Consider the following 57,671-nt stretch of genomic DNA (forward strand, 5'->3'; position numbering starts at 1 on the left):
AGTATTTCTTCAACAAAACATTTAAGGTTTACACGAATTATACCTACTCCTACGAGGCAGCGACCAAAGCTTTTGATGAGAAGTTTGAGCAGTTTTTGTTGCATCCGGGTGTAAGCAAGAAATTCTTGAAAAATGAATCGTTGGTGTTGGATTTTATTATCAATGATGTTCTTAACCAAAACAAGGGCTTTAGTCGTTCGGCATCGACTTCTGTCTTTACGCAACGTCGATATGATACGATACGCAGATATTATATGCTTAAACTATCATGGGATTTTACAAAAATGTTTTTATAAAATATTAAGCGAAATACAATGTTAAAATATATCTTTTTTCTCTTCTTCTGTTGTTCAGCCTTTGGTCTTAAAGCACAGTATACGTTGTTTGGTCGATCGGGAACTATTTCCTACGATAAGACGATGTATATGAAGAATATCGTAAGTAAAAAATTCATCGCTAAAGCCGATGATAACTCAAAACAATTTTTTGAGCGTATAATACCGAGATTACCAGAAAGTGCCGTGTTAAAGAAGTCTATGAAATTTAATACCACGGAGACTTTGTTTGAGTCGGTAAAAGACGAGAGCCTGGATGCGGAGATTAAGCAGTATATTATGATGCTTGCGCTAGACTTTGATGCATCCACACTTTCAAATATGTCCAACCGATCTTTTTTGAGATACAATGATATTGTAGGTGAAAAAATTATTGTTCAGGATTCCATGAAGCGTATCAAATGGAAAATCACCGATGAATACCGTGAGATCGCTGGGTACAATTGCAGGAGAGCCAATGGTATTACACCGGATTCCATTTATGTCATTGGATATTACTGCAATGAAATTCCGATCAGTGGTGGCCCAGAGTCCATCAATGGTCTCCCCGGAATGATTTTAGGCTTGGTTGTACCTAGTCAGCACGTTTCCTATTTTGCAACAAAAGTTGAACTCAGCAACACCGTAGTGATGGACAAAAAGAAATTCGAGAATACCAAAGTCAAACGAATGACAAGAAAGGCCATGACAGATCAGATTACAAGTGTGCTGTCTCAACACATGAATAAAGAAACTGTTCAATTTATTATGGAACTCGGTAATTTATAACAATCACAGTATGCTATTCACATCATATGTTGTGTATTTCTAACTGTTTAGATAAAAAAGCTCTTCAAAAGAAGAGCTTTTTTTATGGCTTTTATTTTGTATTGCATTGTTAGTCAATTGTTTGTTTTATTTTTTAATACCTTTTTATTGCTTGTATTTTTTTTGAGATAAACTAAAATTAACTGAAACAAAATATTAGTTTTGTGCACGAATTTTATTATTTATATAATTATATACTATCCAAAACCATATTATGAAAAGAGTGGGGCAACTACTTTTACTTCTTTTATTCTGTTTCTGCGGAATAGTTCATGCTCAATCGCGAATTGAAGGAAAAATCAGTGATGTAAAGGATCAGCTTAAGCTGCATAATGCAACCATTATGTTGTTAACTGCCAAAGATTCTATTTTGACCAATTTTACCCGTTCAGATGAACAAGGTAAGTTCTCTCTTGAGCGACCAGATACGGGACAATATTTTATCATTGTCACCTATCCGAAGTATGGTGAATATTACGCGGAGATCTTGCCAGGGCAGCATTACAATAACCTATCTATTGGAATGACCAGCAGCGCAACCTTGCTGGAGGAAGTCATTGTAATGGGACGGGTGCCCATTAGTATCAAGGGGGACACAACGGAATATGATGCTGGAAGTTTTAAAGTGGAAAAGAACGCCAAAGTTGAAGATTTGTTGAAAGTCTTACCTGGGATTACCGTCGATGCCTCTGGAAAAATTACTGCCCAAGGAAAAACAGTGAAGAAAATGCTTGTTGACGGGGAAGAGTTCTTTGGTGACGATCCCATTTTAGTAAGCCGGAATATTCGTTCTGATATGGTTGATAAAATTCAGGTTTATGAAAAGAAGTCTGATAAGGCTGAGAAAACAGGAATTGATGACGGTGAACGTACACAGACAATCAACGTGAAACTAAAAGAGGAAGCTAGACGCGGAATATTCGGAAAAGTTGATGTCGGTGGAGGTAGCGATAAATTCTACGCTGGACAGGGCTTTTTGAACTATTTTAACCAATCGTTTAAAGCTTCGGCTTATTTGATTGCAAGTAATACAGGCAAGAGTGGGCTCAGTTATGAGGAAGTATCAAACATGGGGGGAGACTACGATAGAGGCGATAATTTTAATGGTGAAGGTATTCCTAAGTCCTTGAATACGGGATTTCTATATTCAGATAAAACCGCTAACAAAAAACATGCTTGGCGGATCGACTATAAGCATATCCGATCTGATGTTGATCTGGATCGCAGTGTGTTTACGCGCAATGCGGCACGCGACACGATATTGACTAGCAATAGCAGCACATTGGCGTCAAATGAGAACAGAAGGCATAATATTGGTTTGAAATATGAATTTAAGGTCGATTCCATGTCGGATTTAACGGTCTGGGCAGGTGCAAACAAAAGACATGATAATAGTTCTTCAGAGACACAATCAACTACTGTAAATCAATTTGATCAAAAGATCAACAATAACATGCGGAAGTTTACGAACGATTCTAAGTCAGAACAGTATAATGCCTCAGCACTCTATGTAAGACGTTTTAAAAAGAAAGGCCGTTCGTTATCATTCAACTATTTTACATCGGGTAATAAACAGGATGGTGAGCAAGATTTGTTTTCTAAACTCAAATTTTACAAAGAAGGGAATGCTGAAAGAGATTCGACTCTCGACCAGAAGAAATTTGTGAAAAACAGCTCTTTTTCCACGGGCGGTGAATTCGCTTATTCCGAACCGATTTCAAAAAAGATGATCCTTTCTTTTGAATATGGATTGAATCTCAACAGAAATAACAACGCAGTTAGATCTTTCGATAAAAATCAGCATACCGGTACTTTTGATAGGCTAGATAGTTTGTATAGCAATGATTTCTTATATAAAACGATAAAAAACACCTATAATTTCGCAATTAATTATAAACCCCTGGAAAAGCTAGTGATCAATGTCTCGAATAAGTTCGAAAACAGTAATCTGTCACAGTTAAACCGGATGGAAAATTCGAGACTCTCACGATCTTTTTTTGTCTATAATCCGGTGGCTAATGTTAATTATGAAATACAAAAAAATAAATCGATCAATCTGGAATATCAGGGTACCAATGGTTTGCCTTCTTTGAATCAGATCCAGCCACTCCGGTCGAATTTGGACCCTTTGAATGAATATCTAGGTAATGAAAATTTGAAACCCTCCTACACCAATAATTTGAATCTAAGCTTTAGAACGTATTCCGTGTTGGAAGATAAGTTTATAGGTATATTTTTGAGTGCATCACGTACCAACAATGCTTTGGTGCAAAATACAACGATTGATTCATTGGGCAAGACGACATTTGTCTGGGGAAATTTGAATCATAACAGCAATAATCAAATTAGCATCAGGCCAATGTATTACGGCAAATTATGGAAAAAAATTCAATTGAGACATGGTGGCGGTCCATCGGTATCTTTCAGCAACAATTATAACTATGTCAATACTGTTTTGGCGAATGCCAAAGTGCAGCGTTATGCGATCAATTATAGTCTACAGCGATCGACCACCAAAGGCTTGGACTTTGGTATTGAATTGTCTCCAGGATATCTTATACAAGACAATTCCATCGGTGCAATGGAAGATAGTAAGGGATTTACGTTTTCATCTGAAGGAAACCTAAAGTATTTTCTTCCGGCAAAATTTATTGTGCGGGCAGATTTTAGCTATACGTATCAGGCACCCACGGCGGTGTACAGTAAAAAATTTGAACGATTTGTGCTGAGCCCTGCATTGTCAAAAAAATTCCGAAAAGATGAAAAGCTCGAATTGACCTTTATGGTTAATGACCTCTTCAAACAGAATGTGGGTTTTGACAGAAGTCAAAATGGAACACTACTGACCGAACGCCGATACAATACAATCAGTAGATATTATATGGTTAAGCTCACTTGGGAAATAAATAAAATGCTCGTAAAATCGAAATAAAATGAAAGATATCAAAAATTTACTCGTCCTATTGCTGTTCTTTTTCTGGGGAGCTACAGCTGTTGGACAATATGCTTATTTTCCTACACAAGGAACAATTACGTATGACAAGACTGTGTTTCTTAAAAACCTCCTCAAACGCTATGCAACTTATGCAAAAGACGAGGATACACGAAACTCCATCAAAGAAATGATGGGGCAGATTCCCGAAAATCAGGTGTTGAAAAAGAAACTGACCTTCTCCAATGATGAGGTGCTCTATGAGCATATTGCTGAAGAGTATTCGGACGTTGTTAGTGGCTTGATGCGCTCTGGAATTTTTGAGTCGGGGATAAGTGGCTATCAGAATCTGAAAAGTAAAGCCTTTAATTCTGTCTTTGAGTTAGGTGGGGAAAGGGTTGTCGTGGCGGATTCGACATTGAAGATCAAGTGGAAAATTACGAATGAGTACCGTGAAATTGCAGGTTATCCCTGCCGCAGGGCCAATGGACTTGTATTGGATTCCATCTATGCCGTTGCTTTTTATACGGATCAAATCCCTGTTTCAGGAGGTCCTTCGGCCTTTAATGGATTACCGGGGATGATCCTTGGTTTGGCCGTTCCAGAACTACATTACAATATGTTTGCGACAAAGGTGGAATTGGGCGCTGTAAATCCTTCATCGGCAACATTGTTGAAAAAGAAAGATAAACCCTTGACCAGGCAGCAGGTTTATGATAAACTGAAGTCCTCTTTCGGTGATTACCTGGGTATTAAGATTTATAATTTGGTGATGGCCTGTACATTTCTGTAAAAGCCAACAAAAAAGGCCTTTCATTTGAAAGGCCCTTTTTATGTCTAACTTCGAAAAAAAACTATTTTCCGTCGTTTTTCTTAGCAGTAACTTCGTTACGAAGTTCTTGTGCTAAGGTTTTGATTTCTTGTAATCCTTTACGTACACGTGTACCAGCTGCAGAATTACCATTGTTGAAGAACTTGTCTGCATCAGCTTCGATAGAAGCTACTAACTCTTTTAATTTTACGTAGTTTTCCATTTTTTTATAATTATAATTTTAGTTTTTATGGTTTTTCCTAAACACTCCTTAAATATACAAAAACGAATCAAATAGAAAATAAATTTCGTTTTTTTTTATCGAAAAAGCTTAAAAAAAACTATTCAACAATCTTAAGTTCGTCAATAATGTTAGTTGCACCGGCAAATTTATCGATGATAAATAATACATAACGGATATCAACTGAAATTGTACGTTGTAGCTTATGGTCGAAGATCACATCGCCAGCCATTGCTTCAATGTTACCATCAAAAGCTAGGCCAATTAATTCACCGTTGCCATTTATCACTGGTGAACCTGAGTTTCCGCCTGTTATGTCATTGTCACTTAGGAAGTTTACTGGTAAATGTCCTTTTTTGTCCGCATAGCGGCCATAGTCCTTATTATTGTACAGATCCATCAAACGCTGTGGCAAATCAAACTCCTCGTCGCCCTTTTTGTATTTTGCAATAGTACCTTTTAACGTCGTGTAAAAGTTCTTGTCAGCATCGTTACGCGGGTCTTGTGGTAAGCCTTTGATCGAGCCGTAAGTTAAACGTAAAGTACTGTTCGCATCCGGATAGAATTTACCTTTTGGATTAGAAGCCAATACACCAGCAACATATTTGCGATAAGCACCTTCAAATTTGTCGTCTTGTGCTTTCCAGCTAGGATCTACTTGACGATATCTGTTAAGTAGGGCCGAAGAAAGTTTATACAATGGATCATTGGCTAAGATTTCAGCGTTAGGGGTAGCCAGATAATTGTTCAAACGTTCCGCTGAAGCGAAGATGCTGTTCTTCACAGATTCTTTGACATACGCCGTAAAATCGCCATTGTTTTTAGCCGCCAATTCTGCAATATATGGTGCAATATTTCCTGCTTTTTTAGCGTAAAGATTCAATTCGTCAATCAATACCTGCTCTTCAAGCGGCATATACATTTTTTCATAACCTGCATCGATGGCCGACTTTAAACGAGGAAGAATAGCATTTCTTCTTGCTTCATCTCCAGCAGCATAAACTTCTAAACCGGATCCGATTGTATACGGTAACGCTGCCATTGCGCTAGAACGCAGCATGCCCATTAAATAATTGTCATGTCTAGCTTTCTCGTTTGTCGAAGCATAAAATTCGTTGATTGTTTTGATGACATCACCGTACTCTGCTTTGTTAGCAGCTTTATTTGCCCATTTGTCAAATTTAGCTTCGTCTTTTGCTTTCGCTTCCGCCGTTTTATGTAATGTCAAAGCGTCAATCATTCCTTGACGGTTTTTCCAGTAATTCGCTACTTGAGAGTATTTCGAAGCGTAGTTCAATTTGACTGCCTGGTCTTGGTCCATGAATTTTTTCATGGCATCCATACCTGTTTTAGAAGCTTCTACCCAAGCTGGATAAGCGAATTTAACATTTTGGTTGATGCCACCAGAAGGCATCCAACGATTGGTGCGACCTGGATATCCTAAGATCATTGCAAAATCTCCTTCTTGAACACCTTTTAAGCTGACAGGTAGGAAATGTTTCGGTTTCAAAGGAACATTATCTTGTGCATACTCTGCGGGATTACCATTTTTATCAGCATATACGCGGAAAATCGAGAAATCTCCGGTATGACGGGGCCATTCCCAGTTATCGGTATCACCACCAAATTTACCGATGCTATTTGGAGGCGTGCCCACCAACCGAACGTCATTGTAATCTTGGTATACAAAGTAATAATACTCATTGCCTTGATAGAACGATTTTACTTCAACCACATACTTGCCATTTTCGCTATTTTCCTTTTGGATTTTAGCAGTCTCAGCAGCAATGATCTTTTTACGTTCATCTTCAGACATTTTGTTGTTGACCAAACCTAAGATTCGTTTTGAAACATCATCCATACGCACAAAAAAGCGAACCGATAGAGACTTAGGTTTTAACTCTTCATTTTTGGATTTGGCCCAAAAACCATTTGTTAAATGATCATTTTCTGGTGTAGAAAGTTCTGCAATAGCACCATATCCACAGTGATGGTTGGTGAATACCAATCCTTGATCAGAAACGATCTCAGCGGTACAGCCACCATTGAATTGTACGATTGCATCCTTTAAGCTCGAGTGGTTAATGCTGTAGATTTCTTCGGCACTTAAGCGAAGTCCTTTTTTCTGCATATCTGACTCATTCAGACGCTTTAGATACATTAAAAACCACATTCCCTCATCGGCAAATGCAGCAAAGCTTGTTGTGATGAACAACAAACACATCCATAATTTTTTCATATCAACCTGATAAAAAGTTTGTTTATACAGTACAAAAATGCTTTAATTCTCTTAAAAACCAAAATATTAGACTTTATAATATGCTTTTTGCCAATTTTTATGTCAATTGAAAGTAAATGTGTACCGTATTGGTTGTCAAGGAAAGTCAAATGGACTCTTTTCCTTATCTTTGCAAGATGCAGCAATCATTTGAAAATTTTAAATTCAATAAACAGATCTTAAATGCGATAGCGGAGGCGGGGTATCAACAACCGACAGAGATCCAGGAAAAGGCAATTACGCCAATATTGGCCGGGCAGGATGTGATGGGTATCGCTCAGACTGGAACTGGAAAAACGGCGGCGTTCGTTTTGCCCATGCTGATGAAGCTAAAGTATGCTCAGGGAAATGATGCGCGTGCGTTGATTTTGACACCAACGAGGGAATTGGCCATGCAAATCGAAGAAAATATTAAACTGTTTTCTACTTATCTTGATTTGCGTTCAGTGGTACTTTATGGTGGATTAGGGCCAAAAACTCAAATAGAAGCACTCGAAAAAGGAGTGGATATTATTGTTGCAACTCCGGGTCGATTTTTGGACCTGTACCTGGAAGGACATATTGGCGTTAAGTCACTTAAATTTTTGGTCTTAGATGAGGCCGATAAGATGATGGATATGGGCTTTATCAGTAAGATCCATCGCGTGCTTGAAATTGTACCACGCAAACGGCAGAACTTACTGTTCTCAGCAACAATGAGTGAGCTTGTCCGCAAAATTGCAGGCGATTTCTTAGCATTTCCGACGGTTATTGAAGTGTCCGAACAAGCTACACCAGCGAAGACGGTAAGCCAGGCGCTCTATATCGTTCCCAACCAAAAGACAAAATTGAATTTACTTCAACATCTCCTAAAAGATGATGAAGCGTTTAGCCGATTGATTGTTTTCTGTAAAACAAAGCAGGTAGCAGATAATGTTTTCCACTTTTTGGAACGCAAATATGGTAAAGATGAGGTTCGTGTTATTCATGCCAATAAAGGCCAGAACACACGCATCAACTCTATTAATGCATTTAAGGAAGGAAATATCCGGATTTTGGTCGCAACGGATGTGGCGGCGCGAGGACTTGATGTTTCTAATGTAAGCCATGTGATCAACTTTGAAGTACCTATTGTTATTGAAGATTACGTACATCGTATTGGACGTACCGGGCGAGCGTTCAATGAGGGGGACGCCATCACGTTCTGTAATGAGGCCGAGAAATATTATGTTCGCAAAATCGAAAAATTGATCAAGCAAAGTATCCCTGTGCACGCACTCCCAGAGGATGTCTTTATCGAGAAAACACCTTTTCATGAAAAACAGGATATTGCGCGCGAGATTGATAATCAAAAGCGAAAAGATGATCCTGATTTCCAAGGTGCTTTTCACGAGAAAAAATACGTTATCAAACAGAAAGAAGTGCGCGAGGCACAACGAGCTTCGGGATTTAAACCAAGAGCAAAAAGTAAAAGTAAATCTGCAGGTGGAAAATCGGGGGGAGCAAATCGTAATTTTAAAAAACGTTAATTTATTGTGCGCTTTACACCACTAAATATCGCTAGTGCATGCCTTGTTGCCTGGTTTGTTATGGAAAACCCCAATGATGAAAAGGCCTTATTTACATGGGGTGCATTTATCCTATTGTTGTTGATATTGACAGTCATTGATATTGTATTTAGGGTCTTTGTAAAGCCAAATAAAAAAATGTGGTTATTACAATTGGCATTTTTGATAGTCGTTTGTGTCACCAGTTTAATTGTTAAAGTTACCTTTGGGTAAAAGGTAAAATTTAAAAATAAAGACGAGTTAGGTTGTAAATCGATGACAAATATAGTCTCTGTTTCAAAAAACATAGCTCAATAAAAATAGCTCAATAATATTAAAATGAAAAAAGCTGAAATAAAATTACAGGTAGCGTTAGATGAAAACAACGTGCCTGAAAATATCATGTGGTCGTCTACAGATGGAAATAATGCAGAGGAATTACCTGCAAAAGCCATGTTTTTAGCCCTATGGGATTCACATTATAAAAATTCAATGCGTATCGATCTTTGGACTAAAGATATGCCTTACGATGAGATGAAACGTTTTTTCTATGAAACACTTCAAACATTGGGCGACTCCTTTATCCGTTCTTCAGGCGGTGATCCAATGGCAGAAAAGGTTATTGGCGACTTGCGTGATTACTGTGCGCATTTTGCAGATAAAATGGAAGTTTTAATGCCACAACAATAGTTTTAAACGCTTAACAGAAATTTGACCATGCAATACTTCTTAGTAAAATCTGAACCATTTAAATATAGCTGGGAACAATTTAATAAAGATGGCCGTACATTTTGGGATGGTGTTCGTAATTACCAAGCTAGGAATAATATCAAAGCTATGAAAGAAGGTGATTTGGTCCTGTTCTACCATAGCAATGAAGGAAAAGAAGTTGTCGGCGTGGCCAAAGTCGTCAAGGAATTTTATCAGGATCCGACAACAGATGACGAGCGTTGGGTCGTTGTGGATCTGGCACCTGTAGAGACGCTGAAGAAATCCGTTACGTTGGAAACCATTAAGGCTGATGCGCAGTTGCAGGATATCGCTTTGGTCAGACAGGGGCGTCTGTCTGTGATGCCGTTGAAGCCGGAGGAGTTTGATCGGATTTTAGCGCTCGGTAACGGGTAAACTACCGCAAATAAATAAACCCAGTGTATGGGGATATAACAAAAAAGGGAAAACAAGCTGTTTTCCCTTTTTTATTATTTGCACGGTATGTAAGCCATAAAAATTAGGTATTAATTCTTTTGGCTAAAAAGACTAACCAGCGCTTTTAATTTTTTTGCATTCTCAGGCTTTAATTTCCCCGCGAGAATAAGGCGCAGCTCTCTTCGTTGTAATGCATCTTCGTAAGCTTTGTGTTCTATGTCTGTTTCAGGAATTAGTACCGGCACAGCTTTGGGGTTGTTATCCGCATCAACAGCAACAAAGGTATAATAAGCTTCGTTAGTTTTTACACGGGTGCCTTCCGGTAAATTAGATGCGAAAATTTCCATGCGTACTTCCAAAGAACTATTAAACGCACGTGTTACTTGAGCTTGTATCGTGACGACCTCACCCAGTTTAATGGAGCGCTTAAAAGATACGTTGTCAACAGATACTGTGACGACGACATTGCTACAGTGTTTTTGAGCAGCAATAGCCGAACAGATATCCATCCAATACAATAAACGGCCACCCATCAAATTTCCAAATGTATTGGTATCGTTGGGTAATACCAATTCGTTCATCTCTGTGTATGACTCTCGCGCAAATTTCTCTATCATATCATTTTTTGTCATTATCGTCCAAACGTTTTGAATTGATGATCTATGATTGCCAAAGCATCCGTAAATGACGTCGGCACATAACCCAATTCAGCGTTAGATCTAGTCAGATCAAAGCCTGTCTGCCGTGGCCTGTTTTCTGCCTGTCCAATGCTGGCAGCGCTGATCTCCGAAATCAATCCTTTGTCTAGTTGCCAGAAGTCTGCAATTTTGTAGACAGCCTCATTGATTGACATAAGCTCTGCTCCTGAAATATGAAATATTCCCTGTGCTTCTCGGTCAATAGCGAGTTGGCAAGCATAAGCTAAATCATCCACAAAGGTAGGCATTCTCCATTGGTCATTGACTACTTTTATAGGTTCATTTTGTGACAACTTACTTTTGGCCCATAATACGAGATTCGAACGATTGGGGTCAGCATTGATTCCATAGACTAATATTGTGCGAAGGATAGCATAATGACAGCCCGATTGTGCAAGCACTTGTTCGGAAGCATATTTACTTTTCCCATATTCACTTTGTGGATTGGGAAGATCTGTTTCATTATAAGGGGCATTTTTTTTGCCATCAAATACAAAGTCCGTAGATAAGTGGACCAATTGGGTCTGATGTGTAGTACAATAGGAGGCAAGATAGGCCACAAGATCGACGTTAAGCGATTGACATGCGGCTTGATCTGCTTCACAAGCTTCCACACTTGTCATGGCTGCTGTATGTACAATTGCATCAAAAGTTTGTGCAGCTAAAAAATCTGTCAGTTTTTCCCGATCCGATAGGTCTACTTGATAGAAAGTATAATTCACTTGATTCGGGTTGCGATTTGGACCCTTCGAAATGGCAACAACATCATATTGGTCATTTTTTGCAAGTAAATCAACGACTTTTTGGCCGAGGAATCCATTGGATCCTGTCACTAGTATTTTTTTCATCAACAATAATTAAATGATATCCAAGCACCCGTTTATAAAGACTCGTTTGCAGGGACTTAAGTGCGCTGTTTAGTTTATTCGTGTATGTCTACAAACTCGTGGACTAATCTCTGTTATAGCATTTGAGCATATAAAAAGCTAGATTATCACTTGCTGTTAAAGACAAATCCGCTTTTTTTGTTTTAGTTGGTCCATATAAAGTCCATTTTACTGGATTGTTTCATGATATTTTCAACCACTGTTTTTTCTAGATCTAAAATGGATTTTAAAGCATTGTAATCAATTTTATCGGCATCATCGGTCGGCATATGGTAGTCTGGGTGTCCACCAGTATGGAAAAACAACACCGGTATATTCTTTTTGTAGAATGAAGTTTGGTCAGATCCGCCATTACCATCCTTACTAAGATTAAATTTTATAGGGGCCTGAACATCTTTGAATATAGCCGGCCATTCACTGCTTGTTCCATAGCCGATTACAGCAAGGCCATTGCTGGGATTATAACGGCCAATCATATCCATATTCAGCATGGCTGTGATTTTCTCCAATGGGAGCGTAGGGTGTTCCGTAAAATATTTTGAACCTACTAATCCCAATTCTTCTGCCCCGAAAGCGATAAATAATAGGTTGTAAGGTTTTTTTTCCTTGTTGCTGCTAAAGTAACGTGCGAGCTCCAATAAACCAGCGGTACCAGAGGCATTATCGTCGGCTCCGTTATGGATTTTGCCTACTCCTAGGGAATCCTTTGAGCTTCCTTGACGACCTGTTCCCAGGTGATCGTAATGTGCGCCTATAACAACTGTTAAGTCGGCACCATTGTCAAGAAATCCAATGATATTATCTGCATTGCGAATGCTGTCTGCAACTTTTACTTTCCAGACTTTGGCTTTGAAGGATTGGCGGTAGCCTTTTTCACCTTTAGGCTCAAGTTTGTATTTTTTGAATTCCTTTTCAATATAATCTGCAGCTTTAAAGACTTCCTTACTGCCCGTTCCTCGTCCTTGCATTTTGTCGTCAGCGAGGTAATAAATATGTTTCTTTAAGTTGGAAACTTCGATCTGCTGCGCCTGTGCTATTTGGATTCCTAGTTGGCAGCAAAGTGTCAGAAGTAGACTAATGTTTTTCATGCGAATAGTAGAGTTTAGAAGTTGTATTGGGTTATATGTAAAAAAAATAAAAGCCTTGCGATTAACAAGGCTTTTAAGGAATATTTCGTTAATCTTCAACGATTTCGCTGTGTATGCTGGATTTTTCTTCTTTTTCGGTTTTAAAATACCGTTTTTGAAATAACAGGATTAAAACCACCCCAACAGAAATCGCCGAGTCTGCAATGTTGAATACAGGTCGGAAAAAGAGAAACTCTTCACCGCCCCAAAAGGGCACCCAAGAAGGGAAGTTACCTTGAATCAATGGGAAATAAAGCATATCGACTACTTTCCCGTGTAGGAAGGAAGAATAACCACCACCTGCTGGAAACAAACTCGCTTTATCATACCAGGTGCTTTCACTAAAGATGACACCGTAAAAAGCAGAATCGATGATATTTCCAAGTGCACCGGCAAGAATTAAGGCAACATTTAAGATGAAACCCCGGTTGTACTTATTTTTGATCATGTAATGCAGGCCGTATCCAATACCCGCTACGGCTAAAATACGAAATACCGTCAAAAATAATTTTCCATAATCACCGCCAAATTCCATCCCATAGGCCATTCCATTGTTTTCAATAAAATGAATCTGGAAAAATTTGCCCAATACATGGTGGCTTTGTCCGATTGTCATGGATAACTTAACCCAGATCTTCGACAATTGGTCTATTAAAAGTATCGCGACAATAAGCGCGATCGGTTTCGTATAACCCTTCATTGTGTTATAAAAATGGTCTTTGCCTAAACAAAGACCATATATTTAATGCCTAAAATTAATATTGTTTGTTTTTCGCTTCGATGCTCAACGTTGTATGTGGAACAGCTTTCAAACGTTCTTTTTGAATCAGTTTCCCTGTTTCTCTACAGATACCATACGTTTTGTTCTCGATGCGCACCAACGCTGCTTCTAGGTTGTCGATAAATTTCTTTTGACGAGCAGCCAATTGGTTTGTTTGCTCTTTTTCCAAAGTAGCTGAACCGTCTTCCAATGTCTTGTACGTTCCAGCAGTATCGTCGGTACCATTAGCATTACTGTTATTTAGCGTTGCGGTCAACGAGGAAAGCTCTTCTTTTGCTATTCTAAGCTTGTCCAAGATAATATCTTTGAATTCTTGTAATTCTGAATCGCTATAGCGTGTTTTCTCGTTGTTGTTTGCCATAATTTAATTTTTTTGGATTAATGCCTTAAGTTCTTTGCCATCGATCTCGATGGTCTCTCCTTCAGTTAGTGAATCTTCAAATACCAATGAATCGGCCAGAATTTCGGTGCAAATATACGATAAATTTTCGTTGGCAGCATTAACCACTTCTGAAGCAGCTGTTAACTTTACGTTAATTCTATCAGTTACTTCTAATCCTTTATCCTTCCTTAGATTTTGTAGGCGGTTGATCAATTCTCTTGACAAACCTTCTTTTTTCAATTCTTCGGTGATATGTACATCTAATGCTACGGTCAATTTACCTAGGTTCGCTACCTGCCATCCCTCGACGTCTTCTGCTATAATTTCTACATCGCTCAATAGAATCGTATATGGCGTGCCTGCTAGGGCCAATTCGCCTGTTGATTCCAATGAACTTATTTGATCTATAGTCAACGATTGGATAGACGAAGAAACTAACTTCATATCCTTACCAACTTTCGCGCCAAGAGCTTTAAAATTTGGTTTTATTTTTTTCTTAATGATACCGGTGGTGTCCGTAATAAACTCGATATCTTTGATATTCGTCTCCGAAAGTATCAGATCTTTTACTTTTTCTACCTTTTCCTGGAAGGCACTATCAAGTACCGGAACCAAAATTTTGTTTAATGGTTGACGTACGTTGATGGAGGTTTTCTTACGCAAGGAAAGTGTCAAAGACGAGATGTCCTGCGCTAACGCCATACGTTCTTCCAGATCTTTGTCGACTAGACTATCATTGTAAACCGGGAAATTCGCTAAGTGAACGGATTCAACTTGTTCCTTATTCGTTGCTGCATTCAAATCCAGGAATAACCTGTCCGAGAAGAAAGGTGATATTGGCGACATCAATTTCGCAATCGTATCAAGACATGTATAAAGTGTCTGATAGGCCGAAATTTTGTCTTCTGTATAATCTCCTTTCCAGAAGCGACGACGGCAAAGACGGACATACCAGTTGCTGAGATGTTCATCAACAAAGTTTTGAATAGCACGCGCTGCTTTTGTAGGCTCGTAATCCGCCAAGTATTCGTCTACTTCCTTGGTCAACGAATTTAACAAGGAGATAATCCAACGATCAATTTCAGGACGTTTCTCCAACGCAATATCGGATTCTGCATAGGAGAACTTATCGATATTGGCATACAATGCAAAAAAAGCGTAGGTATTATATAAAGTACCAAAGAATTTACGACGGACTTCATCCAACCCTTCCATATTGAATTTAAGGTTGTCCCATGGAGCGGCATTGCTGATCATGTACCAGCGTGTTGCATCGGCACTGTATTGATCGATCGTCGAGAATGGATCCACACCGTTGCCCAGGCGTTTGGACATCTTATTTCCATTTTTATCCAATACCAGGCCATTGGAAACGACGTTTTTGAAGGAAACCGATTTGTACATCATCGTAGAAATCGCATGTAAGGTGAAAAACCAGCCCCGTGTTTGATCAACCCCTTCAGCAATAAAGTCTGCCGGGTATGCATGATCGAATCCAGCTTTAAAAGGAAATTGTTCCCCTTTGGCTAATTTTTCGTGATCCAGTCCCCATTGCGCATAAGGCATTGCCCCCGAATCAAACCAGACGTCGATCAGATCAGGTTCGCGGAATAACTTTTGTCCGGCATCAGAAACCAAGACGATATCGTCCACATATGGACGGTGAAGATCCAGTTGCTCGGTGTCGAATTTATCCAAATAAGCTTTATTCTTCGCTTTTTCATCGTTAGACAAAACATCAGAGGTCAAAGAAGCTTCCAATAAAGACTTTAATTCAGGTAAGGAACCGATACAAACCTCTTCATTTTCGTCTTCTGAACGCCAGATAGGAAGTGGAGTTCCCCAGTAACGCGAACGCGAAAGGTTCCAGTCTACCAAGTTTTCTAACCAGTTTCCAAAGCGGCCGGTACCGGTTGCTTCAGGTTTCCAGTTGATGGTTTTATTTAAGGCAACCAAATCTTCTTTCACTGCTGTGGTGCGGATAAACCAGCTGTCTAGCGGATAGTAAAGAACAGGTTTGTCTGTACGCCAACAATGCGGATAGGTGTGCTCATATTTTTTGACATCAAAAGCTTTGTTGTCCTCTTTTAGTTTGATAGAGATCAACACGTCTGTGGGTTTGAAATCTTCTTTTGAACGTTCCTCTGCACTGTAATATTCCTCTTTGACAAATCTTCCGGCAAAATCGGTGATTTCACTTACAAAACGTCCCGTACGGTCCACAGTAGGAACCTCTTTTCCGTTTTCATCTTTTACCAAGATGCCCGGTACACCATGTTCTTTTGCGACACGAAAGTCATCCGCACCATACGTAGGGGCTGCATGGACGATACCCGTACCATCCTCGGTCGTAACAAAGTCGCCTGGAATAACGCGGAAAGCATTTTCTTGTAAATCCTCGCTGGTGATATAAGGCAACAATTGCTCATAACGCAAGCCAACAAGCTCTTCGCCCACAAATTCTGCTGCAAGCTCCCAAGGAATTACTTTGTCGCCCAATTTATAGTCTTGGAAGGATGCATTTTCGCCTTCTGCTTTAAAATGTTTGCTGATCAGATCTTTCGCTAATACGACGGATACAGGCGCACCGGTATATTTATTGAACGTTCGGATCTTCACATAATTTATTTTCTTGCCTACAACCAGAGCTGTGTTGGATGGTAAAGTCCATGGTGTGGTGGTCCAGGCAATGAATGCAACATCCTCCGCATCGTCGTCAACTAATTTTTCTATAGCTGGATGAAGCTGACTTTTGATCAGTCTAAATTCTGCAACGATGGTGGTATCTTTCACATCTTTATAGGTGCCGGGCTGGTTAAGTTCATGTGAACTCAATCCCGTACCTGCTGCCGGAGAGTAAGGCTGTATCGTATAACCCTTGTACAAAAGACCTTTTTTGTAAAGTTCTTTCAATAAATACCATAAGGTTTCGATGTATTCATTCTTGTAAGTAATATAAGGATGTTCAAGGTCAACCCAATACCCCATTTTGGTGGTTAGGTCATTCCATACATCGGTATATTTCATTACCTCCTTGCGACAAGCGTCATTATATTGTTCTACGGTAATCTTTTTGCCGATATCCTCTTTTGTGATTCCAAGAGCTTTTTCGACAGCAAGTTCAATGGGCAGGCCATGGGTATCCCAGCCGCCTTTTCTTTTCACTTGGTAACCTTTCAAAGTCTTGTAACGACAGAAAATATCCTTAATCGTACGTGCCATCACGTGGTGAATCCCGGGCATGCCATTTGCAGAAGGCGGACCTTCAAAAAATGTATAGGTCTTGCTTTCAGGACGATTATTGATACTTTTTTCGAATATTTTTTCCTGTTCCCAACGGGTCAAAATCTCTTTACCTATCTCGGGTAAATTTAACTGCTTATATTCTTTGTACATCAGACTGTTGTATGCTTCTTTTATAAAGGTCGCTAATTTAGTGATTTATGATGGAAAATGAAAGAGGGCTTTGTTGTACTAATCTCATTAAATCGAGGTCGAACTTTTTGAAATCTCTCCTCGATCAACCGACAAAAAATGAGTGTGGTGTCTACTACGACAAAGGGACTACCTATGGCAGTCCCTTTCTTATTTCATTTGTACTGAAATTCAGTTATGCTGAAAAACTGCTTCCACATCCGCAGGTACTTGTTGCATTGGGGTTATTAAATGTGAAGCCCCTTGCATCGAGTCCCGATTTGAAGTCGATTTCCATTCCGGCAAGATATAGGCCATGTGCTTTGTTCATAAAGATGCGGATTCCTTGAATTTCGTATTCGTTATCGCCGTCCTTTTTCTGGTCAAAGCCCAAGATATAACTCATACCGGAACAACCGCCGCCTTCAACACCGACACGTAAACCAAAATCATCAGAGATTTCTTGTTGATCCTTTAATTTATTTAGTTCCTTGATTGCCCCCTCTGTTAAAGAAACAGGAGCAACTGCTGTATGTTCTGTACTCATTTTAATAGTGTTTTAGCCAATCCAATACAAAAATACATTTTTTTAACGGCAAATTGCTTGACCTGGATTTTTTGACATTTTCGAAACATTCAATTCTTTGTCCGCTTATTTTGTCCGATAGTACCATAAAATGATCCCGACCTAATTAGGTAATTCGCATTAATAAGGCTGTTTTTCTAAGAACATTTAATTAAATAGGACTTTTTGTCGATATTCTTTATGGAATATGCTATCTTTGAGGCATTAAAATAAACTACAAAATTTACTTTACAACATTTAAAAACAATGGAAAGAGATCAAGCCATTTTTAATTTAATAGCTGATGAGCTTAAACGCCAAGAAGAAGGTATTGAATTAATTGCTTCAGAGAACTTTGTTTCAAAACAAGTGATGGAAGCTGCTGGTTCAGTGTTGACAAATAAATATGCAGAAGGCCTCCCAGGAAAACGTTACTATGGAGGTTGTGAAGTTGTGGATGAGATCGAAACCATCGCAATTGACCGTGCAAAACAATTATTTGGCGCAGAATGGGTAAATGTTCAGCCTCACTCTGGTGCTCAAGCAAATGCGGCTGTTTTTTTGGCGACAATCAAACCTGGCGACAAAATTTTAGGTCTTGATTTATCTCACGGTGGTCACTTGACACACGGTTCGCCAGCGAACTTATCGGGTAAGATCTATCAACCATTATTTTATGGTGTAAAAGAAGACACTGGTTTAATTGACTATGAGCAATTGGAAGAAACAGCGCTTCGTGAAAAACCAAAGATGATTATCTGTGGTGCTTCTGCTTATTCTCGTGATTGGGATTACGCACGCATCCGTAAAGTTGCAGACGAAATTGGTGCTATCGTGATGGCAGATATTTCTCACCCTGCAGGTTTAATCGCGCGTGGTTTATTGAATGATCCACTTCCACATTGCCATATTGTTACAACAACGACGCACAAAACGCTTCGTGGCCCTCGTGGTGGTATGATCATGGTCGGTAAAGATTTTGAAAATCCATGGGGTATCAAAACACCTAAAGGTGAAATCCGTACAATCACACAATTATTGGATTTAGCTGTATTCCCAGGTACACAAGGTGGTCCTTTAGAACATACAATCGCTGCTAAAGCAATCGCTTATGGTGAGGCTTTATCCGATGAGTATATGGAATATATCGTTCAGGTAAAGAAAAATGCAGCTGCATTGGCGCAATTCTTTGTAGAAAGAGATTATAAGATCATCTCTGGTGGTACAGACAATCACTTGATGTTGGTGGATCTACGCAATAAAGATATTTCTGGTAAAGAAGCCGAAGCTGTATTGGGTAAAGCGGGTATCACAACAAATAAAAATATGGTTCCTTTCGATACACGTTCTCCTTTTGTGACTTCAGGTGTACGTTTTGGTACTGCTGCAATCACTACACGTGGTATTAAAGAGAATGAAATTATTCAAATCGGTGAATTGATCGATGAGGCATTGAAAAATGCATCTAATGATGCGCAACTGGATTTGATCCATGGTAAAGTAAAAGCAATGATGGCTGAGTTCCCATTGTATAAATAAGACTTTTTCCATAGGAATAGAAAAAGCGGAATTACCGATGCGGTGGTTCCGCTTTTTTATCCCGTCTTTTTTTCTACTGCTATTTTAGAAAGAATAGTTCCGTTACAGTCTCGTATCAACTTAACTTTTTAGACGAACTTAACAACAATCTTATACGGACTTTAAACGGATTTTATAGGTATTCATCCGAATGAGGTCCCTATAAGGTCCCTATTAGCTCCCTATAAAGTCCGTATGAAGTAGTAACTTTAAAACTTGTTATTTTGGAGCTGTTCGAGGTTGTTATTCCATCTTGTCTGAAGGGGCGTACTGTGGTCGAAGAACCTTTATTTTGGAATTATGAGGTAGATAACTTATTTTTAAATGTTAAAAAATCTTAAAATAAATTGTAATAATTTGATTACTCATTTATTTTACGGTAATTTGGTTTTAGATTAATTGATTGTTTTACAATAAGAAAGGATAGTTTATACGGCAAACATTTACATTTTAACACAGAACTGATAATTTATTTGCGAACTGCTAAAAAAGTAAGTGACGTATGAGACTTTTAAAAAGTAAAAGCGATCAAGAGTTGATCCAAATGTATGTCGGCGGCCAAGAGTCCGGTCTAGAGGCATTGTTGAATCGATATAAATCGAAAATATATACTTCCATATATATGAAAGTTAAAGATGAATATCTTGCTGAAGATATTTTCCAGGAGACTTTCATAAAAATCATCAACACCTTAAAATCCGGTAAATATAATGAAGAAGGTAAATTTTTACCTTGGGCTATACGTATAGCGCACAATATGATTGTTGACTTTTTTAGAAAAGCAAAACGTGCTCCGAATATTGTGAATGCCGACGGGTTTGATATTTTTGAGGTGCTCGAATTTAGTGATGAAAGCGCAGAGTCAAAAATGCTCAAACAGCAGGTTGATGTAGACCTTAAAAAAATGATTCAAAAGCTTCCGGACGATCAAAAAGAAGTGCTTATTATGCGTCACTTTTGTGATATGAGTTTTAAAGATATTGCGGAGATAACCGAAGTAAGTATCAATACTGCTTTAGGGAGGATGCGCTACGCATTGAGCAATTTACGTAAAATGATTGAAGGTACTGATCTTACCCTGCAAATGGGCTATTTATAATAAAGGGGGCATTTTTTAATGCCCCTTTTTATTTGCATTCCTAATTGGAGCCATAGGAAGTCTCGACGCTTTTGTAGTTTCTCGTCTTTTGTCTTAGTTTCTCATCTTTGTCTTAATAGTATAGCAAGGCTACAATCCGTTGAGCATCGTGTTTTCAAAAGCCATTTGCTTCAATAATAAGCTCCCTGATCGAACTTGAAATAAAACGCATCTCCAATACTCACCGATGAGACTACATCTTGGATTCTTGTTAAATAGCGCAGGTGTTTCACTGTACGAAGCTGAAAATGGAGTCTGCCCAAATGATCTGGCAATTATGTCATGTGGAGATCAGATGAACCTGTTCTTTTTGTCAGGTCAAAGACTTTTTTTATCTTAGAAATTCATGCATATGCCTTTTTTCGACGATTGGAATAAGGTTTGATAGTCATATAATAAAATAAAACGATTGAATAGCTATGTACTTGATTTTATTTATTGGAATAATGGTGGTAAGCCTGATTGTCCAAACAAGATTCAAAAACAAATTTAAGAAATACGCCGAAATGCCTTTGAGCAATGGGATGTCTGGAGCTGAGATTGCGCAAAAAATGTTGAATGATAACGGTATATATGATGTAAAGGTAGTGTCTATTCCAGATCGCTTGGGAGATCACTATAATCCGTCAGATAAAACCGTAAATTTAAGTCCTGAAGTTTACAGTGGCCGCAGTGTTGCAGCTGCAGCAGTAGCGGCGCACGAATGTGGCCATGCTGTACAGCACGCCAAAGCCTATAAATGGTTGGGATTCCGTTCGGCAATGGTTCCGATGGTAAATGTGGCCTCTAAAATGACATCATGGGTATTGATGCTGGGTGTTATGCTATTTGCTTTTTCCAAAGGGGGTAACCCATGGCTTTTAGCTGTTGGAGTGGGGGCTTTGGCTATTACGACCCTGTTCTCTTTTATCACCTTGCCCGTAGAGTTTGATGCGTCGAACCGCGCACTGGAATGGTTAAACCATGCTGGTGTAACCTATAATGGCGAAGAACATGACGGTGCGAAAGATGCTTTGAAATGGGCAGCGATGACTTATGTCGTAGCGGCGTTAAGTGCGTTGGTAACACTTTTGTATTATGCGTCTATTTTATTCGGTGGCCGTAGAAGTGATTAAATACGGATATTGTAACTTTATCCTACAAAAATGTGATTATTTTTCATAGTCGCATTTTTTATGGGGTGTTAATGAGGTTACTATAGACAATTTTTTTAACTTTGCTGTTTATATAGAATAAGATTCAGATTTTATGTTTTCAAATCTTCAAGATAAGTTAGATAGGGCCTTTAAAGTATTAAAAGGACAGGGGAGTATTACCGAGATCAACGTTGCAGAAACGATGAAAGAAATTCGCAAAGCGTTGTTGGATGCCGATGTGAATTATAAAACTGCCAAAACTTTTACCGACGATGTTAAACAAAAAGCTTTAGGCGAAAATGTGCTGACAAGTATTTCCCCGGGCCAATTGTTGACGAAGATCATGAACGATGAGTTGACAGCTTTGATGGGCGGATCTGTTACGGAGCTTGAGACTGGAAAAAATCCAACAGTCATTCTAATTGCGGGTTTGAATGGTGCTGGTAAAACAACTTTCTCCGGTAAGTTGGCCTTGTACCTTAAAGATAAAAAGAATAAAAAACCATTGTTGGTGGCTGGTGACGTTTATCGCCCTGCAGCGATCGATCAATTGGAAGTGCTTGCCGAACAAGTGGGCGTACCAGTGTATGTGAATCGTGAATCTAACGATCCTATTGCGATTGCCAAAGCCGGTGTGGAAGAAGCAAAACGCAATGGAAATAATGTCGTAATCATCGATACAGCCGGTCGTTTGGCCATCGATGAGCCTTTAATGGTTGAGATTACAGCAGTTAAAGAGGCGACAAAGCCAGACGAAATCCTATTTGTTGTGGATTCAATGACTGGTCAAGATGCCGTGAATACAGCTAAGACGTTCAACGACCGTCTGGACTTTACAGGTGTAGTATTGACTAAGTTGGATGGTGATACACGCGGTGGTGCAGCTTTATCGATTAAATCTGTCGTTAATAAGCCTATCAAGTTTATTGGTACAGGTGAAAAGATGGATGCATTGGATGTATTCCACCCTGATCGTATGGCCTCTCGTATTTTGGGTATGGGTGACGTGGTATCCTTAGTGGAACGTGCACAGCAACAGTTTGACGAGAAGCAAGCCGCAGAGCTCCAAAAGAAAATCCGTAAGAATAAATTCGATTTCAACGATTTTAAATCCCAGATTCAACAAATCAAGAAAATGGGTAATATGAAAGACCTCATGGGAATGATCCCTGGCGTTGGGAAAGCAATGAAAGATATTGAAGTCGATGACAATGCTTTCAAACCCATTGAAGCGATTATCGATTCCATGACACCTTTTGAACGCGAAAACCCAGATGTCATTGATCAAAAACGTCGTTTACGTATTGCGAAGGGATCAGGTACTGATATTAATGAAGTGAATAAGTTATTGAAACAATTTGGTGATATGCGTAAAGTCATGAAGCAGATGTCTAATCCGGCGATGGCGGCTAAATTGATGCGTAATATGCCCAAAATGCCAGGAAAAATGTAATTTTTGGAGAATAGTTACATCATAAGAAGGGCATCGTTTTATACGATGCCCTCTTTTTTTTCTGAAAATGTCTGATCTTATTGGCCAGAAAGAACCTTCAGTCCGCTTTCATTGCTGTTGGTGTCTGCAAAGTCATGAAGGTTTTGAACATGGCATTGCTCTTTCGATTAATTTTCGGTTGCTGCTAAGTGCTGCACCAGATGAATTGGGGACTGCTTGCAGACCGGATACGGGGCATTAATGCCTTAAAATTCGAACTGTTTTTAAAGAAATAATTCGTAATTTCAAGTTCCTCACCCGAGTAAACGAAATATTTGTTAAATTTGTAATTATTATGGATGACCCCGCGCAATTATCGGAATACGGCAAAATCCTTATCATTCTGCTGATAGGGGCGCTGTTAGTCTGTGCGACCATTTTTCTAGCACGTTTAATCTCTCCGAAAAAGAATAATCCCATCAAATCTGGTACTTACGAATGTGGAGAGGATCCCATTGGTTCTTCTTGGGTTCAGTTTAATCCACGGTTCTATGTTATTGCCCTTGTATTTTTACTTTTTGATGTAGAACTTATTTTTATTTTTCCATGGGCCACTGTATTTGGACAGTCCGAATATATTGCGGCAGATGGAAGATGGGGGTGGTTTACCATGATTGAAATGGCTATGTTCATTGGCATTTTAATTTTAGGATTGGTTTTTGTTTGGAAAAAGGGCGATTTGGAATGGGTTAAACCGAATGTGTCCTTACCTAAAGTTCCTGTAGCTATCCCGGATAGTGCCTATGCAAGCCTGAATAGTAGGACGTATCAGGTGCGTGATTATGCAGGTCTTGGAGATGAAACTGTCGCGCACAAAACGACGACAGATGAACAGGTGTCGACGCCGAAACCAGCCTTTAAACCTCGATTTAAAAAACCTGAGTAAGCATGAGTTTAGATAGTCAATTGCAGAATAATGGTGTTATTGTTGCCAAATTAGATGATTTGCTGAATTGGGCAAGGTTGTCTTCAATGTGGCCCATGAGCTTTGGTATTGCTTGCTGTGCCATTGAAATGATGGGGGCAATGGCTTCAACGTATGATTTAGACCGGATGGGCGTATTCCCAAGGCCTTCTCCACGGCAATCCGACGTGATCATTATTGCTGGAACGGTTACTTTTAAGATGGCCGATCGTATCAAGAAACTATATGAACAGATGCCCGATCCTAAATATGTTATCTCGATGGGCTCTTGCTCCAACTGTGGCGGTCCATATTGGCAGCATGGTTATCATGTGGTCAAAGGGGTAGATCGAGTGATCCCTGTGGATGTTTATGTCCAGGGCTGTCCGCCACGTCCCGAGGCATTAATTGGTGCTTTTATTGAGTTGCAAAAAAAGATAGACAAAGAAAGCTTGTTGGGTGAGCAATTGTTCAGCGGAAAAGCTTAAAAGATAAATTTTATAAGATTTTAAATCAATTATGGCAAAAGATTTTTATGGTGAATTGCAATTGGGTATTCTTGGCGGTGGTCAACTGGGAAGAATGCTCATCCAGGAAGCCATTAATTACAATGTAAATGTTCATGTATTGGACCCGGATAAGAATGCTCCTTGTCGCAAGTTGTGCAATAAATTTGAATGTGGTTCATTGGGCGATTTTGAAACGGTCTATAATTTCGGTAAGGATTTGGACATGATCACGATCGAGATTGAGAAGGTGAATGTAGATGCTTTAGAGAAACTGGAAGGCGAGGGCGTTATCGTGTACCCACAATCACGTATCATTCGTCTGATTCAAGATAAAGGTCTGCAAAAGCAATTTTTTAAACAAAATGATATCCCCACTTCGGCATTTCAATTGATATCCAATAAAGATAATTTAGTGAATGCCTCGTTAAACTTACCCTATATCCAGAAATTGCGTAAGGATGGATACGATGGGAAAGGGGTAAAGAAGATTGTTAACCAACAAGATATACAAGATGCTTTCGAAGAACCCAGCTTAATTGAAGAATGGGTAGATTTTGAAAAAGAAATTGCGGTCATTGTTGCCCGGAATGATAAAGGTGAGGTGTCTACATTTCCAATGGTAGAGATGGAATTTAATCCTCAGGCTAACTTGGTGGAATTTTTGATTGCGCCGTCTTTGTATGGTGTAGAGATCCAACAACGCGCTGAGGCTATAGCAAAAAAGATTGCCGATGATCTACAGATCGTGGGTATATTGGCTGTAGAGATGTTCCTAACGAAAAATGGTGATATTCTGGTCAATGAATTGGCTCCGCGTCCGCATAATAGTGGTCACCAGACCATAGAGGGTAATTATGTGTCGCAATTTGCACAGCATTTAAGAGCTATCTTCAATCTACCGTTAGGTGATACCAGATGCAGAACGAACGCCGTTATGATTAACCTGTTAGGTGAACCTGGCTATGAAGGATTGGCCAAATACGAGGGTGTAGAAGAGGTGTTGGCAATGGAAGGCGTATATATCCATTTATATGGAAAGAAATATACGAAGCCATTCCGTAAGATGGGCCATGTTTGTATTATCAATGATGACCGGGAGAAAGCGATCTTCAATGCAAGAAAAGTACAAGAAATATTAAAAATTAAAGCTTAAACAATACTATGTCAGTCAATAATAAGGCCCAGGTAGGCATTATCATGGGAAGCAAATCAGATCTTCCTGTTATGCAGGATGCGATAGATGTGCTCAAAACCCTTGGGGTGGAATTTGAGGTAACGATCGTCTCAGCACATCGTACACCACAACGTATGTTTGATTATGCCAAAAATGCAGCATTTCGTGGTTTGAAAGTTATTATTGCTGGAGCGGGTGGTGCGGCGCATTTGCCCGGAATGGTCGCTTCAATTACACATTTACCTGTAATAGGCGTACCTGTAAAATCATCAAATTCCATTGATGGATGGGACTCGGTACTTTCTATCCTTCAGATGCCCAATGGTATTCCTGTAGCAACTGTCGCTTTAAATGCGGCGAAGAATGCAGGTATATTGGCAGCTCAGATTCTGGGTACACATGATGAAACAATCAGCAAGAATATCATCGAATTTAAAGAAGAGTTGGCGAGAAAAGTAATCGAGACCGCAGTAGAAGTCGAAGATACCGAATTCTAAGCTGACAATCTTACAAAATAAAAAAGGGGAGCATTGCTCCCTTTTTTTATTTTGTAAGATTTGCCTGAACATAATCGTAACTTTTTTTGAGACTTTCGATCTTATCTGGCATATAGATATTGTCTTGCTCGACAAATGCATATTTAAGTCCGGCTTTATTCTTTTCTTTGACGATTTCAGGGAAGTTGATGCTTCCGGTCCCCACTTCGGTATACTTGATGTCATTGAAGATTTGCTCAATCGGCAATTTTCCATCTTTGGGCCATTCAATGGGATTGGATTTTGTTTTATCCATATCTTTGACATGCCATAGTTTAAAACGGTTGGGGAATTTTTCAAACAAGGCTATCGGGTTTTTACCCGCTTTTTCTGCCCAGAAAAGGTCTAATTCAAAATCGACCAAATCAGGTTCAGTGAATGCTAACATCACCTCTTCACCGGTCGTATTATTGCCCAGATCCCTAAATTCCCAGAAATGGTTGTGGTAGGCAACTTTTAGACCCAATTTTTTAGCCTGTTCACCAGCTTTATTCAATTGCTCGGCAGCATAGAGATAATCATCTTTTTTCAATGCATTCAGATCAAACATCGGTGTCACAGGAGCAATTACATATTCTTGGCCAAGTTCTTTTGCTGCATCAAAATAAGCCGCAAGATCTTCTTTGTCGGTATGCGCTTTACTGAGGTATTTGGACATATCGTAATGGCCTGAATGTGTTTTTAGACCGTTATCATCCAATATTTTCTTCAACTCTTTGTAAGGCAATTTCCAGAACTGCTTGGCTGTGGCGTCTATCCCATAGAGCTCAACATGTTTATACCCAATTTTGGCAATTTGTTCCAAAGATCCTTTCGGATCTTTATCCATTAAATCGCGAATGGAATACAGCTGTACGCCTATATTCTGTAATGGATTGTCGCTGATTGCACCGGCTTTATTTTGACAAGATATAAAGTTGGGCACCAGATAAGCTGCCGAAAGACCTATTCCAGCTTGCTTTAAAAATTGACGACGAGAATTGTTCATCATATAATTGATTACTTGTTAGTGTACAATGTACAATTATTTGTTCAGAAATCAATGGTACAACAGGGAATATTTTTGAAGTGTATGCTGAATCTTAACCCATAAAATTTTTGGAAGGTCAATGTCTTGTAGGTTGGGAAGAGTTCTTTTTAGGGGAGGAGTGCGGAGTTCTTCACACCAATAAAAAAGGTCTGAATATTTTTCAGACCTTTTTTCTATTCAAGTAGGAAAACTTAAACAGTCATGATATCTTTTTCTTTCAGTTCAGCCAATTTATCAACTTTTACAATGAATGCATCTGTTAATTTTTGAACTTCACCTTCAGCAGTTTTGATTTCATCTTCAGAAGCGCCGTCATTTTTTAATTTTTTGATGGATTCGTTGACATCTTTACGGATATTACGTACACCAATACGGCCTCTTTCAGTTTCTTCTTTTACTTTCTTAACCAAATCACGTCTTCTTTCTTCTGTTAAAGGAGGAATATTCAGACGAATAACGATACCGTCATTCTGTGGGTTGATTCCTAGGTTAGCGTCAGTGATAGCTTTTTCAATTGCGTTGATGAGCGATTTTTCCCAAGGTTGGATAACAATAGTCCGTGCATCAGTTGTATTGATGTTGGCCACTTGTGAAAGTGGAGTGGCGCTACCATAATAGTCTACTGAAATTCCATCTAACATCGATGGAGAAGCTTTACCCGCACGAATTTTAGTTAATTCGGATTCGGTGTGAGCAACTGCTTTGGACATCTTGTCTTTACAATCGTCCAATTCAATTGAAATTAGTTCGTTCATATAAGATTACGTTTTTTACAGATTTAAATTATTTAACCACAGTTCCGACATGTTCACCATTAGCAAGTTTCAATAAGTTGCCTGGTTTGTTCATATCAAATACGATGATCGGTAATTTGTTTTCTTGACAAAGGGTAAAGGCTGTCATATCCATAACATTTAATCCTTTCTCATAAACCTCTGTGAATGATATTTCTTCAAATTTTGTTGCAGTAGGATCTTTTTCAGGATCTGCGGTGTAAATACCATCCACACGGGTTCCTTTCAATACGGCATCCGCATTGATTTCGATTGCACGCAAAGATGCAGCGGTATCCGTTGTGAAATAAGGGTTTCCTGTACCAGCTCCGAAAATAACAATACGGCCTTTTTCCAAATGGCGTACAGCTCTTCTGCGAATAAATGGTTCGCAGATTTGCTCCATTTTGATCGCAGTAAGCAAACGTGTCTTTTTCCCAACTTTCTCAAGCGCATCTTGAAGTGCCATGCTGTTGATGACTGTGGCAAGCATGCCCATATAGTCTGCTTGAACACGGTCCATGCCTGATTTTTCGGCGCTTAGACCACGATATATATTACCGCCACCGATAACAATTGCAATTTCTAAACCTTGATCGTGAAGTTCTTTGATATCATTAGCGTATTGTGATACACGGTTAATATCGATACCGTAGCTTTGGTCACCCATTAAGGATTCACCGCTAAGTTTTAATAAGATACGTTTGTATTTCATAATTGTTTTTTTGGAAATTTTCCAAAGGTCAAAGATAAAATATTTTTTTTATCCCTTAAGCCTAAAATAATATTTATTGTGCTTTTATTGTTTGATTAATGACTTCTCCGTAATACTGTTCATATAAAGGCATAATATTGGACAATTGGAATTTTTTCGCATGATTTAATGCCGCTTCCTTAAATTTTTCTAAGCGCTCTCCATCTTCCAAGATATAAATCGCATTCTTTGCCATATCTTCAACATCACCAACAGCACTGAGAAATCCAGTGACGCCGTTTTCATTCAGCTCAGGTAACCCTCCAGTATTGGAAGAGATAACTGGAACTTGACAAGCCATGGCTTCTAAGGCCGCAAGACCGAAACTTTCCGAACTTGAAGGCATCAGAAATAGATCTGATACAGACAATATTTCTTCCACTGCATCCTGTTTCCCCAAGAAACGGACGTCCTTGCATACATCAAGTTCTCTGGATAGCTCTTCTGCATTTCGACGCTCAGGGCCGTCACCTACCATCAATAATTTGGAAGGGATAACATCATGTACTTTCTTAAAAATACGGATGACATCTTCTGTATTTTTGACTTTTCTAAAGTTGGACGTATGGACCAATATACGCTCATTGCCGGGGGCAATGGCTTTTTTGAAATGTGACCGATCTTTATTGCTAAATCTGTCGAGGTCAATAAAGTTGGGAATCACTTTGATATCGCGCGTAATATCAAAATATTGAAGCGTCTGATCTTTCAGATTCTGTGATACAGCGGTTACGCCATCGGACTGATTGATGGAGAATGTTACGACCGGACTAAAACTCTTGTCTTTGCCAACCAATGTAATATCCGTCCCGTGTAAAGTCGTCACGACAGGAATATTAATGCCGTAGGTAGTGAGTAAGATCTGTTTGGCCATAAATGCCGCTGATGCATGTGGAATGGCATAGTGGACGTGGATCAAATCCAACTTTTCGAAGCGAACAACATCAACCAGTTTGCTGGCTAACGCAGATTCATAGGGTAGAAAATCAAAAAGAGGATACTGCGAAACAGCTACCTCATGATAGTATAGGTTTTCAGAAAAGAAATCCAGACGTGCAGGTTGTCGATAGGTTATAAAATGAATCTCATGTCCATTTGCGGCCAAGGCCTTTCCTAGTTCGGTTGCAACTACACCACTTCCACCAAAGGTGGGATAACAAACAATTCCTATTTTCATCTGCGTAATTATGTCTGAGCGCATATTTTAACGGCATCCCGTTATAAACGCTGTTTATTTTTTGTTAAAAGGCTCCCGGGAACCTCGTGTTAGTACTTTGATTGTCGTTGTTCAAGACTCGCAATGTCCATTACATACAAACGCTATTCATTCATGTGGCACCGACGAAGTTCTTTAGCTTGACAATTGCCCTCTTATTTTACTTTATGATAATAAGGTAAATTGAAGATGCTTATTCCTGAATTTTGTGTTGCAAATTTCGTCTATTTATGCGTAAAATAACAAAAACCAATTGCCATAGTTTTGTGAATTTTTTGATTGGTTAAAAAGCACTATCTTTAAATAGATATTAAATCGGTATATGGATAACTTTATAAGTGATATTTCAGGACAGCAATTTCCTTCGGAACAACGTATTTTGGGGGCTTCAATCCGACAACCCATTTTTAAGCTGATAAAAAAGGAATATCCAGGTTTTAGTAAGGACAAGTATATCGCCGCAAGTGAGTTGACACGATTTAAAGAAACTTATATCGCCGAATTTCTGAAAGATGAGTCTGGACAGTTAAGTCAATTGGATCAGCAGGTCATCAACAGTTTTAAGGAAAATAAAGTGATCAGCGCAAGTTTGGATGGAGATAATATGGAGCCAGTCAGCGTAGGAGACCGGGTTGCCGATAAAGTGGCTGAGTTTGGCGGAAGCTGGACCTTTATTATTTCCTTTGTCTTATTTTTGATTGTCTGGATTGCGGCCAATATCTTTTGGTTAAATAATAAAGGCTTTGATCCTTATCCCTTTATTTTACTGAACCTGATTTTGTCCTGCGTAGCTGCTTTGCAAGCTCCAGTTATTATGATGAGTCAAAACAGACAGGAAGATAAGGATCGTGAACGTGCAAGAAATGACTATATGGTCAACTTAAAGGCTGAACTCGAAATCAGGGAATTGCATGAGAAAATAGATCATCTCATTATCCGCAAAGAACAAGAACTTGTCGAAGTACAACGGGATCAAGTGGAAAAATTGAGCTTTCTATTAAAAAAGATGGAAAAAATAGAAGAAGCATTTAAAAATAAATGAATTTAGAAAGAGTAATAGGAGAACTTACGTTTAAGTTTTCCAGATCGGGTGGAGCAGGTGGACAACATGTAAACAAGGTGTCATCGAAAGTATTGTTGCAGTGGGATGTTGCGCTATCCACAGCTGCTTCTGTTGAAGAAAAAGCAATGATTTTCAACGCGTTGGCAAACCGTATCAATAAAGAAGGAATACTGCAATTGGAGTGCGATATCGATCGGTCGCAGATCCGTAATAAAGAAATCGCAATCGATCGCTTTAAGCGTATAGTGGAAGGCGCACTTGTGCCAGCAAAACCCCGTAAAAAAACCAAAACTCCGTATTCGAGTGTGCTGAAAAGACTGGATCGAAAGAAACAGCAGTCTCAATTGAAAGCCTCAAGGAAAAAGAATTTCGACGAATAAAGATGACAATATCACGTATTGTTGTAAATTAATTGTTTAATTATCAGTATTTTGTATTTTAAACTAATTTATTAGTTGTAAAACTATGATTTTAGTTATAACTTGTGTATTGATTTATTATTTTGGTATTTATTTTATTCCTGAGGAGTTATGGAGGATTTTAAAGAGTTAACGAAAGCTGAGGAGCAGATTATGCAAGAGCTCTGGGAGATGGGCCGTGGCTTTGTCAAAGAAATTATTGATCGACTTCCGGAGCCGAAACCGGCCTATAACACGGTCTCGACCATCGTTCGTATTCTCGAAACAAAGGGCTTTGTAAGGCATGAATCTTTTGGTAAAAGTCATCAATATTTACCAAAGATTTCAAAACAGGAATATAAGAAAGGTATCACAGGAAAGTTATTAACGAATTATTTTGATAATTCGCCCAAGCGTATGCTCTCTTATTTTTTGGAAGAGAATAGGCTGGACATCAAAGAACTTGATGACATCTTATCGATCATCGAACGTAATAAATAACAACCAATACCCTTTTATAAACTTTTTGATTATGATTTCTTATTGATTGTCAATATTTCATTGATTATCAGTTTTGTGCTCTACAAACTGATTTTTAGAAAACTTACTTTTTTTCAATGGAACCGGATCTATCTGATTGGAATGGTTGTATTTTCCTTATTAGCTCCTGTGGGTATTTTTATTGAATTACCCAAGACGGAAATGATTTCCAATCATATTCCACAGGTCGACTTAGGAACATATATGGATGTCGAAATCGGGAGCCCGATCGAAAAAAAACCTCTTTTTTTGTTGGATATTCTTGCCAAGATCTATTGGATAGGAGCGGGAATCGCCTTTTTTTTCTTGGCGATACGGATCAAGCAACTTGTTCGGGTATTGCGTTCTTCTCCTGAGTACCTGAGTTTTTCTTTTTTTAATCGGGTTGTGATTGGAAAATCGATTAAAAACAAGAAGAATATTGCATGGCATGAGCAGGTTCATGCTGAGCAGGGACATTCCTATGATTTACTGTTGATTGAGCTACTTAAAATTTTCAATTGGTTCAATCCTGTTGTGTATTTCTTTCAAAAGGAAATAAGGTTTCAACACGAGTATATTGTAGATGAAATTTGCTCGACCGATAAAGTGGCTTATGCAGAAATGCTGGTTGCTCATGCATTACGTACAGATCAATTGGCTTTTTCACATGAGTTTTCCAATCATTCTTTTTTAAAGCAGCGCATCACGATGTTATTTAAAGATAAATCTGTACAAAGACAACGCTTGTTATATGTGATTGTGCTGCCCATGTTATTGGTGGTAGCGGGGTCTACGTTGGTCTTTAATACGAGTAGGGCCAAGGCTATGGTAGCGGATGTAGAAGAAAGCGTTAATGGCTTAACTGTGACTGATGAGCAGACATTGCCGAGCCAGTCTGAGGAGCTGAAAAATGGACAGGTAAATGAAGACAGTAAGGTCTACAAAGATCCTGAGATCATGGCTATTCCAGTTGGAGGAATGAAAAAGTATGTCATGGGATTGAGCAGTAGAATCCACGTGAGTGATGAAGCAATCAAAAATAATATGATCGGGGTAATTGTCATCTCAGCCATCGTGGAGAAAAATGGTGAGTTGAGCCATATAAAGGCTAAGAATGATTTGGGCTATGGCTTGGCATCCGCTGTGGAAAATGCTGTAAAAGCAAGTGGGAAATGGAAACCTGCAATCGTCAATGGGAAAGTCGTTCGATCGCTGCTTTCCTTACCCGTTACCGTTGGCGGAAAAACGACGTACTATTGGGAGGAAACTGACACATTGGGCAGAAAGGTCCGGATGTCATCTCATTCATTCCCGGGCGCTGAATCTGGTGAAGAGACGGAAAAACAACTCAAGGAAGTAAAATCGATAAGGACGGAAGATGAGAGCGACCGCTGGAATCTTTCATTGGATTTTCAGTCCGATTTAGTAACTTTTGATAAAGTTGAGGTGCAACCAACACCTATTGGGGGAATGCGATCTTTTATGATCTGGGTAGGCGATAATTTTGTTTTTCCGGAAGCAGCAATTAAACGGGAGGTTAATGGCATTGTTGAAGTGGCTTTTATTGTCGAAAAGGATGGCAGTTTATCCCATGTTGATGTAAAAAAAGATCTTGGTTATGGAACCAAAGAGGCGGCATTGGAGCTCCTAAAAGGTGCGAAAAAATGGAAACCGGGATTAGTTAACGGTAAACCGGTACGCGTGGCTTACACATTGCCGATTCGTTTAAATTTAAAGAAGTAAAGATTAGATCATAAATATGCAGAGCAGATTCATTCAAATTTTCTATTTTATTGTGGTTTTGGCCATGCTTTCTTCCTGTAAGTCCTATAAAGTGGTTCCCAACGGTTTTGCTGTACAAGGTGATGAGTATTTTGTTAATATTAACAAAGAGCTTACGGTATTCCTCGGGGATGATATTATGGAGGATAAAAATTGGCAAGGTAAGACTAATCCGATTAATGCAAAGCAGGTTGACAATCGATTTCGTCGTGTATTACGCCATTTACGCTATTCAGATACCGCGTATCAGGTTTTGTTTTCTGGACATCTGGAAGGAAAATATCAGTATGACATGCTTGCTGTAGTCAACAACTCGCCAAATGTAAAAGGGAAAAAAAATCACCTACTTGATTTAAGTTCTTTTCAACGGGAGCAAAATAAGGAGGGACGATATTTTTATACAACTACAACTTTTAAGGGGCAAAAGCTGCTTCATTTTGTAATTCCGTTTAATGGGCGCCTTTGGCAAGAGAAAATGGTGTCGCTGATCTTTCTTTTCCCGGAGGATTTTACCGATATCGCGTGGGCGAAGGATGTAGTGATGTCTAATGTTGCTATGTATCGCGATCGTTATAAATTTACCCCGAGCCGCACAGAGATTTTATGTCCTGATGATGGTAGTAGCCGTTCGCATTTAGATTATAAAATTCCGGAAGAAAAGGTGAATAAAACAGGTTACATGTTAATGAAAGCTTATGGTGAAGTTGACGGAGAACGAAAACTGGTTGTTTACCGCGTGATGAAGCCTGGTGATTTTTATGGTTCCTTTGTGACTTGTAAAGGGGATTATGAAATTCTATATACCACATTGCAAGACAAGATTGTTTGGCAGACCAAGGTGAATACAGAGCGGGATGTCAAATTCTAACGAAATAAATTGAAAGCCTTGGATCAATAATCCAGGGCTTTCAATTTATTCTTTAAATGTGAAATTTCATTTTGGAGCTGTTCAACTTTCTCCAATAGGTGACTGGCAACCTGAATTCCGGCAGGATTTACTTCAAGATCATAGTAGAGATTTGAAAAGCGTTCCAATTTTTGGAGCTCTTCTTCATCAATATATTGTTCTTCTTGTTGAATGACAATATGTATGAGTCCGTATTCCTCCATGGTTTGCAGGAATGTTGTTTCAACCTTTCTGGACTGGCAGAAGTCGATGACTTTAATGAGTGTCGTTTCCATAAGATTAGTGTTTTAAATCCTTCAATTGTTGGAACAAGGCCTTTTCTTCGGCAGACAGATTATTGGGCATTTGAATATTCAATGTGACATACAGATCGCCAAATTCACCTTCTTTGCGATACAAGGGGAATCCTTTTCCTTTAAGTCGCATTTTTGCACCATTTTGACTTTCGGCTTTAATCTTCAGTTTAACTTTGCCGCCGAATGTATCTAAAGTTGCTTCACCGCCTAAAATAGCTGTATAGAGGTCTATATCAAGTGTTGTGTATAAGTCATTCCCCTGACGTTTAAAACGGGCATCAGGCGTGATGTTGATAGTGATATAGAGATCTCCTTTTGGGCCACCGTTGATGCCCTCTCCGCCATAACCTTTCAGTTTGATCTTTTGACCATCCTCCACGCCAGCATGAATCGTGATGCGGATACTTTTTCCATTGATATTGAAGGTCTGTTGATGTGTCGTGTAAGCTTCTTGTAAGGTTAAGCTGAGCTCCGCATTAAGGTCCTGGCCGCGGAATGTACTTTGGCGGCCTCCTCCGCGTCTGCTACCAAACATCTGTTCGAAGAAATCAGAGAATTGCCCATCATCAAAGTTTCCAGTGTACTCATGGGAACCGCCACCACCAAATGGATTTCCTCCAGCGCCGAATGGATTTCCTCCGTTAGATTGTGACTGACGGTATTGTTGTTGCGCTTTTTCATACTCCTCTCCATGTTGCCAATGTTCACCATATTGGTCATATTTTTTGCGCTTTTCGGGATCGGATAATACTTCATTTGCCTCATTAATCTCCTGAAATCGTTGTTTGGCCTCATTGTCATTGGGGTTGACATCAGGGTGGTATTTACGGGCTAGTTTTCGATATGCTTTTTTGATGTCATCAGCTGAAGCTGTTTTATCAATGCCAAGCACTTTATAGTAATCTACAAAAGCCATAAATTATACTTGTTTTGTATTAAAGATAACAATAATTGTGAATAAAAGGTTTATGCTAAAGGTCATTTTAGTACATAAAAAAGCAAGTAAACAATCATTTACTTGCTTTTTGTATTGTACAAAATAATCCTTGATAAAGCCGATAATTTGACCTTACTCTTTATTACTGTCGATGACCAGGCGATTTTCCCTATTGGCTATTTGCCATGCCGTGTAAAATGCGAGCTTTTCGCGTTTTACCATTAATGGAAAGTCGATCTTGTCATAGGTATCTGCAGGCGTGTGGTAGTCCGGATGCAGGCCCGAAAAATAAAAGACAGAAGGAATACCTTTCTTGGCAAAGTTATAATGATCGGATCTATAGTACAAACGCATAGGATCCTTTGGATTGTCATACATATAGTCAATCTCCAGTTTCGTATGTTTTTCATTCTCATTTTTATTGATCTCATATAACTCGGAGCTCAATTTATCTGAACCGATAGCGTGGATATAATCATGATTGCCTTTGAGATGCTTGTCGTCGACACGGCCGATCATATCGATATTGATGCAAGCAACGGTGTTTTTCAATGGAAATATGGGGTTTTCTGTATAGAACTTGGAACCTAGTAAACCTTTTTCTTCTGCAGCATAGGTGATGAACAAAATACTGCGACGTGGGCCATTTCCTGTTGATTTAGCTTTCGAAAAAGCGCGTGCCAATTCAAGGACGGCTGTTGTGCCCGAGGCATTGTCATCGGCCCCAAAGAAGATATTGCCTTTGGAATCCATTCCATCATGGTCGTAGTGGCCTCCGATCACAACGATTTCGTCTTTTTTATCTGTTCCTCCCAGATAGCCAAGAATGTTTGGATCAGCTAAAGCAGCCGCATTGGTGCCAAACTCAGCTTTAAAATTTGTTGAAATAACAAAGGAATTAGGTTTTCCCGTACGATTAATCTTTGCAACAACAGTAGCAAGGTTAGTTCTCGCCAGGTTTAGTATATAATTTGCGGCATGGTCTGTAATGTTGACTACAGGGATCATTGGCGACTTTTCCGGCGCAGGTTGGTCCACCGCCAAATTGTAACGACCCTCAATAGCACGGTCTCCCGCATCCTCCAAAAGTTGGGACAGCTGACTATTGATCGCTAATACCATTTTGGGATTGTGTTTAAGGATCTCTTTGACTTTTTTATTTCGGGTTGTTGCCCAGTCCGACGCAGTCTTTTTGCTGCTAATCCATGAATTTCCTTTCTCATCTGTTGGCTCATTCTCATTGATCAACATAACGATCTTATTGTGGAGATCCAAGCCCGAGATATCCGAATACTTGGGATCATCTATGCCATAACCAATAAACACGATTTCATTGCTTTCGAAGAATTTGTTCTCGTTGTTGCCAATGACGAAAATGTCCTTACCATGCTGGAAGGGCCTGTCGTTAATACTAAATTGCTTTACTTTAAAGCTGTTGCGAATTAGTTGCAGAGGTTGGAAATAGGATCCGTTGACAGGTGCACTAAGTCCATATTTTTTAAATTCATTGGCAATATATTCTGCTGCCAGACGTCCGCCTTTTTGGCCGGTTCCTCGGCCTTCAAAATCGACAGAAGCTAAAGTGCGCAGATGCTTCTGTGTAGATTCTACCGTGATTTCATCGGCATATTTACTGTTTACGTCCTGTGCATTTGCACAGCTCATCAGAGCGCATGCTATCCAAAGCAGGTTGTATATTTTCTTCATTGTTTATTTTTTACTAGTGTGACTTTCAGTACCTTATTTTGTAATTTAATTAACCAGATCAGCTGCGTATCATCTCCTTAATTGATATAACAGGTGTCGTTATCTGCACAATATATAAAAAAAAGCGGATGAAAAGTGTAATTTGCTTTTCATCCGCTTCTTAAAATATGTTAATTTACCTAACAGCTACAAGCTATTTTGTTTACGCGGTTAGCGTGACGCCCACCTTCGAATTCCGTGTTTATAAATGTGTTGACGATCTTTTTAGCGAGGTCAAGGTCGATAAAACGTGCTGGGATACATACCACGTTCGCATCATTATGCTGACGGGCTAAAGCCGAAATTTCCTCCAACCAACAGATAGCAGCACGAATATTTTGGTGTTTATTAGCTGTGATAGCAACACCATTTGCACTTCCACAAATCAAGACTCCGGCATCAGCTTCTTTATTTTCTACTGCTGATGCAACTGGGTGTGCGAAATCTGGATAATCAACTGAATCTGGAGAGTTTGTTCCAAAGTCTGTTACCTCATAACCCAGTTCATTTAGAAAACTTACCAAAGCTGTTTTGTATTCAAAGCCGGCATGGTCACTTCCAATCGCAATTTTCTTTACGCTGCTCATTTTATTGTTATTTTATTTTTCTTGTGCTAATTTTTTTCTTTTGACATCGGCCGAAACCATGATACTTATCTCATATAATAAGAACATTGGTGCTGCAACGGTCAGCATGGTGATGATATCTGCGGAAGGTGTAATGATAGCTGCTATCACTAAAATAATTACAGTTGCATAACGACGGCTGGCCCGCATAAATTCAGGGGTCATAATGCCTATTTTCGAGAGAATAAATACCAGTATCGGGAGTAGGAAAACAATTCCACAGCCCAATGTTAACGTTGCTATCGTAGAAAGGTAGTTATCAATGGTAATCTGGTTGACGATCTCATCACTTAGGGATACGTTGGCTAGAAAGTTGATGGATAAGGGTACAACAATGTAGTATCCGAAGAGTGCTCCTAAAATAAACAATAAAGAAGAGTAAAAAACAAACCCGCGTGCAGACCGTCTTTCCACATCGGTCAGTGCTGGTTTTACAAATAACCAGATTTCAAAAAGAAGGTAAGGAAAGCCCATCATCAAAGCCATCAATAAACAGGAGTTTATCTGAAGCATAAATTGACCTGCTAGTTCGGTATTGATGATATTAAAAGGAATTTTCTTGACACAGAAGTCCGCTAAATTGAAAGCATCTGCGGCTTTACACATCATGCGATAGGTCCAAAAATTTAGATTCTTTGGCCCCATGATGATATCGTTGAATACGAAATCGTAGAATGTAAAGGCAATACCTGCAAAGATACAGATCGCAATTGCTGAACGGACCAAATGCCATCTCAAAACCTCAAGGTGGTCAAAAAAAGACATTTCCGCTTCTATATTCTTCCCTTTATCTTTAATAGCTTGTATTAGATCTTTCGAATTAGGTGTACTCATAAAAATTGTTTGGAAACAAAAATACCATTCTTATTGTAAAGAATGGTATTTTTTATGTATGTAAAGATAATTTTATTTAATCTTCCGCAGGATATTCCGTTAGGTCGAAAGTTTCCATAAACTTTGTCGTGAAATTGCCGGCTCTAAAGTTAGGGTCGCGCATCAATCTCAAATGCAAAGGAATGGTTGTTTTGATCCCTTCAATGACGAATTCACTCAATGCACGTTCCATAGTACAAATTGCTTCCTCACGTGTTTGCGCAACGGTGATCAATTTAGCAATCATAGAATCATAGTTTGGCGGAATTGAGTAACCAGAATAAACGTGTGTATCTACACGTACACCATGTCCACCTGGTGAGTGGAAGTTGGTGATTTTACCTGGTGAAGGACGGAAATTGTTAAAAGGATCCTCCGCATTGATACGACATTCGATCGCATGCATTCCTGGTTCGTAGTTTTTTCCGGAGATCGGAATTCCTGCGGCCACCTTAATTTGTTCTTTGATCAGATCAAAGTTGATGACTTCTTCCGTTACCGGGTGTTCTACTTGGATACGTGTGTTCATTTCCATAAAGTAGAAGTTGCGGTGTTTGTCAACCAAGAATTCGATTGTACCAGCACCTTCATAGTTTACAGCTTTAGCACCTTTGACAGCAGCCTCTCCCATTTCAGTTCTCAATTCGGGAGTCATAAAAGGTGATGGCGATTCTTCGATCAATTTTTGATGACGACGTTGGATCGAACAGTCACGTTCGGATAGATGACATACTGTACCGAATTGGTCACCCACAATTTGGAATTCGATATGACGCGGTTCCTCTACATATTTTTCAAGGTAGATACCGTCGTTACCGAACGCAGCCGCAGATTCTACACGCGCAGAATCCCAAGCTGGTTCAAACTCTTCGTCTTTCCAAATGATGCGCATACCACGGCCACCACCACCGGCTGTTGCCTTGATGATAACTGGGTAGCCGATTTCATTGGCTAAGGTAATACCTTCTTTTACGTTTGAGATCAAACCATCGGATCCTGGAACAGTAGGAACACCAGCTTTTTTCATGGTATCTTTTGCACGGGATTTATCACCCATTTTCTCGATCTGCTCTGCAGTTGCACCAATAAATTTGATACCGTACTCTGCACAGATAGCTGAGAAACGAGCATTTTCCGACAAGAAACCATATCCTGGGTGAATCGCATCTGCATTTGTTAATTCAGCTGCAGAAATAATATTCGGAATGTTTAAGTAAGAGTCTCTACTCGGTGGAGGACCAATACAAACTGCTTCATCCGCAAATCTTACGTGTAAACTATCGCGATCGGCAGTGGAATATACTGCGACACTCTTGATACCCATTTCACGACAGGTACGGATAATGCGCAGGGCAATCTCGCCTCTATTTGCAATTAATATTTTTTTGAACATTGTATTGAATTATGAAGTTTGCAAAAAATGTAGCCCTTTGGAGGCTACATGTATTCATTTACGTAATTGTAAATTACTTAGGCTCAACTAAGAATAATGGTTGGTCGAACTCAACAGGTTGAGCGTCTTCTACCAAAATCTTAACGATTTTACCTGAAACTTCAGATTCAATTTCGTTGAATAATTTCATTGCTTCAATGATGCATAGTACAGAACCGGTATTGATATCATCACCAACATTGACGAAAGATGGTTTACCAGGTCCAGCCGAACGGTAAAATGTACCGATCATTGGTGATTTGATTGTGATCAAGTTTGCTTCAGCGCTTGCGGCTGGTGCTGCAGGGCTAGCTACTGGAGCTGGTGCCGCTGCTTGTGCAACTTGAGGAGCAGCAATTGGAGCAACAGCAGGAACAGTAGCTGTTACGTACGTAGGCTCTTGATTTGTTTTTATTGTAATTTTAAAATCTTGCTCTTCAATTGAGACTTCATTCACACCTGATTTTGAAACGAATTTAATCAAGTCCTGAATTTGTTTGATATCCATACCCATAGTATTCTAGGTTTTGTTTGTTTCTAAAAAATTCTAACTGTCAAAAGTAATAAATTATACCATAAAATGGACAACTAATACGCCCATTTTAAATAGATGGATCCCCAAGTGAAACCTCCACCGAAAGCAGCAAGGATAAGATTATCTCCTTTCTTCAATTGAGATTCCCATTCCCACAAGCATAAAGGAATAGTACCACTGGTGGTATTTCCATATTTTTGAATGTTCACCATCACTTTTTCTTCCGGAAGCCCCACACGTTCTGCCGTTGCATCAATAATACGTTTGTTGGCCTGATGAGGCACCAACCAAGCAATATCTTCTGACTTTAAGTTATTTTTGACCATAACCTCATGTGCTACATCAGCCATATTGGTTACGGCAAATTTAAACACCGTACGACCTTCTTGGTAAGCGTAATGTAATCCTGCATCTACCGTTGCATGCGACGCCGGATTCAGCGAACCCCCACCTTTGATATTCAAAAACTGTCCTCCGGAACCATCGGTTTTTAAAATAGCATCTTGTATACCCATGCCTTCTTCATTTGGCTCCAATAATACACAGCCACAACCATCACCAAATAGGATACAGGTATTGCGGTCTTGGTAATTGATGACCGAAGACATTTTATCGGCACCGATAACAAGGACTTTTTTATGAGTGCCAGCAGTGATAAATTGTGTTCCTGTATTCAGACCGAACAAGAAACCTGAACAAGCCGCTTGAAGATCAAATCCCCATGCATTTGTAGCTCCGATTTTATCGGCCAGAATATTTGCAGTCGCAGGGAACAGCATATCTGGTGTGCTTGTACAAAAGATAATAAGGTCAATATCTGTAGCAGCTATACCTCTTTTTTTCAATAAACCTTGCACTGCAGGTACAGCAAGATCTGAAGTAGCAAGACCTTCACCTTTTAAGATGCGACGCTCTTTGATTCCCGTTCTGGAAACAATCCATTCGTCGTTGGTGTCGACCATTGTTTCCAATTCTTTGTTAGTAAGGATATAATCCGGAACGTAACCATTTACAGCCGTGATTGCGGCGTGAATCTTTGACATAAATACTCTAATTGAAAATAGATCTGATGCTGTCAATGAACTTAGACTCGATCATATCTCTTGAAAATAAAACCATATTTTTAATGGCCTCAGGTGTCGAAATACCATGGCCAATAATGACAGGAGCATTAACTCCCAAGATCGGGCTACCGCCGTACTGCTCGTAGTTGAATCGGTCGAAGAAATCATCTTTAAAACCTTTTTTCAACGTCACTACATAAAATGATTCTGCGAGTTTCAAGACGACGTTGCCTGTAAATCCATCACAGACGTAAACGTCGGCATGGTCACTGAACAGGTCACGGCCTTCTGCATTTCCGATAAAGTTAATCTTGTCGTTGGCTTTAAGTAGGGGGTAGGTAGAGGTTGTTAGGATGTTTCCTTTTTCTTCTTCTTCTCCGATATTCAATAATCCCACTTTAGGGGTGGATACATTAAACACATGTTCGGCAAAGACACTTCCCAAGATTGCAAATTGGTTCAACATCTCTGGTTTACAGTCCGCATTAGCGCCGACGTCCAATAAGATTCCGAAGCCTGATTTTAATTTGGGAACAATGGATGCTATTGCAGGGCGTAATACGCCTGGGATAGCTTTAACGCTGAACATTGAGCCCACAAGCATGGCGCCAGTATTACCAGCAGAAGCGAATGAGTCAATTTCTTTGTTTTTTAAATATTCAAATCCCTTCGCAATACTTGAGTTGGGTTTTTGAGTTATTGCTTTGGTTGGATGTTCACCCATTGCAATGACTTCTGGAGCCTCCACATATTCAAAGTCAGATGAATTTCCTCCGGCTTGATTGATTAATTGTTTAGTCTCTTCAGTTTTACCAAAAAGGACTATTTTTTGGTCTCCAGTAAGCTGTTTTTGTGCTTCAATAGCACCTGTTATCGTTGCTTTAGGAGCATAATCTCCTCCTAAAATATCTAAACCAATCTTCATCCGTTATTATTTAGTAAATCAATAATACGCAAAAAACATCCCAAAGTAAAGCAAATTTCTAAAATAGTGCTTGTCTGGGATGTTTTGGTGTTATGAAAGGTTTACCTTAGACAACAGCTGTATTTTCAATGATCAATTTACCGTTGTAGTACAAGTTTCCGTCTACAGTATATGCACGGTGAGGTAAATGAACTGCGCCAGTTTCTTTACATACTGTCAAGCTTGGAGCTTCAGCTTTATAATGTGTTCTTCTTTTGTCTCTTCTTGATTTAGAAGTTTTACGTTTTGGATGTGCCATCTCGTATTCTTGTTTTAGTTATTTTTAATATTTCTCAATGCTTCCCAACGTGGGTCGATAATTTCTTCTTCTTTTTGTTCCTCTGAATCAGGCTCGCTTGTAAATAACGCGAGCATCTCAGGATCACATTGTATACCTTGTCCCTGCTCTTCACATTTTACGATATAGGGAACAGCTAAATTAATGTATTCGTATAACAACTCAGCTATATCCAACTCATGGTCGCTTTTGGATAAGATCAACACCTCTTCGGTATTATCTGTCCAATCTTCATCCGTGAATTTGACTAATATTCGTTCTTGAATTGAAATCGGTGACATAAACTCTTTTAAGCAGGTATCACAAGTCAATTGAATTTCGCCTTGGATATCAAAATGCAAAATCAAAAGATTTTCTTGTTTTTGCAATTCAACTTCTGCTTTCAGATTGCCATCTTTTACAATCGAATGTTCGTAGCAGTCAAAGAACTTTTTATTAATGTCAAACTCAAAATTGTGCTTTCCAGCGTTGAGCCCCGAAAAGGGAATTCTGTATTGTTTTAGATGTTTCACAATCTTGCATTTGAGCCTGCAAAGGTATGTATAAAATCATTAGGATAGAAATATTTTTTCAAATATTCCGAAGCAAAGCTTCATATACACCAGTTACAGGACTTATTCATAATAATTTTTGCCTAACTCTATTTTTTCGCGCCCATTTGCCATACGCCATTTGTTGGTATCGCGTAGCGAATAAGCACAGCCGCAATATTCCTGCATATAGAATTTCTCCTTTTTGGAGACTTCAAGCATACGGGCAGAACCACCTTTCTTACGCCAGTTGAAAGTCCAATACTCCATCCCTTCATGGCGGGAGGCAGCACGTAAACCACAATCATTGATCTGCTCCATGTTTTTCCAACGGGAGATACCCAGCGAACTTGAAATCACATCAAAGCCATTGGCAGCCGCATACTCAGCCGTTTTTTCAAAACGCATATCAAAACACATCGTGCAACGGATGCCTCTTTCAGGCTCTTGCTCCATCCCTTTGGCCAAATCAAACCAATGATCAACATCGTAGTCCGCATCAATAAAAGGGATATTATGTTTTTCCGCAAATCGGATGTTCTCGTCTTTGCGTAAATCATATTCTTTGCGGGGATGAATATTGGGATTGTAAAAATAGATTGTAAAATCGATATCCGAAGCAATGAGTGCTTCCATCACTTCTCCAGAACACGGAGCACAGCAGGAGTGTAAAAGTAATTTTTTGCCCTCTCCCGGTAATGTCAACGTCTCCCTTACAAATTCCTTATTTTCCATAATCGTATGTGCTAACAAAAACAAAGGCAATTTTAATCAAAAAGTAGCGGATTGACAAATATTTCCGTTTTACTTATACGGGTTTGCCCCTAAAAGAATCATATAAATTCATTGATATTCTGCATATATTAGTAGATTTGTATGTTTAACGCAATACGCTATTTTTAATAAAAAATATATGAAATTTTCGTTTCAATCCTGTATTATCCTATTCGTTGCCAGTGTAATAGGTTTTACTTCTTGCAAGAAACTGGATGATGAGCCTGTACGAACGGGGGCTACTTTGATCTCTAGATTATATGTTTCTTTCTCGGATTACGACCAGAACAATTCTGCGCTTAAAAACATGATGATTATCGATCCGGCTGATACGACCAATTTAGATAATATCTATCAATATCTTTCTCCGGCAAAAGGGGGCGGACCAATTCTTTTTGATGCTGCTGCCCGGGCTATCTTTCAGGCGAGTGTTACGGCACAGGATACCTTTCTTCAGGTGATTCCATTTGCCAATGAGATCTATGGAATTCCCGGTAATGCAGGTGCTATTGGATACCGCGGTTTTACGAATGTTAGGGGATTGGCCTATTATACGTATGCCCAACAAAATGGTACATCTGGATCTGTAACAACACCATTTCTTTTGGCGGTTACAAATCGCGGAGTAGGTAATTCCATGTTATATGCGATAAGTACACCAAGTGGAAAAGTGGGATCAAAAGGTGGAGCACCAATCATTGACAAACAGATTAACCTTGGGAACCTGGTTCCGAGTTCACTGACTTTATTGAATAGCAATACAAGTGATAGTAATGAGAAATTGGTGCTGATTGGTTTTAATAATGAAGGAACAGAAAATAGAAGTGGTTTTGCTGTATATTCTCAACTCAAACAAGAACTCATCGACCGTCCTCGCGATACCATTGTAGCTTCCACTAGATTTACGCCAGTGATGAAAGTATATATCAATGGTAAAACGGGATTAGGCTCGGTATCCTATGCACCCAAAAAGGGTTTGTTGGCGGTAACTTCCGGTAGTGAAGTGCTATTTTTCAAAGATCCAAAAACCTTATTTAGTGGAGGCACGGACAAAACTGTGGCGCCTGATTACGTCATCGGTGGGGCTAATACAGGCTTAGTAAAACCTTGGGGGATAGCCATTGATGATCGTACGGAACAAGGGAAATTCTTTTATGTTTCTGATCTAACGAATCGTACAATTTCGCGTTTTCCATTGCTAGGTGAAGGCAATATAAAACCCGATATTGCAGCGAAAACCTATGGCTCTTTGACGCCGAATTATATCTTTTTAGATGCTCGTGAAGCTAATATTTTCTAACGTGCAGTTTAAGCAAGCAACTGGAAAAGCGCTTTGATTTCCTGTTGCTTGTTTGAACTTTCATGTTCCTCGTAGGCAGACATCAAGTTTCGCAAAGCTCGTTTAAGGATGGTCACATTATCGCAGGGATAGGTGAATTCTCTATCCGGATTGAGGTTCAGTTGCTTCAAAAATGAATTTACATCGCTTTTTTGCATAACCTGCCCACGATTAAAGGCATTGATGTAAAACAGCACATTTTCATTCCCTTCTTCATCCGAATCCATATACGCCAATACAAAATGCTTGGGTAAATTAATACCGTAGATCGGAATGTCCAATTTTTGTGCAATGATACTGTAAATGCAGGATAGGGTTAAGGGATTCCCCTGTTTGGTATCGAGTACTTGACCAATATAGGAATTCTGTGGATGATGATAATCCTTTGTATTTCCTGTTAGGCCGAAGGAGCCAAAAAGAACATGATTCATCAGGTTCACTTTTTCCAGCGGGCTCATGTCGTAATGCAAACCGCGCCATACCTCAGTTTTGAGGTCTTCTATCGCTAAAACAATCTTATGATCCTCATAAGAAGGATATTGATAATTATTGAGGATAATTAATCCTTCCAGTAGATTGAATGAGTTACTCAGGTTCCAAATCTGTAATTCGTTTTTGGTCTGATCAAATTGAATTTCATGGATAATATTCTCTAATCGACCCTGTATGTGAGGATCGAAGCTGGACTCCCAAAATTTTTCCAAATAGGGTACAATCTCAGGACCTTGGCTTTTTAACTGGTGCTCCACTTCCTGAATAATCTGTTGGTCGGTGTCGTCCAACAGGGATATTAGCGATTTTAACTCTCTCTCATTCATCATAACGAAGTTAACTAATTGATTCGAGATATGAGCTAAAAAAATCCCTACCGTCATTGATGTACTGCGTAGGGATTATCCAGGTTAAATTGGCATACAATTATTTGAGCTGACCATCCAGCATATTGACAACTCTTTTACCATATTCGGCATTCTTTTCAGAATGGGTTACTTGTATAATTGTAACGCCATCATCGTTGAGCTGTTTGAATAAATCCATGATTTCTTCGCCTTGTTTGGAATTTAAGTTACCCGTAGGCTCATCGGCCAGCAATAACTTCGGTGATCCCGCCAATGCACGCGCTATACCGACAATCTGTTGCTGACCACCGGATAGCTGGGCCGGGAAGAGATCCTTCTTCCCGACAATGCCAAAGCGATCAAGCATATCGGCAACAATAGCTTTTCTTTCTTTGCTTGAAATGTCTTTATAGATCAAGGGTGTTTCGATATTTTCATACACGGTCAATTCATCCAGGAGATGATAAGCTTGAAATACATAGCCTATGTGGGATTGATATAGTTGCGTTCTTTTCTTTGCTTTCATTTCCAATACATTCTCGCCCATAAAGATATATTCACCCTCATCAGGTTCATCAAGCATACCGATAATATTTAATAAAGTTGATTTTCCAGACCCTGATGGCCCCATGATGGAGATAAAATCACCTTCAGCAATATCGAGACTTACATCTTTAAGGACGAATGAGCGTGTACCACCTACGTTATACCACTTGAATAAATTTTTTAATTGTATCATTTTTTAGTATTGAGATCTTAGATATTCTTGTTTTATATTTTTATTAGTCATCATAATTACTGTTCGACTGGGGAATAGGGCCCTTTACCGCTCAAATTATCTTTTATTCATCGCGCAGGCTATCTATTGGATTTGTTTTTGCGACTTTTATAGATTGGAAGCTGATGGAAACCAATATGAGGATAAATATGCAAAATATTGGGATCAAAAACGACCACCAGGACAGCTGAATATGATAGGCGAAATTGGAAAGCCATTTATTCATGAGTAGATAGGCTATTGGAAGGGCTATGCCGATCCCGACTAAAAAGAGCTTGAAAAATGGTTTGTTCAATTGAATAAAGAGCAATTGTACCGAGGCCCCCAGTACTTTGCGGATGCTCATTTCCTTTTTTCGTAATGCCGCCTGATACGCCGCCATACTAAATAGCCCTAAGGCCGCGATGATAACCGAAAGGCTGGTGAAACTATTAAAAGCAGTCTGCAATTCGTGCTGTTTTTTGTGCTGTAAAGCATATTGCTCATCCATAAAAGAATAATCAAGAGGCAGATCTTTTGCGGATGGATTTTTCAACCATTCTGCTTTGACTGTATTGATGGCCTGATCAACCATTCCCGGTTTTGTTTTGACCATGAGGGTTGTCTGAAAGCGCATAGTACCACATTCGTTTTTAAATGAATATAGGCTCGGCTGAACTACATTTTCAAAGCCATAAGCTTTACTGTCTTTGACTAAGCCAACAATTTCAAAGGTGACATCACAGCCTTTGATTTTAGCACCTATCGGGTTTTCGAGTCCTAAATTTTTGGCTGCAGATTCGTTGATAATAGCATAGTTGGCCAAGGAATCGTGAAGCAGTTGATCTATTGAAACAGTGGTGTTTCCTTGTATACTGGAGATATTTAGCGTCTTGAAGTATCCAGGATCAATACCGACATGTGCAAACGAAACGTTTTTTTGAGCATAGGAAAAATCCATTTTGGGAGGTTGTTCGCCTTCCCCTGGAATATTTGTCGCTGATGCAACAGAGGCAATACTTGGATCATTTTCTAACCGACGTTTTAGTTGTTGATAGGAACCATCAATTTTGGAATCATAATACATGCCTATTCCTTTGAAATTAACAACCTGTGCAGGCTCAAATCCTTTATCCGCCTGCTGCATATAATTTAGCTGTGCCCTAATAACCAGCATGCCCGATATAAATAGGATGGCCATACTGATCTGAAAAGTTAGTAGTGCGTTTCGAAATGTGCCCTTTTTGAGAATGGAAGTCAGTCCACCTTTTAGGAGATTAACAGATTTGAAGCCAGAGAGTATGATCGCTGGGTATATTGCCGATAGAATTGTTGTCAATAGTACGGCAATAGCAAGTTGGGCGATTGTCTCCGAACTCAAAATATAACCCTTAAGATCATCATTAAACCATTTTTGGAGAATATTTCCTGTGAGGGCCAAAGTAACGAAACTTAGAATTGCAGCACTGAAAGTCAGAATAAATACTTCCAGTACCAATTGCCTAACGATAGCCCAACGTGAGCTTCCCAATATTTTTTTGAGCGCGAGTTCCTTAATGCGTTGATCCGCTTGTGCCATAATCATATTGGCAAAATTGGCAGAGGCGAGTAAGAGGATCAAAACGGAGAGAATACCAATAATCCACGTGATGATATAAGCCGTGTTACTTCCTGTTTTTGGCCGAAGGTGAAGGTTGGACAGTGGGTCTAGGTAGATCCTCCCTTTGGCATAACTGGAGGAGCGGATTTTATCTTTCGGTGCAATTTCTTTCTGGTAAAGCGCGTTGATGCGATTGGTCAACTTCGTGATATCCGTACCGGGACGTACTTGAATATAAGTTTGATACAAAAAAGGATTATAATTGGCGAAAAGGTCCTGCGGTTCACGGATAAACAGGAGATCGTAATCAATCATGGATAGACCTTGCTCTTTGATTGTACCGTAGATTGTTTCCTGCACACCTAGAGCAAGGCTTATAGCTGGAATCGACTGGGGGCTGTCAAAATTTAAGTCTTCTTTTTTGAATAGTTGTTCGGCAATATGGCTTTTGACCATGGTCGCATCCTTTTGATCCTTGTTTTTGTAGAGCGGTCCGGTCGCATTTTCGATTTGAAAGATTCGTGCGGCTGAGGAGTCAATCAGTGCAGCATTTTTAATAAGGACTGTTTTTTCACCAAAAAGGGGATAACTTCCATAATTGTAAACTATTTTTCGACCTGCATAGACGATATCAGGTAAATTCTGTTTTAGCAATGGAGCCAGAGAAGGTGAAGTTTCGTCCGTAAATGCACCTTCTGCTTCAAGGCCAATTTGGTAGATATCCTTGTAATGTGGATTCCATTTATCGTAGCTGGTCTCTCGATTGATGTATTGATAGGAAAGGATAAAACCGGTAAAACCCAAGGTCAATCCAATTATATTTAGAAGAGTAAATCCTTTGTTTTTTAAGAGTTTACGCCAAGCTAGTTTGAAATCATTTTTTGTCATCTTACGCTGGATATGTATGCTTAAACCAAGTAGAATTATTTCACTCAATTAAAATTACAATCCCCTTGCCAGTGTCGTAATAGTTTTATTATAAATAACTTATCGTGTTTTTGTTTTGTTTTTGAATGTTCGATTTCGAACAGTTTACGTCCAGAATCGAACATTCATTCCCCTAAGCTATTGGTTCAATGACCACCACGCAACAGGCAGGCAATTACCAAGGCAACAAACACCAATTTTTAAGATCTTCTGACTTTATTCATCCCTTAAACTATCGACCGGATTGGCACGGACGACTTTCCAAGTTTGATAACTAATCGTCCCAAAAGCAACTAAGATTGCACTTATTCCTGCCAGAACAAAGTAGAACCAATTGATTTCTATGCGATAATTGAATCCGCCAGCCATTGATTCATTGCCCACCATGCAACAGGTGTAGCAATGACTAAGGCTACAAAGACCAATTTTATGAAATCTCCGGAGAGTAATTTGAGTAATCGGATGGAACTGGCACCGAGAACCTTACGGACACCAATTTCTTTTGTACGTTGCTGGGTCACATATGTTGCTAGTCCAAAAAGTCCCAGGGCGGCAACAAAAATGGCTACAAAGGCAAAGCAGCTGAAGATATTTTTAGTCCGTTGGACATCCTGATAGAGGTCAGCGAAGCCGGCATCAAGGAAATTATAGTCGATTTTTTGATTCGGCGAAAACTTATTCCAAACGGTATTAATGTCGGCTAATGTTTTGGACATGTCCGTCGATTTGGTCTTGATAGAAAGCATGGAAGGACTATTGGCAAGGGTCATGCAAACGGGGTAGTAGCCCTCATCTTTCATTGATTCAAAGATAAAATTATCGACGACACCGATAATGGTCCATGTCCTGCCGTTAGTAATTTGTGTACCAATGGGATTTCCTTTGATGCCTAAATCAGCAAGCATTCTTTTGTTAACAATAGCACCTGTACTATCCGATGCGATATGTGGATCGAAGTTTCGGCCGGCTATTAGCTTCAGACCAAAAGTGGAAAGGTAACTTTCGTCGATATTCCAGAATTGCCCACCTTCACCTAATTCAAGATCTTCCTTGCCTTTGGCCCAAAAAAGATTTCCATTTCTTTTTGCACCATCCAATTGAACCGGTAAATAGTCGCCAATAGAGACATCACGAACTGTTGGAATGGCTTTTAATTCATTTTTTAATTCTTTCGCCTGGGAGGCAATTCCCGTTACACCACGAAGTACAATGACCTGATCCTTATCAAAGCCAATGTCTTTATTAAGCATAAAACTGATTTGCTGATTTGCAATGAGTGCGCTGATGATCAATATAATAGATGTTGCAAACTGGAAAATAACCAGTCCATTGCGCAATAATGAAGATTTAGGATTCGTAACCGATTTGCTTTTTAATGCGTTGATCGGCTGAAATCCTGATAAATAGAACGCTGGGTATAAGCCAGCGAGGATACCGATGAACAACATGCTCAAAATCAGCGAAGGCACAAAGTACCACACTGTCCACGGTATAAACAGCGCTTTGTTGGCTAGATTGTTAAATAGTGGTAATAACAGGAAGGCTAATAATAACCCTATAAGAAGTGAAATAAGACTGTAACATATCGCTTCGGTCATAAATTGGATAATCAGTGTCTTTCGATTGGATCCAATGGTTTTGCGAATTCCGATTTCTTTTGCCCGCGTTGCTGCATTCGCTGTGGATAGGTTGATGAAGTTAATACAAGCGATCAATAAAATAAAAAATGCGATGCCAGCAAATATCCAGACCATCTTAATATCACCTTGATATTGCGTAGCCATGCCATATTCCGACACATTCTTAGAACGCAGGTGCATATCGAGGGCGTTTTGAAGTAAGACGGTTGACTGCATCATTTCGGGCGATATTTTCATTCCATTTTTTTTATTAATCAGAATATAATGGTCCTGAATATAGTTTTTTGAAATGCTACCCTGTGCGTTGGCAATATCTGCATTCTCCTTCAGTTTTACATAGGTAATGTAATTTGTTGCGCCCCAATTGTTTTGTTCACCCGGGTAAAATGGTTCGCCTGCAAGGGATATAAAATAATCATAACCATAGAGGCTGGAATTGTTCGGAACATCATCGATGACAGCCGTTATGTTATATAAAATACTTTTATTATTGTTGAGATAGATCGTCTGCCCTACAGCATTTCCTTTGAAATATTTCTCAGCCCTACTTTTGGTAATGACTATCGCATTGGGTTTGTCCAGCGCATGTGATAGCTGTCCTTGTACGACCGGAAGTGGAAATATTTCCAAAATGGACTGATCGACATAAACAAATCCTTTATCAAGGTAATTCTCTGCGCGGCCATTTACCGTAAATAGATTGCTTCCGGCACCAAATAATGTATTGGGTAAAATGCGGCCGGCTAATTCTACACTTAGGATTTCCTCTTGCAAGGTTTTAGCTGCTGGGGCAGGAAAGGCAAAGGTTTGCCTCACTTTATCACCATCGGGTGCCGAAACGATAAGACGGAAAACACGGTCCATGTCGGGATACATTTTGTCATAACTGGTTTCATGGCGAATGTACAGTACAATAAGAATGCAAATGGCAATACTAAAAGCGAACCCGCCGATTTTGATGATCGAGTAAAGTTTGTTGTTGGCCATATTTCGCCAAGCGATCTTTAAATTATTTCCTATCATAATAAAGTTCTTTTACAGTTTTTGTATTTATTCATCACGCAGGCTATCCACCGGATTGGCGCGAATGGCTTTCCAAGTCTGATAGCTGATTGTGCCTAAAGCAATTAAAATGGCACTCATACCTGCAAGAATGAAGTATAGCCAATTTATTTCGATTCGATAGTTAAAATCAGTAAGCCATTGGTTCATTGCCCACCTCGCAACAGGTGTGGCAATGACCAAGGCTACAAACACCAATTTTATAAAATCTCCAGACAATAATCGGAGTAATCTGATCGCACTGGCTCCAAGTACCTTACGTACGCCAATTTCTTTGGTTCGTTGTTGTGTCACATAAGTTGCAAGGCCGAAAAGCCCGAGTGCAGCGACAAAAATGGCAACAAGAGCGAAACAAGTAAATATATTCTTGGTCCGTTCCACATCTTGATAAAGGGCCTCGAAACCTTCGTCCAAAAAGCTGTAGTTAATTTGTTGATTTGGTGCAAATTTGTCCCATACTGCTGTGATATCAGCGATTGTCTCTTTGAGATTTTGCGATTTTACCTTAATAGAGAGTAGGGAAGGATTGCCTTGTAATGTCATACAAAGTCCTACATACCCCTTCTCCTTCAACGACTCAAAAATAAAATCATCTACTACGCCAATGATCGTCCAGGTATTGCCATTGGTGATTTTTGCACCAATGGGATTCTTTAATTGAAGTTCGTCGGCCAACTTTTGATTGATAATAGCCGAACTGCTATCGGTGGCTCTCGTGGGATCAAAATTTCGTCCTTTATTTAAATGAAGACCGAATGTGCTCAGATAATCCTGATCGATTTCCCAAAATTGGCCCTGTGTAGCCATATCGAGATCTCTTCTACCATCAATCCAGAACGGATTGCCATTTCGTTTGGCACCATCGATGGGTACAGGGAGAAAATCACTCAGGGAAACTGAAGCAACATCTGGGAGGCTTTTTAGCTCATTTTTTAAACTTGGAAGCTGTTTCGATAATGTTCCAATTCCGCGAAGCACAACAACTTGGTCCTTGTCAAATCCCAGATCTTTGTCTAATATGTAGTTTATCTGTTTATTGGTCACCAATGCGCCAACGATAAGGATTATTGAGGTTGCGAATTGAAAGACAACCAAACTATTCCTAAAAAGCGAAGATTTGGCACCAATGACGTTGTTTTTCAGTGCAGTGATTGGTTTAAATTTGGATAGGTACAATGCTGGGTAGATTCCGGCAAGGACGCCGATCACCAATATAGCCGCCAAAAGAGAAGGAAAGAAGTATGCCGCTATCCAGGGAATGGTCAAGCATTTGTTGGCTAGTTGGTTGAATACGGGTAGTAGTAGCCAGCTTAGAAAGAGCCCGATAATCAGTGACAGTACACTATAACAGATTGCTTCAACAAGAAATTGTCCAATAAGCAGCTTCCTGGAGGAGCCAATAGTCTTACGGATACCAATTTCTTTTGCTCTTGTTGCTGCATTTGCTGTCGATAAGTTGATGAAGTTAATACAGGCAATGAACAAAATAAATAAGGCTATAGTTGCGAAGGTCCAAACCATGCGAATATCCCCTCTGTTCAATGTACTCACTTTATCGTCGCTTACATCCGCAGATTTTAGATGCATATCGAGGGCATTCTGTAGGGTTATTTTTGCCTGCTTGAAAAGCGGATTAAGTTTACGTCCAGATTTTAGATATTCAGGGAGATAATGTATTTCTAAGTAATTCTTTGAAATTTCTTTTTCTGCCAGTGCAACATTTACGTTGGGTTTTAATTTGACATAGACGGTATAATTGTTATTGAGCCAAGCAGTCTGTTCACCTTGATAAAAAGGCTCTCCAGCGAGCGACATAAAAAAACTATAACCGGCAAGGGTCGAATTGTTGGGCATATCTTCAATTACCCCAGTGATGGTATAGGCTTTCGACTTATTGTTGTTGAGATAGATCGTTTGTCCAATTGGATTATTTTTAAAATATTTTTCGGCTTTGCTTCTGGTGATTACCAATGTGTTGGGCTTGTCAAGTGCGTGGGACAGCTGGCCCGAAACCATGGGCATAGGAAACATGTCGAGAATGGACTGATCGACATAGACAAATCCATCATCATAATGGCTATCAGGGCTGTTATTTAATGACAATTGGTTACTGCCCGCACCGAATAAAGGGTTTGGTAGAATGCGTCCCGTTTGCTCAACGGACGGGATTTCTGCTTTCAGGGTCGGCGCCACAGGGGCAGAAAGTGAAACCCAGCGCTCGATTTTATGCTCAATAGGTAACTGAACGACCAAACGGTAAACTCTATCCATCGCCGGATAAAACTTATTATAGCTCGTCTCATGTTTTATATATAAAACAATAAGAATACAGATGGCAATACTAAAGGCAAAGCCGCCAATCTTGATGAATGAATATAGCTTGTTTTTTGCCATATTCCGCCAAGCTATTTTGAGATTATTTCCTATCATAGCAGAATTTTTTAACGCCTGAATGATTGGTATTTATAATCAAAACAGGCGTTTAAGCTGAAATCAATTGCGTTGCCATTTTGCTAATGTGTTGATAATTAGTTTCTTGTTTTAAAATTGAAAAGTTCGTCTGTACGATATCGAACAGTTTGGCGTTCAGTATCGCACAGACGAGCTAAGCACTGGCGAAAAATGGAGAATTGCTTACTCTTCAATCTCTTTCAACTGGAGATGATCACATAATTCGAACATCATTTTAGCTGGATCTGTATCAATAGCCAATGCAATCAGGTACATTTCATCCAAACGTAATTTGGCCGTTTCGGTCATCGTTAACTCATTGATTCTTGCCTTACTTAAACCCGTTTTTCGCGCAATTCGCGATTTATTAACGGATTTCTTCTCTAAAAATTCACCTAGTTTTGTCATAGTTATGATTTAGTATGCTCTTTTTTTTGTATAGATAAATATACAAAATGTTATTTTTATTTATACAAATGTTTTAAATTTTTAAATTATTTCTATTTCTTTGTATGGAATAACTATATGAGCTATAATGAGAAATAATTTTAAAGTGTTCAAACGGGTGTATAAGCATCGTTGTCAACCGTTGGAAATGCAGTTCTTATATCGGATGATATTACAGCGTATTTCAAATGGTCTCTCACCCGAAGAAGTATCTTTTTTAATGGGAAAAGCACTGGATTTTATAAGCAAAGTTGAGTCTTTCAAAATTAAAACGATTCTTGCTATTGATTACTATATTTTTTGTCGTGTGTTAGAAGTGGGGAGTATACATGCCATGTTGCCTTTAGGGATGAATTTATCCAAGCAAAAGTATGCTTATGAGTTGCACGTTAATACATTGGCTGAGGAGGTTATTTACCATTTATATAGATTATCCATTGAAGAAGGGGTACAGGAGATCGAATTTAAGATAATGGACATCCGCCATAATTTTGATCCAAATGAACCTTCTACGTTGAATGAGCTTCGGAAGGTCAAGAGAATCATCGAAGCGCAGGTTGGCACGGGATATTTTAATAAAAATAGGAGTCCTTATGAGATACATAAATTGGTTTGTATGATACTCGATACATATGTAAAACCTAAAAACTTGATGAAGATACTTGAAGATTTGCTCAATCGGTCTGATGAGCTTAAACTTATTCGGAAAGAATCAAAATATGGATTTGTTTATCTATCGAAAAGCTATGAAGGTTAAAGGAATAAGGAGTTACCCATCCAGTAGCTGTTCGCAACGAACACCAACTGGATGGGTACAACGCTCATTTTTCTATTCATCTCTTAATTTTTCAACGGGATTAAACCGAGTTGATCGAAATACAATAATGCCAACCAATAAACTCAGCAATCCAATCAATGTACCCAATGGTAACAAGTAAGTAAATGCATTGATTTCTACGCGGATGATGTAATTTTGTAGCCAGTATTGCATCAATAGATAACTCAGTGGAACTGTCGTAAACGCAGCAAATAGGAAGATTCCGTAGTACTCTTTTGAAAAGAGCAACATCAAATGTGCTAGTGAAGCCCCTAGTACTTTACGAATGCCGACTTCTTTATTGCGCAGATGGATGGAAAGCGATATTAATCCGGTAAGTCCCAATACAACAATCAGCAGCGAAACAAACGTAGCAATCTGGGAAGCGCGATGCAGCTGCAGCTCATTTTCATATAGATTTTTGATGCGTTCATCCATAAATTTATATTCGAATGGTGCATCAGGTAGCAACGTTTTCCATTTTTTTTCGAGCTGTTGTACTGCATTGGAAAGAGGTCCCTGCTTCAATCGAATGCTAAGGTATCGATATTGAAGACTCTCATGTACATCCATCCAGATAATAGGCGCAGATGCCTGATGCAGTGAGTTGGCTACAAAATCTTCAGCAACGCCCACAATAGTGATTTTGTAATTAGGATCATTTATTGCTATTTGCTGACCAATTGCTTGCTCGGCATTTTTAAAGCCAAAATCATCCATAGCCTTCTTGTTGATGACAACTGGTCTATTATCCGCATTCGTTGCATAATGTTTAGGAAGAAAAGTTCCTGCAATTAGCGGTATCTCGTAGGTTTCCAAAAAGTGACTATCACTTGTAATCCGTTGTACCTGGATTTCTCTGTCGTCTGTCGTCC

The 57,671-nt window shown here is 39.3% G+C and carries 54 protein-coding genes (2 of these 54 running past the window's edge); 22 read left to right on the plus strand and 32 right to left on the minus strand.

Features of this window, described 5'->3' with window-relative positions:
* The 4 genes from B3297_RS05095 to B3297_RS05110 form a co-directional block, all read left to right on the plus strand.
* Positions 1-296: the final stretch of an outer membrane beta-barrel protein gene (locus tag B3297_RS05095; protein WP_159332733.1), read on the plus strand. 2,428 nt of this gene lie to the left of the window's left edge; only the last 296 of its 2,724 coding nucleotides appear in the window; its start codon lies beyond the left edge, outside the window; its stop codon occupies positions 294-296.
* 18 nt (positions 297-314) lie between these two features.
* Positions 315-1,103 carry a GLPGLI family protein gene (locus B3297_RS05100; RefSeq protein ID WP_070562299.1) on the plus strand — a complete coding sequence of 263 codons (789 nt, stop codon included), beginning with the start codon at positions 315-317 and terminating at the stop codon, positions 1,101-1,103.
* A gap of 253 nt (positions 1,104-1,356) precedes the next feature.
* Positions 1,357-4,074: an outer membrane beta-barrel protein gene (locus B3297_RS05105; protein ID WP_286778533.1), complete on the plus strand. Its 2,718-nt coding sequence runs from the start codon at positions 1,357-1,359 to the stop codon at positions 4,072-4,074.
* Position 4,075: 1 nt separating this feature from the next.
* The gene (locus B3297_RS05110) at positions 4,076-4,867 is read left to right on the plus strand and encodes a GLPGLI family protein (protein WP_070562305.1); all 792 of its coding nucleotides are present in this window, start codon (positions 4,076-4,078) and stop codon (positions 4,865-4,867) included.
* Positions 4,868-4,928: 61 nt separating this feature from the next.
* Here B3297_RS05110 and B3297_RS05115 read toward each other — a convergent pair whose 3' ends face one another.
* Both B3297_RS05115 and B3297_RS05120 read right to left on the minus strand, forming a co-directional pair.
* Positions 4,929-5,108, minus strand: coding sequence for a histone H1 (locus tag B3297_RS05115; RefSeq protein WP_070562307.1), 180 nt, complete (start codon positions 5,106-5,108; stop codon positions 4,929-4,931).
* Positions 5,109-5,226: 118 nt separating this feature from the next.
* Entirely contained in the window at positions 5,227-7,365 is a 2,139-nt protein-coding gene (locus B3297_RS05120) for a S46 family peptidase (protein ID WP_046674056.1), read from the minus strand.
* Between the two features lie 176 nt (positions 7,366-7,541).
* Here B3297_RS05120 and B3297_RS05125 point away from each other — a divergent pair, with 176 nt between their 5' ends.
* From B3297_RS05125 to B3297_RS05135, 3 genes are all read left to right on the plus strand, one after another.
* On the plus strand, positions 7,542-8,912 hold the full coding sequence (locus B3297_RS05125; RefSeq protein WP_070562365.1) for a DEAD/DEAH box helicase: 1,371 nt from the start codon (positions 7,542-7,544) through the stop codon (positions 8,910-8,912).
* A 357-nt stretch (positions 8,913-9,269) separates the two neighbouring features.
* Positions 9,270-9,620 (plus strand): gliding motility protein GldC, encoded by a 351-nt coding sequence (gene gldC / locus B3297_RS05130; protein WP_046674054.1) that lies wholly within the window; start codon positions 9,270-9,272, stop codon positions 9,618-9,620.
* A gap of 27 nt (positions 9,621-9,647) precedes the next feature.
* Entirely contained in the window at positions 9,648-10,055 is a 408-nt protein-coding gene (locus B3297_RS05135; protein WP_070562313.1) for an EVE domain-containing protein, read from the plus strand.
* A gap of 110 nt (positions 10,056-10,165) precedes the next feature.
* Here B3297_RS05135 and B3297_RS05140 read toward each other — a convergent pair whose 3' ends face one another.
* The 7 genes from B3297_RS05140 to B3297_RS05170 all read right to left on the minus strand — a co-directional run bounded on the left by B3297_RS05140 (position 10,166) and on the right by B3297_RS05170 (position 17,912).
* Positions 10,166-10,693 carry an acyl-CoA thioesterase gene (locus B3297_RS05140; protein WP_046674180.1) on the minus strand — a complete coding sequence of 176 codons (528 nt, stop codon included), beginning with the start codon at positions 10,691-10,693 and terminating at the stop codon, positions 10,166-10,168.
* A 14-nt stretch (positions 10,694-10,707) separates the two neighbouring features.
* Positions 10,708-11,622 carry an SDR family oxidoreductase gene (locus tag B3297_RS05145; protein ID WP_070562316.1) on the minus strand — a complete coding sequence of 305 codons (915 nt, stop codon included), beginning with the start codon at positions 11,620-11,622 and terminating at the stop codon, positions 10,708-10,710.
* Between the two features lie 182 nt (positions 11,623-11,804).
* Entirely contained in the window at positions 11,805-12,749 is a 945-nt protein-coding gene (locus B3297_RS05150; RefSeq protein WP_286778534.1) for a M20/M25/M40 family metallo-hydrolase, read from the minus strand.
* A gap of 88 nt (positions 12,750-12,837) precedes the next feature.
* Positions 12,838-13,488 carry a lipoprotein signal peptidase gene (locus B3297_RS05155; RefSeq protein ID WP_070562322.1) on the minus strand — a complete coding sequence of 217 codons (651 nt, stop codon included), beginning with the start codon at positions 13,486-13,488 and terminating at the stop codon, positions 12,838-12,840.
* 55 nt (positions 13,489-13,543) lie between these two features.
* Complete coding sequence (locus B3297_RS05160; protein ID WP_046674049.1) at positions 13,544-13,930, minus strand: TraR/DksA family transcriptional regulator; 387 nt, start codon at positions 13,928-13,930, stop codon at positions 13,544-13,546.
* Positions 13,931-13,933: 3 nt separating this feature from the next.
* Entirely contained in the window at positions 13,934-17,347 is a 3,414-nt protein-coding gene (gene ileS / locus B3297_RS05165; RefSeq protein ID WP_286778535.1) for an isoleucine--tRNA ligase, read from the minus strand.
* Positions 17,348-17,561: 214 nt separating this feature from the next.
* Positions 17,562-17,912, minus strand: a complete 351-nt coding sequence (locus B3297_RS05170) for a HesB/IscA family protein (protein ID WP_046674047.1) — start codon at positions 17,910-17,912, stop codon at positions 17,562-17,564.
* 285 nt (positions 17,913-18,197) lie between these two features.
* Here B3297_RS05170 and glyA point away from each other — a divergent pair, with 285 nt between their 5' ends.
* The 8 genes from glyA (at position 18,198) to purE (ending at position 26,358) form a co-directional block, all read left to right on the plus strand.
* On the plus strand, positions 18,198-19,469 hold the full coding sequence (gene glyA / locus B3297_RS05175) for a serine hydroxymethyltransferase (protein ID WP_046674046.1): 1,272 nt from the start codon (positions 18,198-18,200) through the stop codon (positions 19,467-19,469).
* A gap of 541 nt (positions 19,470-20,010) precedes the next feature.
* On the plus strand, positions 20,011-20,607 hold the full coding sequence (locus tag B3297_RS05180) for an RNA polymerase sigma factor (RefSeq protein WP_046674045.1): 597 nt from the start codon (positions 20,011-20,013) through the stop codon (positions 20,605-20,607).
* Between the two features lie 458 nt (positions 20,608-21,065).
* A complete protein-coding gene (locus B3297_RS05185; protein WP_070562330.1) occupies positions 21,066-21,761 on the plus strand; it encodes a zinc metallopeptidase in 696 nt (231 codons plus the stop codon).
* 133 nt (positions 21,762-21,894) lie between these two features.
* The gene (gene ffh, locus B3297_RS05190; RefSeq protein ID WP_046674043.1) at positions 21,895-23,235 is read left to right on the plus strand and encodes a signal recognition particle protein; all 1,341 of its coding nucleotides are present in this window, start codon (positions 21,895-21,897) and stop codon (positions 23,233-23,235) included.
* A 334-nt stretch (positions 23,236-23,569) separates the two neighbouring features.
* Positions 23,570-24,160, plus strand: a complete 591-nt coding sequence (locus B3297_RS05195; protein WP_201639725.1) for an NADH-quinone oxidoreductase subunit A — start codon at positions 23,570-23,572, stop codon at positions 24,158-24,160.
* A gap of 2 nt (positions 24,161-24,162) precedes the next feature.
* Positions 24,163-24,666, plus strand: coding sequence for an NADH-quinone oxidoreductase subunit B (locus B3297_RS05200; protein ID WP_046674041.1), 504 nt, complete (start codon positions 24,163-24,165; stop codon positions 24,664-24,666).
* A 31-nt stretch (positions 24,667-24,697) separates the two neighbouring features.
* Entirely contained in the window at positions 24,698-25,840 is a 1,143-nt protein-coding gene (locus B3297_RS05205; protein WP_201639724.1) for a 5-(carboxyamino)imidazole ribonucleotide synthase, read from the plus strand.
* Positions 25,841-25,848: 8 nt separating this feature from the next.
* Entirely contained in the window at positions 25,849-26,358 is a 510-nt protein-coding gene (gene purE, locus B3297_RS05210) for a 5-(carboxyamino)imidazole ribonucleotide mutase (protein WP_046674039.1), read from the plus strand.
* Between the two features lie 46 nt (positions 26,359-26,404).
* Here purE and B3297_RS05215 read toward each other — a convergent pair whose 3' ends face one another.
* The 4 genes from B3297_RS05215 to bshA form a co-directional block, all read right to left on the minus strand.
* Entirely contained in the window at positions 26,405-27,388 is a 984-nt protein-coding gene (locus B3297_RS05215) for a sugar phosphate isomerase/epimerase family protein (protein ID WP_236586123.1), read from the minus strand.
* A 230-nt stretch (positions 27,389-27,618) separates the two neighbouring features.
* The gene (gene frr / locus B3297_RS05220) at positions 27,619-28,182 is read right to left on the minus strand and encodes a ribosome recycling factor (RefSeq protein WP_070566206.1); all 564 of its coding nucleotides are present in this window, start codon (positions 28,180-28,182) and stop codon (positions 27,619-27,621) included.
* 28 nt (positions 28,183-28,210) lie between these two features.
* Positions 28,211-28,915 (minus strand): UMP kinase, encoded by a 705-nt coding sequence (pyrH, locus tag B3297_RS05225; protein ID WP_046672284.1) that lies wholly within the window; start codon positions 28,913-28,915, stop codon positions 28,211-28,213.
* A gap of 73 nt (positions 28,916-28,988) precedes the next feature.
* On the minus strand, positions 28,989-30,131 hold the full coding sequence (gene bshA, locus B3297_RS05230) for an N-acetyl-alpha-D-glucosaminyl L-malate synthase BshA (RefSeq protein WP_046672291.1): 1,143 nt from the start codon (positions 30,129-30,131) through the stop codon (positions 28,989-28,991).
* Positions 30,132-30,492: 361 nt separating this feature from the next.
* Between bshA and B3297_RS05235 the strand changes: the two genes are divergently transcribed.
* The 5 genes from B3297_RS05235 to B3297_RS05255 all read left to right on the plus strand — a co-directional run bounded on the left by B3297_RS05235 (position 30,493) and on the right by B3297_RS05255 (position 34,803).
* Positions 30,493-31,212, plus strand: coding sequence for a DUF1003 domain-containing protein (locus B3297_RS05235; RefSeq protein ID WP_070566208.1), 720 nt, complete (start codon positions 30,493-30,495; stop codon positions 31,210-31,212).
* Complete coding sequence (gene arfB, locus B3297_RS05240) at positions 31,209-31,613, plus strand: alternative ribosome rescue aminoacyl-tRNA hydrolase ArfB (protein ID WP_286778536.1); 405 nt, start codon at positions 31,209-31,211, stop codon at positions 31,611-31,613. The genes B3297_RS05235 and arfB overlap by 4 nt, the downstream gene beginning before the upstream one ends.
* Before the next feature lie 150 nt (positions 31,614-31,763).
* Entirely contained in the window at positions 31,764-32,132 is a 369-nt protein-coding gene (locus B3297_RS05245) for a BlaI/MecI/CopY family transcriptional regulator (protein WP_115047324.1), read from the plus strand.
* Positions 32,133-32,207: 75 nt separating this feature from the next.
* On the plus strand, positions 32,208-33,896 hold the full coding sequence (locus B3297_RS05250; RefSeq protein WP_286778537.1) for an energy transducer TonB: 1,689 nt from the start codon (positions 32,208-32,210) through the stop codon (positions 33,894-33,896).
* A 16-nt stretch (positions 33,897-33,912) separates the two neighbouring features.
* Positions 33,913-34,803, plus strand: coding sequence for a hypothetical protein (locus B3297_RS05255; protein WP_070566215.1), 891 nt, complete (start codon positions 33,913-33,915; stop codon positions 34,801-34,803).
* Positions 34,804-34,826: 23 nt separating this feature from the next.
* On the opposite strand, the gene B3297_RS05260 is transcribed toward B3297_RS05255, so the two are convergent.
* The 12 genes from B3297_RS05260 to B3297_RS05315 all read right to left on the minus strand — a co-directional run bounded on the left by B3297_RS05260 (position 34,827) and on the right by B3297_RS05315 (position 44,878).
* Entirely contained in the window at positions 34,827-35,117 is a 291-nt protein-coding gene (locus B3297_RS05260) for a chaperone modulator CbpM (RefSeq protein WP_046672278.1), read from the minus strand.
* Between the two features lie 4 nt (positions 35,118-35,121).
* Positions 35,122-36,054 (minus strand): DnaJ C-terminal domain-containing protein, encoded by a 933-nt coding sequence (locus B3297_RS05265; protein WP_070566219.1) that lies wholly within the window; start codon positions 36,052-36,054, stop codon positions 35,122-35,124.
* A 153-nt stretch (positions 36,055-36,207) separates the two neighbouring features.
* Positions 36,208-37,782, minus strand: a complete 1,575-nt coding sequence (locus B3297_RS05270) for a M28 family peptidase (protein ID WP_286728074.1) — start codon at positions 37,780-37,782, stop codon at positions 36,208-36,210.
* Positions 37,783-37,961: 179 nt separating this feature from the next.
* The gene (rpiB, locus tag B3297_RS05275) at positions 37,962-38,408 is read right to left on the minus strand and encodes a ribose 5-phosphate isomerase B (protein WP_046672275.1); all 447 of its coding nucleotides are present in this window, start codon (positions 38,406-38,408) and stop codon (positions 37,962-37,964) included.
* Positions 38,409-38,420: 12 nt separating this feature from the next.
* Positions 38,421-39,281, minus strand: coding sequence for a twin-arginine translocase subunit TatC (tatC, locus tag B3297_RS05280; RefSeq protein ID WP_070566223.1), 861 nt, complete (start codon positions 39,279-39,281; stop codon positions 38,421-38,423).
* Positions 39,282-39,357: 76 nt separating this feature from the next.
* Positions 39,358-40,713: an acetyl-CoA carboxylase biotin carboxylase subunit gene (accC, locus tag B3297_RS05285; protein ID WP_159332738.1), complete on the minus strand. Its 1,356-nt coding sequence runs from the start codon at positions 40,711-40,713 to the stop codon at positions 39,358-39,360.
* Between the two features lie 73 nt (positions 40,714-40,786).
* On the minus strand, positions 40,787-41,266 hold the full coding sequence (gene accB / locus B3297_RS05290; protein WP_046672272.1) for an acetyl-CoA carboxylase biotin carboxyl carrier protein: 480 nt from the start codon (positions 41,264-41,266) through the stop codon (positions 40,787-40,789).
* Positions 41,267-41,340: 74 nt separating this feature from the next.
* Positions 41,341-42,330, minus strand: coding sequence for a beta-ketoacyl-ACP synthase III (locus B3297_RS05295; RefSeq protein ID WP_046672271.1), 990 nt, complete (start codon positions 42,328-42,330; stop codon positions 41,341-41,343).
* A gap of 7 nt (positions 42,331-42,337) precedes the next feature.
* Positions 42,338-43,276, minus strand: coding sequence for a phosphate acyltransferase PlsX (plsX, locus tag B3297_RS05300; RefSeq protein ID WP_070566225.1), 939 nt, complete (start codon positions 43,274-43,276; stop codon positions 42,338-42,340).
* A 106-nt stretch (positions 43,277-43,382) separates the two neighbouring features.
* Positions 43,383-43,574 carry a 50S ribosomal protein L32 gene (gene rpmF / locus B3297_RS05305; RefSeq protein WP_046672269.1) on the minus strand — a complete coding sequence of 64 codons (192 nt, stop codon included), beginning with the start codon at positions 43,572-43,574 and terminating at the stop codon, positions 43,383-43,385.
* Between the two features lie 14 nt (positions 43,575-43,588).
* Complete coding sequence (locus B3297_RS05310) at positions 43,589-44,125, minus strand: YceD family protein (protein WP_046672268.1); 537 nt, start codon at positions 44,123-44,125, stop codon at positions 43,589-43,591.
* Between the two features lie 102 nt (positions 44,126-44,227).
* Entirely contained in the window at positions 44,228-44,878 is a 651-nt protein-coding gene (locus tag B3297_RS05315; protein ID WP_070566227.1) for an epoxyqueuosine reductase QueH, read from the minus strand.
* Positions 44,879-45,056: 178 nt separating this feature from the next.
* On the opposite strand from B3297_RS05315, the gene B3297_RS05320 reads away from it, so the two are divergent.
* Positions 45,057-46,217 carry a hypothetical protein gene (locus B3297_RS05320; protein WP_070566229.1) on the plus strand — a complete coding sequence of 387 codons (1,161 nt, stop codon included), beginning with the start codon at positions 45,057-45,059 and terminating at the stop codon, positions 46,215-46,217.
* A gap of 8 nt (positions 46,218-46,225) precedes the next feature.
* Here the strand turns inward: B3297_RS05320 and B3297_RS05325 are convergent, their stop codons facing one another.
* The 6 genes from B3297_RS05325 to B3297_RS05350 all read right to left on the minus strand — a co-directional run bounded on the left by B3297_RS05325 (position 46,226) and on the right by B3297_RS05350 (position 55,940).
* On the minus strand, positions 46,226-47,077 hold the full coding sequence (locus tag B3297_RS05325) for a transglutaminase-like domain-containing protein (protein WP_312194325.1): 852 nt from the start codon (positions 47,075-47,077) through the stop codon (positions 46,226-46,228).
* Between the two features lie 97 nt (positions 47,078-47,174).
* A complete protein-coding gene (locus B3297_RS05330; protein ID WP_046672265.1) occupies positions 47,175-47,834 on the minus strand; it encodes an ABC transporter ATP-binding protein in 660 nt (219 codons plus the stop codon).
* Between the two features lie 103 nt (positions 47,835-47,937).
* Positions 47,938-50,340 carry an ABC transporter permease gene (locus B3297_RS05335; RefSeq protein WP_286778538.1) on the minus strand — a complete coding sequence of 801 codons (2,403 nt, stop codon included), beginning with the start codon at positions 50,338-50,340 and terminating at the stop codon, positions 47,938-47,940.
* Positions 50,341-50,720: 380 nt separating this feature from the next.
* Positions 50,721-53,042, minus strand: coding sequence for an ABC transporter permease (locus B3297_RS05340; protein WP_286728079.1), 2,322 nt, complete (start codon positions 53,040-53,042; stop codon positions 50,721-50,723).
* Positions 53,043-53,069: 27 nt separating this feature from the next.
* Positions 53,070-55,511, minus strand: coding sequence for an ABC transporter permease (locus tag B3297_RS05345; RefSeq protein WP_286778539.1), 2,442 nt, complete (start codon positions 55,509-55,511; stop codon positions 53,070-53,072).
* A 204-nt stretch (positions 55,512-55,715) separates the two neighbouring features.
* Complete coding sequence (locus tag B3297_RS05350) at positions 55,716-55,940, minus strand: helix-turn-helix domain-containing protein (RefSeq protein WP_070566237.1); 225 nt, start codon at positions 55,938-55,940, stop codon at positions 55,716-55,718.
* A gap of 127 nt (positions 55,941-56,067) precedes the next feature.
* Between B3297_RS05350 and B3297_RS05355 the strand changes: the two genes are divergently transcribed.
* Entirely contained in the window at positions 56,068-56,736 is a 669-nt protein-coding gene (locus B3297_RS05355) for a hypothetical protein (RefSeq protein WP_070566239.1), read from the plus strand.
* Positions 56,737-56,808: 72 nt separating this feature from the next.
* On the opposite strand, the gene B3297_RS05360 is transcribed toward B3297_RS05355, so the two are convergent.
* Positions 56,809-57,671, minus strand: partial view of an ABC transporter permease gene (locus B3297_RS05360; RefSeq protein WP_286778540.1) — the end only. 1,543 nt of this gene lie beyond the right edge of the window; 863 of the gene's 2,406 nt are visible here — the last part of the coding sequence; its start codon lies beyond the right edge, outside the window; it ends in the stop codon at positions 56,809-56,811.

Source organism: Sphingobacterium sp. UBA3519, from assembly GCF_002377215.1.
Classification (GTDB): domain Bacteria; phylum Bacteroidota; class Bacteroidia; order Sphingobacteriales; family Sphingobacteriaceae; genus Sphingobacterium; species Sphingobacterium multivorum.

Bases quoted from the DNA above. Each gene is read 5' to 3' on its own strand.
- B3297_RS05100 (WP_070562299.1), top strand. From the start codon at position 315: ATGTTAAAATATATCTTTTTTCTCTTCTTCTGTTGTTCAGCCTTTGGT.
- B3297_RS05105 (WP_286778533.1), top strand. From the start codon at position 1,357: ATGAAAAGAGTGGGGCAACTACTTTTACTTCTTTTATTCTGTTTCTGC.
- B3297_RS05110 (WP_070562305.1), top strand. From the start codon at position 4,076: ATGAAAGATATCAAAAATTTACTCGTCCTATTGCTGTTCTTTTTCTGG.
- B3297_RS05115 (WP_070562307.1), bottom strand. From the start codon at position 5,108: ATGGAAAACTACGTAAAATTAAAAGAGTTAGTAGCTTCTATCGAAGCT.
- B3297_RS05120 (WP_046674056.1), bottom strand. From the start codon at position 7,365: ATGAAAAAATTATGGATGTGTTTGTTGTTCATCACAACAAGCTTTGCT.
- B3297_RS05125 (WP_070562365.1), top strand. From the start codon at position 7,542: ATGCAGCAATCATTTGAAAATTTTAAATTCAATAAACAGATCTTAAAT.
- gldC (WP_046674054.1), top strand. From the start codon at position 9,270: ATGAAAAAAGCTGAAATAAAATTACAGGTAGCGTTAGATGAAAACAAC.
- B3297_RS05135 (WP_070562313.1), top strand. From the start codon at position 9,648: ATGCAATACTTCTTAGTAAAATCTGAACCATTTAAATATAGCTGGGAA.
- B3297_RS05140 (WP_046674180.1), bottom strand. From the start codon at position 10,693: ATGATAGAGAAATTTGCGCGAGAGTCATACACAGAGATGAACGAATTG.
- B3297_RS05145 (WP_070562316.1), bottom strand. From the start codon at position 11,622: ATGAAAAAAATACTAGTGACAGGATCCAATGGATTCCTCGGCCAAAAA.
- B3297_RS05150 (WP_286778534.1), bottom strand. From the start codon at position 12,749: ATGAAAAACATTAGTCTACTTCTGACACTTTGCTGCCAACTAGGAATC.
- B3297_RS05155 (WP_070562322.1), bottom strand. From the start codon at position 13,488: ATGAAGGGTTATACGAAACCGATCGCGCTTATTGTCGCGATACTTTTA.
- B3297_RS05160 (WP_046674049.1), bottom strand. From the start codon at position 13,930: ATGGCAAACAACAACGAGAAAACACGCTATAGCGATTCAGAATTACAA.
- ileS (WP_286778535.1), bottom strand. From the start codon at position 17,347: ATGTACAAAGAATATAAGCAGTTAAATTTACCCGAGATAGGTAAAGAG.
- B3297_RS05170 (WP_046674047.1), bottom strand. From the start codon at position 17,912: ATGAGTACAGAACATACAGCAGTTGCTCCTGTTTCTTTAACAGAGGGG.
- glyA (WP_046674046.1), top strand. From the start codon at position 18,198: ATGGAAAGAGATCAAGCCATTTTTAATTTAATAGCTGATGAGCTTAAA.
- B3297_RS05180 (WP_046674045.1), top strand. From the start codon at position 20,011: ATGAGACTTTTAAAAAGTAAAAGCGATCAAGAGTTGATCCAAATGTAT.
- B3297_RS05185 (WP_070562330.1), top strand. From the start codon at position 21,066: ATGTACTTGATTTTATTTATTGGAATAATGGTGGTAAGCCTGATTGTC.
- ffh (WP_046674043.1), top strand. From the start codon at position 21,895: ATGTTTTCAAATCTTCAAGATAAGTTAGATAGGGCCTTTAAAGTATTA.
- B3297_RS05195 (WP_201639725.1), top strand. From the start codon at position 23,570: ATGGATGACCCCGCGCAATTATCGGAATACGGCAAAATCCTTATCATT.
- B3297_RS05200 (WP_046674041.1), top strand. From the start codon at position 24,163: ATGAGTTTAGATAGTCAATTGCAGAATAATGGTGTTATTGTTGCCAAA.
- B3297_RS05205 (WP_201639724.1), top strand. From the start codon at position 24,698: ATGGCAAAAGATTTTTATGGTGAATTGCAATTGGGTATTCTTGGCGGT.
- purE (WP_046674039.1), top strand. From the start codon at position 25,849: ATGTCAGTCAATAATAAGGCCCAGGTAGGCATTATCATGGGAAGCAAA.
- B3297_RS05215 (WP_236586123.1), bottom strand. From the start codon at position 27,388: ATGATGAACAATTCTCGTCGTCAATTTTTAAAGCAAGCTGGAATAGGT.
- frr (WP_070566206.1), bottom strand. From the start codon at position 28,182: ATGAACGAACTAATTTCAATTGAATTGGACGATTGTAAAGACAAGATG.
- pyrH (WP_046672284.1), bottom strand. From the start codon at position 28,915: ATGAAATACAAACGTATCTTATTAAAACTTAGCGGTGAATCCTTAATG.
- bshA (WP_046672291.1), bottom strand. From the start codon at position 30,131: ATGAAAATAGGAATTGTTTGTTATCCCACCTTTGGTGGAAGTGGTGTA.
- B3297_RS05235 (WP_070566208.1), top strand. From the start codon at position 30,493: ATGGATAACTTTATAAGTGATATTTCAGGACAGCAATTTCCTTCGGAA.
- arfB (WP_286778536.1), top strand. From the start codon at position 31,209: ATGAATTTAGAAAGAGTAATAGGAGAACTTACGTTTAAGTTTTCCAGA.
- B3297_RS05245 (WP_115047324.1), top strand. From the start codon at position 31,764: ATGGAGGATTTTAAAGAGTTAACGAAAGCTGAGGAGCAGATTATGCAA.
- B3297_RS05255 (WP_070566215.1), top strand. From the start codon at position 33,913: ATGCAGAGCAGATTCATTCAAATTTTCTATTTTATTGTGGTTTTGGCC.
- B3297_RS05260 (WP_046672278.1), bottom strand. From the start codon at position 35,117: ATGGAAACGACACTCATTAAAGTCATCGACTTCTGCCAGTCCAGAAAG.
- B3297_RS05265 (WP_070566219.1), bottom strand. From the start codon at position 36,054: ATGGCTTTTGTAGATTACTATAAAGTGCTTGGCATTGATAAAACAGCT.
- B3297_RS05270 (WP_286728074.1), bottom strand. From the start codon at position 37,782: ATGAAGAAAATATACAACCTGCTTTGGATAGCATGCGCTCTGATGAGC.
- rpiB (WP_046672275.1), bottom strand. From the start codon at position 38,408: ATGAGCAGCGTAAAGAAAATTGCGATTGGAAGTGACCATGCCGGCTTT.
- tatC (WP_070566223.1), bottom strand. From the start codon at position 39,281: ATGAGTACACCTAATTCGAAAGATCTAATACAAGCTATTAAAGATAAA.
- accC (WP_159332738.1), bottom strand. From the start codon at position 40,713: ATGTTCAAAAAAATATTAATTGCAAATAGAGGCGAGATTGCCCTGCGC.
- accB (WP_046672272.1), bottom strand. From the start codon at position 41,266: ATGGGTATGGATATCAAACAAATTCAGGACTTGATTAAATTCGTTTCA.
- B3297_RS05295 (WP_046672271.1), bottom strand. From the start codon at position 42,330: ATGTCAAAGATTCACGCCGCAATCACGGCTGTAAATGGTTACGTTCCG.
- plsX (WP_070566225.1), bottom strand. From the start codon at position 43,276: ATGAAGATTGGTTTAGATATTTTAGGAGGAGATTATGCTCCTAAAGCA.
- rpmF (WP_046672269.1), bottom strand. From the start codon at position 43,574: ATGGCACATCCAAAACGTAAAACTTCTAAATCAAGAAGAGACAAAAGA.
- B3297_RS05315 (WP_070566227.1), bottom strand. From the start codon at position 44,878: ATGGAAAATAAGGAATTTGTAAGGGAGACGTTGACATTACCGGGAGAG.
- B3297_RS05320 (WP_070566229.1), top strand. From the start codon at position 45,057: ATGAAATTTTCGTTTCAATCCTGTATTATCCTATTCGTTGCCAGTGTA.
- B3297_RS05325 (WP_312194325.1), bottom strand. From the start codon at position 47,077: ATGATGAATGAGAGAGAGTTAAAATCGCTAATATCCCTGTTGGACGAC.
- B3297_RS05330 (WP_046672265.1), bottom strand. From the start codon at position 47,834: ATGATACAATTAAAAAATTTATTCAAGTGGTATAACGTAGGTGGTACA.
- B3297_RS05335 (WP_286778538.1), bottom strand. From the start codon at position 50,340: ATGACAAAAAATGATTTCAAACTAGCTTGGCGTAAACTCTTAAAAAAC.
- B3297_RS05340 (WP_286728079.1), bottom strand. From the start codon at position 53,042: ATGATAGGAAATAATTTAAAGATCGCTTGGCGAAATATGGCCAACAAC.
- B3297_RS05345 (WP_286778539.1), bottom strand. From the start codon at position 55,511: ATGATAGGAAATAATCTCAAAATAGCTTGGCGGAATATGGCAAAAAAC.
- B3297_RS05350 (WP_070566237.1), bottom strand. From the start codon at position 55,940: ATGACAAAACTAGGTGAATTTTTAGAGAAGAAATCCGTTAATAAATCG.
- B3297_RS05355 (WP_070566239.1), top strand. From the start codon at position 56,068: ATGAGAAATAATTTTAAAGTGTTCAAACGGGTGTATAAGCATCGTTGT.